This window comes from Paraburkholderia sp. J12 (assembly GCF_905220215.1).
In the GTDB taxonomy this organism is placed as follows: Bacteria; Pseudomonadota; Gammaproteobacteria; order Burkholderiales; family Burkholderiaceae; genus Paraburkholderia.
This window is the reverse complement of the sequence record NZ_CAJMZC010000017.1, coordinates 57,290-105,345: the sequence shown is the minus strand read 5'-3', so window position 1 is coordinate 105,345 and position 48,056 is coordinate 57,290. Positions and strand designations below refer to the sequence as shown.

At 65.8% G+C, this 48,056-nt stretch carries 48 protein-coding genes (1 of these 48 cut by a window edge); 19 read left to right on the top strand and 29 right to left on the bottom strand.

From position 1 onward, the window contains the following. Positions 1 to 1,363 precede the first annotated feature (1,363 nt). Both U5760_RS27515 and U5760_RS27510 read left to right on the top strand, forming a co-directional pair. A complete protein-coding gene (locus tag U5760_RS27515) occupies positions 1,364 to 2,659 on the top strand; it encodes a lipase family protein (protein WP_322015464.1) in 1,296 nt (431 codons plus the stop codon). Positions 2,660 to 2,800: 141 nt separating this feature from the next. Continuing rightward, positions 2,801 to 2,986 carry a DUF3563 family protein gene (locus tag U5760_RS27510; RefSeq protein WP_322015463.1) on the top strand — a complete coding sequence of 62 codons (186 nt, stop codon included), beginning with the start codon at positions 2,801 to 2,803 and terminating at the stop codon, positions 2,984 to 2,986. Positions 2,987 to 3,011: 25 nt separating this feature from the next. On the opposite strand, the gene U5760_RS27505 is transcribed toward U5760_RS27510, so the two are convergent. Then, positions 3,012 to 4,358 (bottom strand): sensor histidine kinase, encoded by a 1,347-nt coding sequence (locus U5760_RS27505; protein WP_415914187.1) that lies wholly within the window; start codon positions 4,356 to 4,358, stop codon positions 3,012 to 3,014. 202 nt (positions 4,359 to 4,560) lie between these two features. Between U5760_RS27505 and U5760_RS27500 the strand changes: the two genes are divergently transcribed. Continuing rightward, positions 4,561 to 5,256, top strand: a complete 696-nt coding sequence (locus U5760_RS27500; protein WP_322015461.1) for a response regulator — start codon at positions 4,561 to 4,563, stop codon at positions 5,254 to 5,256. Between the two features lie 542 nt (positions 5,257 to 5,798). On the opposite strand, the gene U5760_RS27495 is transcribed toward U5760_RS27500, so the two are convergent. Further along, positions 5,799 to 6,707: an amidohydrolase family protein gene (locus tag U5760_RS27495; protein WP_322015460.1), complete on the bottom strand. Its 909-nt coding sequence runs from the start codon at positions 6,705 to 6,707 to the stop codon at positions 5,799 to 5,801. 189 nt (positions 6,708 to 6,896) lie between these two features. Between U5760_RS27495 and U5760_RS27490 the strand changes: the two genes are divergently transcribed. Then, positions 6,897 to 7,190: a YciI family protein gene (locus U5760_RS27490; RefSeq protein WP_322015459.1), complete on the top strand. Its 294-nt coding sequence runs from the start codon at positions 6,897 to 6,899 to the stop codon at positions 7,188 to 7,190. 48 nt (positions 7,191 to 7,238) lie between these two features. Here U5760_RS27490 and U5760_RS27485 read toward each other — a convergent pair whose 3' ends face one another. The 10 genes from U5760_RS27485 to U5760_RS27440 all read right to left on the bottom strand — a co-directional run bounded on the left by U5760_RS27485 (position 7,239) and on the right by U5760_RS27440 (position 16,761). After that, on the bottom strand, positions 7,239 to 7,745 hold the full coding sequence (locus tag U5760_RS27485; RefSeq protein WP_322015458.1) for a flavodoxin family protein: 507 nt from the start codon (positions 7,743 to 7,745) through the stop codon (positions 7,239 to 7,241). Between the two features lie 33 nt (positions 7,746 to 7,778). Further along, positions 7,779 to 9,005 carry a cyclopropane-fatty-acyl-phospholipid synthase family protein gene (locus tag U5760_RS27480; RefSeq protein ID WP_322015457.1) on the bottom strand — a complete coding sequence of 409 codons (1,227 nt, stop codon included), beginning with the start codon at positions 9,003 to 9,005 and terminating at the stop codon, positions 7,779 to 7,781. Then, the gene (locus U5760_RS27475) at positions 9,002 to 9,835 is read right to left on the bottom strand and encodes a DUF1365 domain-containing protein (protein ID WP_322015456.1); all 834 of its coding nucleotides are present in this window, start codon (positions 9,833 to 9,835) and stop codon (positions 9,002 to 9,004) included. The genes U5760_RS27480 and U5760_RS27475 overlap by 4 nt, the downstream gene beginning before the upstream one ends. After that, positions 9,832 to 11,157, bottom strand: coding sequence for an NAD(P)/FAD-dependent oxidoreductase (locus tag U5760_RS27470; protein ID WP_322015455.1), 1,326 nt, complete (start codon positions 11,155 to 11,157; stop codon positions 9,832 to 9,834). The genes U5760_RS27475 and U5760_RS27470 overlap by 4 nt, the downstream gene beginning before the upstream one ends. Before the next feature lie 67 nt (positions 11,158 to 11,224). Continuing rightward, entirely contained in the window at positions 11,225 to 12,340 is a 1,116-nt protein-coding gene (locus U5760_RS27465) for an SAM-dependent methyltransferase (protein WP_415914188.1), read from the bottom strand. 13 nt (positions 12,341 to 12,353) lie between these two features. Further along, positions 12,354 to 13,226, bottom strand: a complete 873-nt coding sequence (locus U5760_RS27460) for a DUF1295 domain-containing protein (protein ID WP_322015453.1) — start codon at positions 13,224 to 13,226, stop codon at positions 12,354 to 12,356. Between the two features lie 161 nt (positions 13,227 to 13,387). Next, on the bottom strand, positions 13,388 to 14,131 hold the full coding sequence (locus U5760_RS27455; RefSeq protein ID WP_322015452.1) for an anti-sigma factor domain-containing protein: 744 nt from the start codon (positions 14,129 to 14,131) through the stop codon (positions 13,388 to 13,390). Beyond that, complete coding sequence (locus U5760_RS27450) at positions 14,128 to 14,751, bottom strand: sigma-70 family RNA polymerase sigma factor (RefSeq protein WP_322015451.1); 624 nt, start codon at positions 14,749 to 14,751, stop codon at positions 14,128 to 14,130. Before U5760_RS27450 ends, U5760_RS27455 begins: the two co-directional genes overlap by 4 nt. 186 nt (positions 14,752 to 14,937) lie before the next feature. After that, complete coding sequence (locus tag U5760_RS27445) at positions 14,938 to 15,720, bottom strand: YkgJ family cysteine cluster protein (RefSeq protein ID WP_322015450.1); 783 nt, start codon at positions 15,718 to 15,720, stop codon at positions 14,938 to 14,940. 189 nt (positions 15,721 to 15,909) lie between these two features. Beyond that, a complete protein-coding gene (locus tag U5760_RS27440; protein WP_322015449.1) occupies positions 15,910 to 16,761 on the bottom strand; it encodes a LysR family transcriptional regulator in 852 nt (283 codons plus the stop codon). A gap of 121 nt (positions 16,762 to 16,882) precedes the next feature. On the opposite strand from U5760_RS27440, the gene U5760_RS27435 reads away from it, so the two are divergent. Beyond that, positions 16,883 to 17,515 (top strand): LysE family translocator, encoded by a 633-nt coding sequence (locus U5760_RS27435; RefSeq protein WP_322015448.1) that lies wholly within the window; start codon positions 16,883 to 16,885, stop codon positions 17,513 to 17,515. A 37-nt stretch (positions 17,516 to 17,552) separates the two neighbouring features. Here the strand turns inward: U5760_RS27435 and mdeB are convergent, their stop codons facing one another. After that, positions 17,553 to 20,276, bottom strand: coding sequence for an alpha-ketoglutarate dehydrogenase (gene mdeB / locus U5760_RS27430; RefSeq protein ID WP_322015447.1), 2,724 nt, complete (start codon positions 20,274 to 20,276; stop codon positions 17,553 to 17,555). 150 nt (positions 20,277 to 20,426) lie between these two features. Between mdeB and U5760_RS27425 the strand changes: the two genes are divergently transcribed. Further along, a complete protein-coding gene (locus tag U5760_RS27425) occupies positions 20,427 to 20,963 on the top strand; it encodes an Lrp/AsnC family transcriptional regulator (RefSeq protein WP_322015446.1) in 537 nt (178 codons plus the stop codon). A gap of 96 nt (positions 20,964 to 21,059) precedes the next feature. On the opposite strand, the gene U5760_RS27420 is transcribed toward U5760_RS27425, so the two are convergent. Continuing rightward, positions 21,060 to 22,178, bottom strand: a complete 1,119-nt coding sequence (locus tag U5760_RS27420) for an MBL fold metallo-hydrolase (protein WP_322015445.1) — start codon at positions 22,176 to 22,178, stop codon at positions 21,060 to 21,062. Positions 22,179 to 22,260: 82 nt separating this feature from the next. Here U5760_RS27420 and U5760_RS27415 point away from each other — a divergent pair, with 82 nt between their 5' ends. Next, on the top strand, positions 22,261 to 22,875 hold the full coding sequence (locus U5760_RS27415) for a TetR/AcrR family transcriptional regulator (RefSeq protein WP_322015444.1): 615 nt from the start codon (positions 22,261 to 22,263) through the stop codon (positions 22,873 to 22,875). A 194-nt stretch (positions 22,876 to 23,069) separates the two neighbouring features. On the opposite strand, the gene U5760_RS27410 is transcribed toward U5760_RS27415, so the two are convergent. From U5760_RS27410 to U5760_RS27395, 4 genes are all read right to left on the bottom strand, one after another. Continuing rightward, positions 23,070 to 24,452 (bottom strand): amino acid racemase, encoded by a 1,383-nt coding sequence (locus U5760_RS27410; RefSeq protein ID WP_322015443.1) that lies wholly within the window; start codon positions 24,450 to 24,452, stop codon positions 23,070 to 23,072. Further along, on the bottom strand, positions 24,449 to 25,738 hold the full coding sequence (locus U5760_RS27405; protein WP_322015442.1) for a dicarboxylate/amino acid:cation symporter: 1,290 nt from the start codon (positions 25,736 to 25,738) through the stop codon (positions 24,449 to 24,451). Before U5760_RS27405 ends, U5760_RS27410 begins: the two co-directional genes overlap by 4 nt. 195 nt (positions 25,739 to 25,933) lie before the next feature. Then, complete coding sequence (locus tag U5760_RS27400) at positions 25,934 to 26,842, bottom strand: LysR substrate-binding domain-containing protein (RefSeq protein WP_322015441.1); 909 nt, start codon at positions 26,840 to 26,842, stop codon at positions 25,934 to 25,936. A 55-nt stretch (positions 26,843 to 26,897) separates the two neighbouring features. After that, complete coding sequence (locus tag U5760_RS27395) at positions 26,898 to 27,182, bottom strand: hypothetical protein (RefSeq protein ID WP_322015440.1); 285 nt, start codon at positions 27,180 to 27,182, stop codon at positions 26,898 to 26,900. Between the two features lie 479 nt (positions 27,183 to 27,661). On the opposite strand from U5760_RS27395, the gene U5760_RS27390 reads away from it, so the two are divergent. Further along, the gene (locus U5760_RS27390) at positions 27,662 to 28,723 is read left to right on the top strand and encodes a HoxN/HupN/NixA family nickel/cobalt transporter (protein WP_322015439.1); all 1,062 of its coding nucleotides are present in this window, start codon (positions 27,662 to 27,664) and stop codon (positions 28,721 to 28,723) included. 26 nt (positions 28,724 to 28,749) lie between these two features. Here the strand turns inward: U5760_RS27390 and U5760_RS27385 are convergent, their stop codons facing one another. After that, positions 28,750 to 28,980: a hypothetical protein gene (locus tag U5760_RS27385; protein ID WP_322015438.1), complete on the bottom strand. Its 231-nt coding sequence runs from the start codon at positions 28,978 to 28,980 to the stop codon at positions 28,750 to 28,752. 215 nt (positions 28,981 to 29,195) lie between these two features. Here U5760_RS27385 and U5760_RS27380 point away from each other — a divergent pair, with 215 nt between their 5' ends. After that, a complete protein-coding gene (locus U5760_RS27380; RefSeq protein ID WP_322015437.1) occupies positions 29,196 to 29,519 on the top strand; it encodes a hypothetical protein in 324 nt (107 codons plus the stop codon). Between the two features lie 91 nt (positions 29,520 to 29,610). Here the strand turns inward: U5760_RS27380 and U5760_RS27375 are convergent, their stop codons facing one another. The 3 genes from U5760_RS27375 to U5760_RS27365 are packed head-to-tail and all read right to left on the bottom strand — an operon-like array spanning position 29,611 to position 31,862. Continuing rightward, complete coding sequence (locus tag U5760_RS27375; RefSeq protein WP_322015436.1) at positions 29,611 to 30,387, bottom strand: amino acid ABC transporter ATP-binding protein; 777 nt, start codon at positions 30,385 to 30,387, stop codon at positions 29,611 to 29,613. After that, positions 30,384 to 31,064 (bottom strand): amino acid ABC transporter permease, encoded by a 681-nt coding sequence (locus tag U5760_RS27370; RefSeq protein WP_322015435.1) that lies wholly within the window; start codon positions 31,062 to 31,064, stop codon positions 30,384 to 30,386. The genes U5760_RS27375 and U5760_RS27370 overlap by 4 nt, the downstream gene beginning before the upstream one ends. An 18-nt stretch (positions 31,065 to 31,082) precedes the next feature. Continuing rightward, a complete protein-coding gene (locus U5760_RS27365; protein WP_322015434.1) occupies positions 31,083 to 31,862 on the bottom strand; it encodes an amino acid ABC transporter substrate-binding protein in 780 nt (259 codons plus the stop codon). Positions 31,863 to 32,256: 394 nt separating this feature from the next. On the opposite strand from U5760_RS27365, the gene U5760_RS27360 reads away from it, so the two are divergent. Genes U5760_RS27360 through U5760_RS27345 form a run of 4 tightly spaced genes read left to right on the top strand, consistent with a single transcriptional unit; the run spans position 32,257 to position 36,407 of the window. Then, a complete protein-coding gene (locus U5760_RS27360; RefSeq protein ID WP_322015433.1) occupies positions 32,257 to 33,333 on the top strand; it encodes an LLM class flavin-dependent oxidoreductase in 1,077 nt (358 codons plus the stop codon). Positions 33,334 to 33,391: 58 nt separating this feature from the next. Beyond that, positions 33,392 to 34,207, top strand: a complete 816-nt coding sequence (locus tag U5760_RS27355; protein WP_322015432.1) for a class II aldolase/adducin family protein — start codon at positions 33,392 to 33,394, stop codon at positions 34,205 to 34,207. Then, positions 34,207 to 34,803: a cysteine dioxygenase gene (locus U5760_RS27350; RefSeq protein WP_322015431.1), complete on the top strand. Its 597-nt coding sequence runs from the start codon at positions 34,207 to 34,209 to the stop codon at positions 34,801 to 34,803. The genes U5760_RS27355 and U5760_RS27350 overlap by 1 nt, the downstream gene beginning before the upstream one ends. Beyond that, entirely contained in the window at positions 34,800 to 36,407 is a 1,608-nt protein-coding gene (locus tag U5760_RS27345) for a rhodanese homology domain-containing protein (RefSeq protein WP_322015430.1), read from the top strand. The genes U5760_RS27350 and U5760_RS27345 overlap by 4 nt, the downstream gene beginning before the upstream one ends. A gap of 60 nt (positions 36,408 to 36,467) precedes the next feature. On the opposite strand, the gene U5760_RS27340 is transcribed toward U5760_RS27345, so the two are convergent. After that, positions 36,468 to 37,379, bottom strand: a complete 912-nt coding sequence (locus U5760_RS27340) for a LysR family transcriptional regulator (RefSeq protein ID WP_322015429.1) — start codon at positions 37,377 to 37,379, stop codon at positions 36,468 to 36,470. A 267-nt stretch (positions 37,380 to 37,646) separates the two neighbouring features. Between U5760_RS27340 and U5760_RS27335 the strand changes: the two genes are divergently transcribed. From U5760_RS27335 to U5760_RS27325, 3 genes are all read left to right on the top strand, one after another. Then, the gene (locus U5760_RS27335) at positions 37,647 to 38,576 is read left to right on the top strand and encodes an ABC transporter substrate-binding protein (protein WP_322015428.1); all 930 of its coding nucleotides are present in this window, start codon (positions 37,647 to 37,649) and stop codon (positions 38,574 to 38,576) included. Positions 38,577 to 38,616: 40 nt separating this feature from the next. After that, positions 38,617 to 39,834 (top strand): acyl-CoA dehydrogenase family protein, encoded by a 1,218-nt coding sequence (locus U5760_RS27330; protein WP_322015427.1) that lies wholly within the window; start codon positions 38,617 to 38,619, stop codon positions 39,832 to 39,834. A gap of 118 nt (positions 39,835 to 39,952) precedes the next feature. Next, positions 39,953 to 40,078, top strand: a complete 126-nt coding sequence (locus U5760_RS27325; RefSeq protein WP_322015426.1) for a hypothetical protein — start codon at positions 39,953 to 39,955, stop codon at positions 40,076 to 40,078. Positions 40,079 to 40,092: 14 nt separating this feature from the next. Here the strand turns inward: U5760_RS27325 and U5760_RS27320 are convergent, their stop codons facing one another. Both U5760_RS27320 and U5760_RS27315 read right to left on the bottom strand, forming a co-directional pair. Beyond that, the gene (locus U5760_RS27320; protein ID WP_322015425.1) at positions 40,093 to 40,815 is read right to left on the bottom strand and encodes a sulfite exporter TauE/SafE family protein; all 723 of its coding nucleotides are present in this window, start codon (positions 40,813 to 40,815) and stop codon (positions 40,093 to 40,095) included. Positions 40,816 to 40,854: 39 nt separating this feature from the next. Further along, positions 40,855 to 41,319: a helix-turn-helix domain-containing protein gene (locus tag U5760_RS27315; protein WP_322015424.1), complete on the bottom strand. Its 465-nt coding sequence runs from the start codon at positions 41,317 to 41,319 to the stop codon at positions 40,855 to 40,857. A 71-nt stretch (positions 41,320 to 41,390) separates the two neighbouring features. Between U5760_RS27315 and U5760_RS27310 the strand changes: the two genes are divergently transcribed. Further along, complete coding sequence (locus tag U5760_RS27310) at positions 41,391 to 42,242, top strand: class I SAM-dependent methyltransferase (RefSeq protein ID WP_322015423.1); 852 nt, start codon at positions 41,391 to 41,393, stop codon at positions 42,240 to 42,242. A 23-nt stretch (positions 42,243 to 42,265) separates the two neighbouring features. Here the strand turns inward: U5760_RS27310 and U5760_RS27305 are convergent, their stop codons facing one another. Then, on the bottom strand, positions 42,266 to 42,790 hold the full coding sequence (locus U5760_RS27305) for a cupin domain-containing protein (protein WP_322015422.1): 525 nt from the start codon (positions 42,788 to 42,790) through the stop codon (positions 42,266 to 42,268). Next, positions 42,787 to 43,530 (bottom strand): NAD(P)-dependent oxidoreductase, encoded by a 744-nt coding sequence (locus tag U5760_RS27300; protein ID WP_322015421.1) that lies wholly within the window; start codon positions 43,528 to 43,530, stop codon positions 42,787 to 42,789. Before U5760_RS27300 ends, U5760_RS27305 begins: the two co-directional genes overlap by 4 nt. 217 nt (positions 43,531 to 43,747) lie before the next feature. Here U5760_RS27300 and U5760_RS27295 point away from each other — a divergent pair, with 217 nt between their 5' ends. Then, positions 43,748 to 44,155 (top strand): PaaI family thioesterase, encoded by a 408-nt coding sequence (locus U5760_RS27295; RefSeq protein ID WP_322015420.1) that lies wholly within the window; start codon positions 43,748 to 43,750, stop codon positions 44,153 to 44,155. A gap of 33 nt (positions 44,156 to 44,188) precedes the next feature. On the opposite strand, the gene U5760_RS27290 is transcribed toward U5760_RS27295, so the two are convergent. Beyond that, positions 44,189 to 45,691 (bottom strand): PLP-dependent aminotransferase family protein, encoded by a 1,503-nt coding sequence (locus U5760_RS27290; protein WP_322015419.1) that lies wholly within the window; start codon positions 45,689 to 45,691, stop codon positions 44,189 to 44,191. 111 nt (positions 45,692 to 45,802) lie between these two features. Beyond that, positions 45,803 to 46,471 (bottom strand): TetR/AcrR family transcriptional regulator, encoded by a 669-nt coding sequence (locus U5760_RS27285; protein WP_322015418.1) that lies wholly within the window; start codon positions 46,469 to 46,471, stop codon positions 45,803 to 45,805. Between the two features lie 204 nt (positions 46,472 to 46,675). Between U5760_RS27285 and U5760_RS27280 the strand changes: the two genes are divergently transcribed. Continuing rightward, positions 46,676 to 48,056, top strand: the 5' portion of a protein-coding gene (locus tag U5760_RS27280; protein ID WP_322015417.1) for a coniferyl aldehyde dehydrogenase. The gene runs 71 nt beyond the window's last position; only the first 1,381 of its 1,452 coding nucleotides appear in the window; it begins with the start codon at positions 46,676 to 46,678; the stop codon falls past the right edge of the window.

Here is a 48,056-nt window from a genome sequence, read left to right as displayed (position 1 = left end):
CAGTTTCGCGAGGCTATGGACTTCACCCTCCTGAACCACCTGAGCCACCGGAACCACCCGAACCACCCGAGCCTCCCCAACCACCATCGCCCGAACCACCCCAGCCACCGTGTCCACCTGTACCCGAACCGCCCGATCCACCGGAACCGCCCGATCCACTCCCCCCGCCACCCTGCCCGCCATTTCCCCAACCACCCGATCCGCTCGTGCCTCCGTCCCCCGTGCCGCCGCCGTAGCCGCCTCCCGAAACGCCGCCACCGCTATATCCGCCACCGCCGCCGTAGCCCGAAACGCCGCCCGTGGCCGAACCATCGCCCCAGCCCGAGCTTGCGGTCGCGCCCGCACCAGTGCTGTTTCCCGATCCGGCGCCGACCGATCCGGCCGCCGTACCGCCGCCACCCGTATATCCGTATCCCGATCCCGGCTGCCCCGGGACCGACCATCCGCCGCCTTGCGTAACCGTGGCGGCGGGTGGTGTCGATGTGACATCCTCGGCCTGAGACGCCGTGGCCAGCGAGAACCACAGGAGTGCGCTCGCCGATGCAACAAGAGTGTGTTTGAAGGGAGCCATGACTATTCCTCTCGCGATGAAATCGCGTCCTGATTGGTCAAAGGTGTAATCAGTGCCCCCGGGAAACCCGCTGATCGGTCCTGCAGAAAAACGGATGCCTGGTGCCCGCCGGCGCATGACGATGCGCGTCGCCTTCGTTGTTCGTGTCGCGACTGCGCGGCAGCGCGCAGCCTGGATTGGCTCGTTCGGGCCGCTCTACCCTGCAAGTTGCGAGCCAGTGCCGTGAGAAAGGCGCGAGGCGAGAGCCTGTGGTACAACCGGGCGGAAAGCCTTGCTGGAAAGGGAGGTGCCGGACCGGGGACAAAAGCCGGCAGGAATGGCATGCTGCGCGTGTTACGCACAAGGCGTTACGTTTTCCGGCCGCGTAGCACGTAACGTCGGCTTCCTATCGCCGCCAGAGGGCTCGAAGTCGGCGCGCAGTTGGTTCACATTCTATTCGCAGTCCGCAATAGCTCAGACGAAACCGCGGTCCGCTGACCCACTACAGAAGTTTGCAATCGGTCGATGCATGGCTCGCGAAGAACGACTGCGGGACAAGCGGAAAATCACGTTTTGATCCGCGGTGCATAACGGTGCACTTGCCGGCGTGGGTTCGCCCACATACGGTCCGCGCGCCGGAGTATTAGCTATTTCAAACGACGGGTCGCGCGCTCCGTCTTTTCCAGCACCGATCTCTCCGGCGACATCATGGAACGGCACATTTCATTTGCATACCTGATTACTTTACTGGCAGCGGTACTGGGACTTTCGTCCTGCGCCACCTCGCACAAGCACACTGTCGAGACGGTCCCGGTGGCACGACAACCCGCCTCGGCACCGCCGATGTCCGGGGGATATCAGTCTGCGGAAGCCGAAAATTTCATCGAATTCTGTCTCGACCTCGACAGCCAGGACGACCACGAAGCGCACCCGGACGACCCGCGCTATATCGCGAACTACGACACGAACACCTGGGAAAGCGTCTACGACAGCCGCCAATACGTGACGGAGGATCTGGTCAAGAACTACAACAATACGACGGACCCCTGGTACAAGCTCTATCACGAGATTCGCCTGAACTGGGAACACGATCGCCTGCACAACCCGAACCCCGAGTTGCCGGTGCCGGACTGGGATGCAGAGAAACTCGAAAAAGATCCGCGCTACAACGGCTTCGGCCCTTTCCAGAGCGCGTGGGTGCTGTATCGCAACAAGACCATCGCGTATCCGCCCACGTACGCCATCGCCATACGCGGCACGGTCTTCTCCTCCAGGCCCAGTGCCGTGGAAGATTTTCTGTTCCACCCCGTGCTGGCCCACGACTTCCTGACCAACGATGTTTCGTTCGCCAGCTACAACGGCGCATCCGTACACAGCGGATTCGCACACGCCACCTTCGTGCTCCTGCTCGATGCGCGCTATGGCGTCCTGCCGGTGCTGCAAGAACGACTGAAAGACGTCGACACCGCGAACCTCTACATCGTCGGGCATAGCCAGGGAGCCGCCATGGCGACGCTCGTTCACGCGTTCCTGCACTATGCGCAGGCCGCAGCGACGCCGGCAAACGATCCGTTCAAGCTCTACGGCAAGCGCTACGCCCTGAAATCCTACGACTTCGCCCAGCCCAAGCCGGGCAACTTCTACTTCGCCGCGGATTTCGCCCGCTATACGCAGGCCAGCGACAGCGCGATCGTCGTCAACAACGCGATCGACGTCGTGCCGCAAGTGCCCCTGACGCTGCAGGACCTGGGCGACATCGACGGTTATGTGCGCAACTTGCCGTTCTGGTCCAATGCCCTGCGTTATGTCGCGGGCATCGGCAGCGGCTTGCGCGGCACGGTCGGCCGCATCGCGGAACCGTTCGTCAAGCGCGCGGACTCGGGCTATGGCGACTTTTATGGGTATCCGCCGGGCACGGCTTGCGACACGGACAAAACCGGCAAATCGTGGGACTTCGTGTCTGCGGGCCACCTGATTCTGGTCTTCGGCCGGCCGCCCGCGCCGGACAGCCCCGACGCAAGCGACACGTTCGTGCAGCATCACGCGTGGACGTATCGCAATCTGATTCACGAGCAACTGGAACAAGGTGGCGCAGCACCGGGGCCGTGACGGGTAATGAATCGTTCTTCCCCAAACCAGAAAGCTCCATGCCACGCCCATGCCCCGCTAACTTCGCCCTCACTCAGCACACCTACGATTCTCCTTGTCGAAGCGGCGGCAATCGTGCCGCCCTCACTCAAGGAGTCGATCATGTTCGCGTTCCTCGCCAGCAAGCTGGAAACCCTCTTCACCACCGCAGAAAACGAGCAGCGCGATGCTTATCTTTCGGCCGCCTCGGACCTCGCCGATCTGGAGCGCCGCACGCGCTACTACGATGCGAACCACAACCCTTTTGCATGGCACACCTCGAGCGGCCCCTCCAACGACCGGGTCTGAGCGCCCGCGCGAACGCCCCGCGCGGCTACATCACCACGTGGGACATGGCCGCTTTCTGAAGCAGCGGAAACGTCACCACCGCGCGCAGCCCGCTTACGCCGTCCTCGCGATTGGACAGCGTCACGCTCCCGCCATAGCGCGCAACGATCGCGCGCACGATGGCCAGTCCCAACCCGCTGCCCTCCACGCTCTGGCTCACGCGAAAGAAGCGATCGAACACCCGTGGCAGCAGTTCCTCCGGAATGCCCGGCCCGGTGTCCGTCACCTCGATGCGCGCGAGGCCCTCGTCCGCCAGCACGCGCAGATCGACCGCGCCGCCTTCGGGCGTATAGCGCAGCGCATTGCCCACCAGATTCTTCACGACTGCGCGCAAATCGGATTCCGTCGCGCACACTTTCACGGACATCAACTCTTCCGCGCCGATGTCGATGCGCTTTTGCGTGGCGATCGGCAACAGTTCCGAAACCACCGACGACACGAGCTCAGTCACGTCCAGCGCCTCGGGTGCCGCCGTCGAAATCTGCGCGTCGGCGCGCGCCAGTTGCAACAGTTGCGCAACCAGCGTGCTGGTGCGATCGATCCCGTGCCTGAGCGCCTGAAACCGCTCGCGGTTGGCCGGGACGATGTCGCCCTGCAGATTGTCGGCCTGGAGTTTGAGCGCAGTGAGCGGCGTGCGCAGTTCATGCGCCGCATCCGAAATGAAGTCGCGTTCCAGCTTCATCGATTCGTCGAGCCGCTCGATCATGCGGTTGATCGAGCTGACGAACGGCTCCAGCTCTACCGGGAGCCCTTTCTCCGGCAATGCTTCGAGGTGCGAAGAATCGATCGCCTGAACGCGCCGCCCGAGCCGGTCGAGCACGCCGAACGCGCGGCGCACGCAGAAGTACACGGCAATCCACACCGCCGGGATCAGCACGAAGATCGGCATGAGCGCGTGCGCCGCGCTCGCCTCCGCCATGCGCTCGCGCACGGCAATGCGCTGCGCCACCTGGATCACCTCGTTATAGGTCACGAGCGTATAGACGCGCCACGCTTCGTGATTGACGATCTGATCCGAGAAGCCGCCCTGCGAGTTGCGATCGAACTCGACCGAGCTGTCCGTCGTGCGCGCCGGCGACTTGTGCTCGGCAGTCCAGACCATCACCACGATGTCGTCGGCGTTGCCCGAGCCCGCCGAGCGGTGCGGGATCGCCGCCTCGAACACGTCGCGGATGCGCACTGCAACGTTTGATAACCGGCTGTCGAGCAGCGCGTTCACGCCGACAAGCGCAAGGTGATACGAGCTGATGCCCTGGAGCGTCCCGAAGACCGACAGCAGAACGCCGAGCGAAACGATGAGCTGAGTGCTGAGAGACCTGGCTTTCACGAACATGGCGATCCGCTCCGCGGTGGTCCGCTTCGAAGGAAGCGCATCGCCAACAATAACAGATCGCCCCTGCCGGATGGGTCATCCCGAATGGGCCCTCCTCCGTGGAGGAGCTTACGGTATCCTATACTTCGTTGTTGCGCCCGTCGTGCGCCGCACCCCGCGCGGCCGCCTCCGGCGGCGGTCCACGCTTTCCGGACGGGTGACCATGCGAATCCTCATCGTCGAAGACGACATCGACATCGGCCAGAGCCTCCTGCGCGCCCTGAAAGACGCCGGTTACAGCGTCGACTGGATACGCGACGGCGCCAGCGCGAAAGAGGCGATGCTGGGCAACGCCTACTCGATCGTGCTGCTCGACCTCGGCCTGCCGGGCTCGGACGGCATCGACGTCCTCGCGGCCTGCCGCGGCCGCGGCTGCACCACGCCGGTGCTGATCGTGACCGCGCGCGACGACATCGACACGCGCATACGCGGCCTCGACATCGGCGCCGACGACTACCTGCTCAAGCCGTTCAACACCTCGGAGCTGCTCGCGCGCATCCGCGCCGTGCTGCGCCGCCACGCAGGCGCGGCCGTCTCGGTGCTCGGCGACGAAACGCTGAGCCTCAACCTCGACAAGCGCGAGCTGAGCTTTCGCGGGCACCGCGACGTGCTCTCCGCGCGCGAATTCGCGCTGATGGCGGCGCTGCTCGAACGCCCGGGCATGATCCTCTCGCGCTCCCAGCTCGAAGACCGCCTGTACGGCTGGGGCGAAGAGGTCGAAAGCAACGCCGTCGCGGTGCTGATCCACAGCGTGCGCAAGAAGTTCGGCCATGAGGTGATCCGCAACATTCGCGGCTTCGGGTGGACCATCGATGCGCCCACGCGCGAAGGCAGCGCACCGCCGGCCGCCGGGGAGTAAGCCCCGCGCATGCGCCACATCCGCCACATGCGCCCCATGCGCAATACGCGGATGCGGATCACGGTCCGTGCGCCCGGCCCGCAATAGCGCTGGGCAACGCGCCGCGCGCCGAAAAACGCCATCGCAGCCAGCGTGGTGGTCAGCGAATCCGCGGCCGGATAGTGACCGCTCGCCACCATGGCGATAAAACATTGGCACAGCACGTAGTTGAACCAGTCCAGCCTGCGTGCGATCCCCGCTACCCCCGCAACGCGCTGCAGCGTCATGGACGTCGTGCGCAGCGGCGTAATTTCAAACGACACCTTGATCTCCCCACTTCGATTACCGGCCCTTGCAATGGCGGGCGGCCGCATTTCCAGCGCGACCTTGAGGCGCGAGCCGAACGTATCGGCTTGCGCACCTCCGGCACGGGCGGCGGCATGAAAACGGCGACGACACCCCGTCGTCGCTTCGGCCGCCGCGACCGGTGAAGTCGCGAAAGCATGGTGACGCACAACAGTTAAGCCACGGTTAGCCCATCGGGCGCCGGAGCGCCCGGACCCTCACGCCGGTCTGAACCAGCGATTCGCGACGCCGTAGAACATCTCGTCGATTTCCGAATCGGAGTAGCCGGCCACGAGCTGTGCGTAGCGCCCGTAGAGTTCCGTGAAGCTGGTGGCGAGACCGGCGACCGGCATGTGGCTGCCGAACATGCAGCGCGAGACGCCGATCGTCTCGATGGCCGTCGACACCCACAGCGCGGCCTGATCCACCGACCAGGCGCAGCCGAAGATGCATTCCAGCGCCGAGATATCCACGCAGATGTTGTCGCACGCAGCCAGGTCGTCAAGACTCGTCTTCCAGCGCCGGAAGCCTTCGGGGCTCAGGTCGGTGGGCCAGCCCATCAGCGCCACCGTGAAGCCGATTTCCGGGTAGGCGCGGATCACGCGCACGAGATCCGGCAGTTGATGCGCGAACACTTCGAGCCCGCAGCGATAGCCATATCGCTTCACGAGCCGCAGGCGGCTGCGCCAGACGGGGTCGCGTATCAGATCCGGTCGCGAGGCGAAGCGGCGCAGGGGATTGTCGCAATCCCACACCATGTGCTCGCGCACCGCCGTCACGCGCGGCAATTCCGCGTAGCGCTCCAGCCTGGCTTCGAGATCCGGTTCGAGAAAATCGACCTTGGCGACGAGCGCATGGCGCAGGCCGCTGGCCGTCGCGAGGCGCTGCGCCCACTCGGCCTCCCGGCACGGATCGGCCGAAAGAAACTCGTGCCACACGACGCCCTCGACGTTGTAGTCGCGAATGTCGTCGAGATAATCCGTCGGCAGATAGCGCCGCGGCAGGCGGTCGTAGTTGCCGACGAAGGCCTCATACCCCGGATCGGGACGATCGAGGAATGCGTGGCGATTTTGTGTGTAGTCGTAGAAGTGCAGATGGGCGTCTACGATGCGCGATGGCGTTTTCATCACTGTCCTGTCCTGGGATCGAAAGGCTTCACTAAAAGTTTGGGCTCGATCGCATTCTCGGTGGGGAAAGTTAGGCAAGCGTTAGGTACGGGCCTCGCGCGGCAGGGGAATTTGTATGTAAGCAGTCCCTGACTCGCCTACAATCTTCCGTCGCCCTTGCCCGCTCAACCCATACCGGAGTCTGAACCCATGTACGTGGTCTCGCTAACCTACCAGGCGTCGCTCGAAGCCATCGACGACGCACTCGAAGCGCACCGCCAGTTCCTCGACACGCACTTCGCAGCCGGCGTCTTCATCGCAGCGGGGCCGAAGGTGCCGCGCGAAGGCGGCGTGATCCTGGCAGCCGGCATCGAGCGCGCAAAGCTCGACGCGATCCTCGCCACCGACCCGTTCGCCGTACAGGGCCTTGCCGCCTACGCGGTGACCGAGTTCAAGGCGACGCGCATCGCCCCCGGCGTGCAGTTGCACCCGCGCGAGGCCTGAGCCCCGCCACTCGCGCCGCGCCCCAGCGGGCCAGTCTCGGACGCGCGCCTAGAACACGCCGAGCGCCAGGCCGGCCGCGAGGCCCGCGCCCAGTTCCGCGCAGCGCGCGAGGTCGTCGGCGCCGAGGGTCTTGTGCGCGAGGATGCGCTCCGGCGTCTGGGCGTGCGTGCAGACGATCACACCCGGCGCCACGCTCTTGAGGCGCCAGCCGGTGGCAATGCGTTCGATCTGGCGCAGGGCGTTCTGCCCATCGCTGCCCGCGCAGATCATGGCCGCATAGGGGCGGCCGTTCACACGATCGAGCGCGCCGTAATAGCTGCGGTCGAAGAAGTCCTTCATGATCCCCGACATCGCCGCCAGGTTCTCGGGCGTCGCGAACAGATAGCCATCGGCGGCCAGCACGTCTTCGGGGCCGCTCGCGTCCGCCCGCTGCAGCCGCACGGCAACGCCTGCCTGCTCGCGCGCGGCCCGGGCGGCCGCTTCGGCCATCTGCTGCGTGCCCCCGGTCATCGTGTGATAGACGATCAGCAGCGTTTTCGTGCGCGGTTTGGTCATTGAACGCCAATCGTGTGAAAAGGTGAGCCGCGTCTATTGCGGCTGTTCTAAAGGCTTTTTTAGCACGAAATGCATGACGTCCGTGCGCCCCTCGTCGAACGCCGCCTCGCAATAGGCAAAATACAGCCGCCAGATACGAATGAACGCGTCGTCGAAGCCGAGCGTGCGCACCGGGTCCAGATGGTTTTCAAACGCATCTCGCCAGAGACGAAGCGTGTGGGCATAGTCGCGTCCAAAGGCGAACACGGGCGCCGCGTCGAGGTGTGCCTCTATCGCGGCACTCACGAAGCGTTGCGGACTGGGCAGCATGCCGCCGGGAAAAATCGTTTCGCGGATGAAGTCGCTCGACGCGCGGTAGCGCTCGAACTGCGCATCGGCGAGGGTGATCGACTGCACGAGCGCCCGCGCGCCGGGTTTGAGCAAACGCCGCAGCGTGTCGAAGTAGCGCGGCCAATACGCTTCGCCCACCGCCTCGAACATTTCGATAGAGACAATCGCATCGTATTGCCCCGAGAGTTCGCGATAGTCGAGCAGCGCGAAGCTCACGCGGTCGGCCAGCCCGGCAGCCCGCGCGCTTTCGGTGGCCCATGCGTACTGCTCCTGCGAGATCGTCACACCGTAGACCTCGATACCGAGCCGTGCCGCATGCAAGGCAAACCCGCCCCAGCCACAGCCGATCTCCAGCACGCGCATGCCGGGAACGAGCGCGAGCGTATCGACGATGCGCTGGTACTTCGCAGTCTGCGCATCGGCGAGCGGCCGCTGCCAGTCGCCCTCGAACGAGGCGCTCGAATACGTCATCGTTTCGTCGAGCCATGCGCGGTAGAACGCATTGCCCAGATCGTAGTGCGCGTGGATGTTGCGGCGGCTGCCCGCGCGCGTGTTGCGCCGCAGGCGATGGCGCAGTCCGTACCACAGGCGCGCGAGCGGGCCACCGTGCACGGTCGCGGCAACGGCGGTCTCGTTGCGGATTGCGAGCCGCAGCAGCGCGGTGAGGTCGGGCGAGTCGAGCCATTGCGCACGCAGCGCATCGGCAAAACCGATGTCGCCGGCGCGCAGGATCGCGCGGCAAGCGCGCCAGTCGTGCAGATGCAGTGTCGCGGCCGGCGCGTCGCGCGGATCGCCGAACACGTGCTGGGTGCCGTCGGGCGTCGAAAGCGTCAGATGGCCGTGGCGGATCTTGCGCAGCAACGCGAGAAACAGGCGCGCGGAAAGCGGCATCGGCAGATGCACGGCCGTAGGCAGGCGAAGCAGTGTCATGAGCGGGTCTCGTGGTCGGGCTGACGAACGGCAGGCGCTGGCGTACCGGGTTTCTTGCCGTAGAAAGGGATGCGCTTGCACCACAGACGCAGCGCCTGCCAGTGAATCCGCAGCAGGACACCGGGCACAACGAGCGGCTGGCGCACGAGCGCCCACACAGCGCGGCGGCCGTCGAGCGGTTGCGCGCGCATCGATATCGCCGTGCGCAGCAACATGCCCAGGTCGTCGGCGTAGTCGATGGCCGTCGTGATGCGCGTGCCGTGCTGGCGCACGCGAAACAGATAGTGGCCTTCGACGCGGCAAAACGGCGAGACATGAAACGTCTTGCGGCAGTGCAGCTCGGTCGCCTCGCCGATGGGCGCGTGTTCCGGTGCGCTCAGCAGATAGCCGTGATGATCGCCGAAGGTGTTGCGCACGTCGGCGTAGAGCGCGCGCAGGCGGCCCGCGCGATCGTAGCAATACCAGAAGCTCACGGGGTTGAACGCGTACCCGAGAATGCGCGGGAACGTTTGCAGCCAGATCGGGCCGTCGGCGGGAATACCGGCTAAGGCCAGTCGTTCGCGCATCCACGGCGCGAGCGCGCGGCCGTCGCGCGGTCCGTAGTCGCGCGTGTCGAGCGAGAAAAGCCGCCGCCGGTTCACGCCGAACCACGCGCTGGCGAGCGTGTCGAGCCGGTCGAGATCGCAGCACACCTGGAAGAGCGGATAGACGAACGCGTGACGGCGCGGCCGCAAGCGCTCGTGCACCACGCGGCCTGTGAGCAGATAGCCTGCATGGCCGTCGCCGACGAACGGCGCCGCTGCGCCCGATGCGGTGTCATGCGGCTTCATGGCTTTGCCCACGCAGGCAGCACGCCGAAATCGCGCGCGACCCGCAGTGCGGACTTCAGTCCGTCTTCGTGAAAGCCGTAGCCGGTCCACGCACCGGCGAACCACGTCGCGCGGCGCCCTTGCAAGGCAGGCAGACGCTGCTGGGCATCGACGGCCGCGAGGTCGAGGAGCGGATGCTCGTACACATAGCGGCCGAGCACCGTATGCGGCGCCGGCTCGGCAATGGGATTGAGCGTCACCACGACCGGCGTGCGAAACGGCAGTGGCTGCAACTGGTTGATGAGGTAGCTCACGCAGACGGGTTGTGCGCCATCGGCACGCCCCGCCGGCGCCCGGCTCAGATAGTTCCACGCCGACCAGACGCGCCGGCGGCGCGGCAGCAATGCCGCATCCGTGTGCAGCAGCGCCACGTTGCGTTGATAGCGCACGGCCCCGAGCACGTCGCGTTCGGCGTCGTCGGCATCGGCGAGCAACGCGAGGGATGTGGGCGCATGGCTCGCGAGTACGACGGCATCGAAGCGCTCCCTCCCCGCCGCATCGGTTACCACGTGAACGCCATCGTCGTGGCGCAGCACGGCGCGCACGGGCGTGCCAAGACGAACGTCCGCGAGCGTCCCGACGATGCGCGCCACGTAGTCGCGCGAGCCGCCGGCCACGGTCTTCCAGGGCGGCCGGTTGTTCACCCGCAAGAGCGCGTGGTTCAGGCAAAAACGCAGGAAGGTCGCGGCGGGAAAGCGCAGCACGTCCCGCGCGGCGCTCGACCAGATCGCGGCGGCCATCGGCAGGAGATAGTGATGCTGGAACGGTGCGCCGTAACCGCCCGCCGACAGCAATTCGCCGACCGACAGGCGTTCGCGCCGTGCCGCTTCGAGGTTGCGTTCCGCGCTGGCGTTAAAGCGCAGGATATCGCGCAGCATGCCGATAAAAGTCGGCGAAAAAACATTGCGGCGTTGCGCGAACACGGTGTTCAGATTCGTGCCCGCCCATTCGAGCGCGCCGCCCTCCACGGAAACCGAGAACGACATGTCGCTGCGATGCGCGCGCACGCCTAGTTCGTCGAAGAGCGCGATCAGGTTTGGGTACGTGTGGTCGTTGAAGACGAGGAAACCGGTATCGACGGGATGACACAGACCTTCGAGTTCGACATCGACCGTATGCGCGTGGCCGCCGGGCGAAGCGGCTGCCTCGAAGAGCGTGACGCGATGCCGGCGCGCGAGCAGATACGCGCTCGCCAGTCCGGCAATGCCCGCGCCGACGACGGCCACGCGACGGCCAGGTGGCAAGGCAGCAGCTTCGTTCCCTCCCGTTTCTTCGGTCTCCATAAGATTGGTTCTCCCTGATTTTTGCGTTGTCGTTGTAAAGGCGAGTGGCGATGTTTCAGGCGCGGATTCAGGCATCCGTGCTGTCCGCAGTACGTTTGTTCAGCAGGTAATGCGCGACGCCCCACTCCTGGCCGTGGCCATAGCCGAACAGCTCCGCCACCGCCATGTAGAACATGCGCCAACGCTGGAACGCGAGGCGCGCGTCGCCGCTTGCCGCAAGCAGCGGCTGTGCCTCGCCGCGTGCGGCATCCAAGGCCGTGAGCCACTGGTTCGCGGTGCGCGCGTAATGCGTGCCGTCGATCCACCATTGCTGCGTCACGTACAGATCGTCCTGAAAGCGCAGCAGCAGATTCGCCGATGGCATCGTGCCGCCCGTGAAAAAGTGGCGGGACATCCAGTCGCTGCCGTCGCGCACGTTGAAGTGGTACGCAAGCAGACGGTGCGCGAAGAGATGGACGAAAAGGCGCCCGTCGTCGGCAAGCCAGCGTGCGATTTTCTCGAGCAGCAGCCCGTAGTGCTTCATGTGCTCGAACATCTCGATGGAGAGCACGCGGTCGAAAGCGGCTTCGTGGGGCGCGAATTCGAATGTCGCCACGTCGCCGGTCACGATGCGCACGTTCGCGAGGCCCAGTTCGTTGGCCCGGCGCTCGATCTCCGCGCGCTGTCCGTGCGAGTTCGAGAGGCCGACGATCTGCGCGCGCGGATAGCGCTGCGCGAGCCAGAGCGTGAGCGCACCCCAGCCGCAGCCGAGGTCGAGAATGCGCTGGCCGTCGACGATCTCCGCGCGCCTGGCGTAGAGTGCCAGCATGGCCTCCTCGGCCTGCGCGAGGGTTTCGTCGCCGTTCGGGTAGTAGCCGCACGAGTACTTCAGGCGCGGCCCCAGATGTGCCGCGAAAAACGCGCCCGGGATCTCGTAGTGCTGGGCGTTGGCGGCCTGCGTTTCGATCGCGATGGGGCTCGCGCGCAATTCGGCGATCAGCGTTTCGAGCGCCTCGGCGCGGCGCGTGCCGTCGTGCGCGTGCTCGTCCGCGAGACGGCGGCGCATGAGCTGGCGCATCCCCATACGGATCAGCCAGTCCGGCAGCCAGCCGCGCTCGCACCAGCGGATCGCGGGGTTCGTGTCGTACACGGCGGCGGGCGTGACGTACTGCGGCGCATCATGCGGCGAGGCGGTGGCGGTCATGGTCGCGGGTTCCTCATGGGTGGTCATGCGGGCGGTCATGGGGTTCGTCGTGCTCACCGTCGATGCCGCCGTGGCGGCGCGGGGGGACGGCGGTCGTCGTCGAGTCGGCGGCGCGCCGCGGAGGCCACGGTATGAAAGCGCTGGTCGTCGCCATGTAGTCGCGGTAGCCGGCGCGCGTGTGGACGAGCCGCGCTTCGAGCAACGGCACGCCGGAGAGTTTGAGCAGGAGCCAGGCCATCGCGCACGGCGGCACGATGGTGAGCCACCCCCACGTCTGGCCGGCCGACCAGACGGTGTACGCGCACCAGTGCAACGATTCGAAGAAGTAGTTCGGATGGCGCGAGTAGCGCCACCAGCCGCGCGTGCAGACGCGGCCGCGCCCGGCGGGATCGGCGAGATGGCTGCGCAGTTCGCGGTCGGCAGCGGCTTCGCCCGCCAGCGCCGCGAAGCCGATCGCAAGTGCACCGACGATGGCCGGGACGGACGGCGTTTGCGGCTGCCAGGCGGGCACGAAAAAGGCGATCGACAGCACGATCGAGATCACCGCCTGCAGCATGAAAAAGCCGAGCATCCGGCGCGGCGCGGTTTCGCCCCAGCGCTCGCGCAGCGCGGCGTAGCGCGGATCTTCGGGGCCGCCACGGTTGCGGCGCCACAAATGGACGCCGAGACGCAGTCCCCACGCACCGCCGCCCAATGCCACCGCCAACCGGTTCAGCGGTGCGCCAGGGCCTGCCACGGCGGCGAACACGGCGACGCCGCCCAGCGTGAAGGCCCATACCGGGTCGATCATGCCGGCGTTACGCGTGCGCAACTGGACGAGCCAGACGGCGCCAAACGCGACGACTAGCGCGGCAAAGGCAAGCGCGACCGCAAGGATGACCGGCATGGGGGCTCCGTGAGGAGACTGATGCCGATAGTTACGAGCGGGAAGTCGAATCGGATGCAGCTAGATATGGAATCGCCGAGCCAATCTGCCCGAACCGGTCTGGCCGAACCGGTCTGGCCGAACCGATTTTGCTGCGCAGCGCGGACGGCGCTCGCCGCGCCTCAGGCCGTCGCGTGCATCGGTCCCGTGGCGACAACCGGGCCAGTGGGCTGGCCAGTGGGCGAGCCGCCGGGCGGTTCGATCGAGACCGCCAGCACCGTGCGCGCGCTCAGTTGCGCGACGATGCCGGCAGGCAAGCTCATGCGGGCAGGCGCATCAGCCGGGAAAACCCCGAGCGCGATGGGCTTTTCGCCGGGAGGGATCACCCAGAGCTCGGTCGCGCGGTCTGCGCCGATCTCAGGCTTCACGGCGGGCACGATGACCATCTCGTTGCGCCGGAGATCGACGGTGGCAGTCCAGTGCGCAACGCCGTCCGGGCGCGCGAGCGTCGCCACCATATAGGTGCCGCCCGGCGCGACGGCAACCGGCGCGGGAGCGCGCGCCTCCCGCAGCGCGACGACGTTGACGATCGCGAGCGCGAGGGCTGCCATGCTCGCGCCCACGCCGACCATGCGCCACAAGGGCAAGCTGTTCCACCACGCAAGCGCCGCAGGCGGCGGAGTTTCGCGTGCGGGCAGGAAACCGAGATCGCGCTCGATGCGCGTCCACACGCGCGCCGGCGCCGCCAGCGGACGAAGATCCCCGGCAAGCGGCGCGAGACGCTGCTGCCAGCGTTCGATCGCGGCGAGCAGCACGGGATCGGCTTCGGCCGCCCGTTCGAGCGCGCGGCGCTCGTGCGCGTCCAGCACGCCGAGCGTATATTCGGCGCCGCGCAGTTCGGGATCGTGATCGGCGGGCGTGCTCATTGTTCCAGACACGTTTTGAGTTGGATGAGACTGCGCCGTATCCAGCTTTTCAGCGTGCCGAGCGGCACGCTCATGCGCTCGGCCAGCTCGCTATAGGTGGCGCCGCTGAAAAACGCTTCGCGAATCGCGCCGCGCTGCGTGCGCTCCAGCTGCTTCAGGCAGCGTTCGAGCCGCTGCCGTTCCTCGCTGGCCTCGACCAGCGCGGCGGGGGTCGGGCTCTCGTCCGGCAGGGCTTCGGCGACCGGATCGTCGAGTTGGGCCTCGTGATGCTGACGCAGGCGGTCGATTGCCCGGTTGCGCGCGAGCGTGACAAGCCAGGTCATGGCGCCGCCGCGTGCGGCGTCGAAGCTGTCGGCGCGCCGCCATGCGGTCGTGAAGACGTCCTGAAGCAGGTCCTCCGCTTCGCCGCGGTCGTGAACCATGCGGACGATCAGCGCGAACAGATGGCTGGAGGTCAGGCGATAGAGTTCGGCGAAAGCCGCCTGATCGCCGCGCGCCGTCGCCTCGAGCAACTGGTTCAGGCGTGCGCGCCGGGCCGCGTCGAGCGCCTCGTCGCGCGAGGCGCCGCGTGCGGGCGAAGCCGCGTCGTCTTCGTGCGTTCCGCCGGACGAATCGCTCATGCGGGCAAGGGGGCGTGGGGAGCCCATAGTCAGGAATTCCGACGAATATAGCATCGACAGCTTCGGGCGTGCCGGCGAGTGTCGGGGGCGGACAGCGGCAGATGGCATCGGCGCGGCGCTTAGGGTTGAGCGGCAATGTCTTCATATACGGAGCACGAGGTCAAACGGACGCGCTCCGCTGCCGGCTCAATCGGCTGCGTGAAACGGCAAATATTCCATGGCGCCCGGAATGGCGGCGGACTCCGGTACGACACGCGCGCCGATCTCGCCGAGTACGGTGCGTGTCGCCGTGCGATTGCTGACGAGGCCCCACTCCATCGGGCGCGCCTCGCCCGCCGCCGGGGACGCCTCGCGCGAAGCGTTCAATGCCTCCAGCAAGGCTTTCCCGGACGGCGAATGAATCACATATCCCTCGTTGGCGAGGGCAGCGGTCGAGATGGCAAGCGCGGCACAGACTCGCGCCCTCGCGTCGACGTCCTTCACGTCCCACGCTCTCGATTGCGCGATGGTGTGCGCCAACCCGGCGTCGGCGACGGTCGCGCCAACGAGAAAAACCGGCTTGTCCGCGCCCCACGCCTCGGGAGGACACAGCTTGCCTTCGGGATTCAGGGCGATGAACGGATTGGCCTCGGCCGGATAGATGCGGCAGGTCCGCGGCCGCCGCTCATAGGCGTCGCAGCGCATATCGGCTTGCAGGTGGGGACACGGTCCGTCGAATGCCGCGACCAGCGTCGCCACGATGCGCACCGGCAGTTCGCCGCTGTGCGCAGGAAATGAGCGCCCTTTCTTGTGCATGGCCTGAAGATTGTTCTGCGGCGGCTCGTCCGGCCACGGTATCGCTTCGCAGAAGAGCTTCACCTCGCCGCCGTCGCGAAGCCAGACGATCGCTTCGTCGACGCTCAGCGGAAGCCGCAGGTCGTGACAACATTTTCCACACTGCGTACAGGCAAAGCGAAGGGTATGACTCATCGGGGTACGGTTCGATTACGATCCTGCCGGCGCCGGCTGCGCCCTCGGCGCAGCTTCGCCTTCCTGCCAAATCCGGCTTCTCGTGCGGTCGATGCCGTGCCCGGCCGGACCTGGCCACGAACAGTACTCGCTCGCCGGCGGGCCGTCAATGACGAAGGGCTGACCACGTCGATCCGGAAAATCCCGACGCTAGATCCGCAGGTCGGCCAGAATCTGTTGCGCGAGGAAGTCACAAGGTGCCCGGCTGGAATGGGCGCTGCGCGCGAGGACGACTTCGAGGTGGCGCAACGGCGGCAAGCCCGCGACATCGCCAATATCGATCAGATGCGAGGGCATGCTGCATTTCGCGAGCGGCGCGATTGCGAGTCCCGCCTCGACCATGCTGATGAGCCCCAGAAAGCTCGGGCTATCGTACGACATGCGATATTTGATGTTGGCCTTGTTGAGCGCGCGAATCGCATAAGTGCGAGCCGTGCTGCCCAGCGCGAACAGAGCCAGCGGCAGAGGACGTTCGTTCCAGATGGGTCGGCCGCCGCCCATGGCCGCCCAGATCATCGGTTCGTAGCGGATGAATTCGCTGGACACGCCGCGCACCTTCGTGATGCAGGCCAGATCGAGCGTGTTGTCCTTGAGCAGCGGCACGAGCGCGCTGGAAGGCATGCCCACCACGCGAAGCTCCACCCGCGGGTGTGCCATGGCGAACTTGCTGAGCACGGGCGGTAGCAGCGCGGAGGCATAGTCGTCGGGCACGCCGATGGTGACGCGGCCGCGCACTTCGGGCCGGACGATGGAAGCCCACGCCTCTTCGCGCATGGCCAACATGCGCCGCCCGTACTCGAGAAGCGTCCTGCCCTCCGGCGTGAGTTCGACGCGGCGCGTGGTTCTCGTGAAGAGCGGCTTGCCCATCGCGTCTTCGAGCGCCTTGACCTGCATGCTGACAGCAGAAGCCGAGCGGTGCACGGCCTGTCCCGCACGCGCGAACGACCCCGTGTCGGCAACGGCGACCACCATCTCCACCACGTCGAGATCGAGTTTCTTCACGTTGTTTGTTCAGAAAATCCTGGCAATGGCGTCAGTTTAATTCGTTTTACTGGATGGCAGGATTCTTCGATACTCAAACCGTTCAAGGGGTTTTATCGTTCTCACGCCATCCGCCGACACTATGAGCAGATTGTATGAATTCGTGGTCGTGGGAGGCATGCTGGCCGTCACGCCCGGTCCTAACATGGTGTATGTGATGTCGCGCTCGATTGCGCAGGGACCGCGCGCGGGACTGCTCTCGCTCGCCGGTGTCATGACCGGGTATTTCACGTACATGTTCAGCGCGGCGTTCGGCATTACCGCGCTGTTCTTCGCCGTGCCGTGGGCCGGCCGCCTGCTCGCGGGGGGCGGCGCGCTCTATCTGCTCAGCCTCGCATGGAAGGCCGCCAGACCCGGCGGCAAATCGCCGTTCGAAATCACGCGCCAGCCCGACGCGCCGCCGCGCAAGCTCTTCGCCATGGGCGCCGCCACCAGCCTGCTGAATCCCAAACTGGCGTTGACCTTCGTTTCCCTGTTGCCCCAGTTCATCGATCACCAGGCAGGCAGTGTCTTTCGGCAATCCATCGCGCTGGGCGCGTCGCTCGTGGTTGCCTTCGCCGCCGTGAATGGATGCGTCGCGATCGGCTCCGGGTCGCTTGCGACCTTCCTCGCCTCGCGGCCGCGCTGGCTGACCGCGCAACGCTGGCTGATGGGCGCGATGCTGTTCACGCTCGGCATCAAGATGGCGCTCGAAACATTGAGCTGGCCGCATTGAGGGTTGCGCGTGTCCGCAACCCTCGCGCCGTGGGTCATCAGCGTTCCCAAGGCCCCTGCGGATGGGGAGCCTGCCTCTCGTAGCGAGCCATCGCATCACGCACGATGTCGCGGCCGATCACCCCATCGTCGGCCAGTGCCTTGAGCGCCGCCAATGCAATCGACACCCGGTCCACTTCGAAGAAGGCTCGCAGAGCCGCCCGGGTATCGCTGCGACCGAACCCGTCGGTGCCGAGCGTCACGTAGCGCTGCGGCACGAACGCGCGTATCAGTTCCGGCACCGCGCGCACATAGTCGCTCGCCGCAATCACCGGCCCGCGTGCGGCGGAAAGCGCCTCGCCGACGTATGCCGGCACCTCACCCTCCTCCGCACTCAGGCGCGCGGCGCGTTCCGCCGCAATGCCGTCACGGTGCAGTTCGGTAAAGCTCGTCACGCTCCACACAGCCGCGTCGATATCCCAGTCGTCCTTGAGGAAGCGCGCCGCCGCCAGCACCTCGCCCAGAATCGCCCCCGCGCCCAGCAACTGGACCTGTGCCGCAGCAGGCGATATGCCGTCGAGCGCATACATGCCCTTCAGCACGCCCTCGCGGATCGCCGCGAGATCGACCTCGGGCGCCGAGGGCAGCGAAGGCTGCGCGTAGTTCTCGTTCGTGACGGTGAGGTAATAAAACACATCGCGTTGCCGCTCGACCATCTCGCGCATGCCTTCGTCGACGATGATCGCCGCCTCGTAGGCAAACGCAGGATCGTACGCGCGGCAGTTAGGCACCGTCGATGCGCTCAGGGGACTCGTGCCGTCCTGGTGCTGGAGCCCTTCGCCGCCGAGCGTGGTGCGGCCCGCCGTCGCCCCGATCAGGAAACCCCGGGCGCGCTGGTCCGCCGCAGCCCAGATCAGATCGCCGATGCGCTGAAAGCCGAACATCGAATAGTAGAGATAGAACGGCAGCATCGTCAGATCGTGGACGCTGTACGAAGTCGCGGCCGCGATCCACGAGGAAATGGCGCCCGCCTCCGAAATGCCCTCTTCGAGAATCTGCCCCGTCGTATCCTCGCGGTAGTACAGCATCGAGGCGCGATCCTCCGGTTCGTACAACTGACCAATCGGCGAATAGATGCCGACCTGCCGAAACAGGTTGGCCATGCCGAAGGTGCGCGCCTCGTCCGCCACGATCGGCACGATGCGCGAACCGAGCGACGCGTCCTTAAGCAGATTGCCGAGCATGCGCACGACCGCCATGGTCGTGGACATCTCCTTGCCCCCGGCCTGCAGCGCGAATTGCCCCCAGGAAGGCAGCGCGGGCACGGTCGGTGCCTGCGATGCCGCTTTCCGCCTTCTGGGCAGATAGCCTCCCAGGGCAGCCCGGCGGGCATGCAGGTATTGCATCTCCGGGCTGTTCTGCGCTGGCTGGTAGAACTTGAGCTGCTCGACGTCCTCGTCGGAGAGCGGCAGCCGGAAGCGGTCGCGGAAGGCCTTGAGCTGCTCCACGTCCAGCTTCTTCTGTTGGTGCGTCGTCATGCGCCCTTGTCCGATCGAGCCCATGCCGAAGCCCTTCATCGTTTTCGCGAGGACGACCGTCGGCTGGCCCGTATGGCGCGTCGCCGCGTCGTAGGCCGCGTGCAGTTTGCGGACATCGTGGCCGCCGCGGCGCAGACGGTCGATGTCGTCGTTCGAGAGCGACGCGGCGAGGGCCGCCAGCTCTGGATTCTGGCCGAAGAAACGCTCGCGGTTGTATGCGCCGTCGTTGGCGGAGAAGGTCTGGAACTGTCCGTCCACGGTGTTCGCGAAGGCACGCAGCAGCGCGCCCGTGCGGTCGCGGGCGAACAGCGCATCCCAGTCCGAACCCCACAGCACCTTGATGACGTTCCAGCCCGCCCCCGCGAACTGGGCTTCGAGTTCGTCGATGATGCGGCCGTTGCTGCGCACCGGCCCGTCGAGCCGCTGCAGGTTGCAGTTGATCACGAACACCAGGTTGTCGAGACCTTCGCGCGCCGCAAGCGACAGCGCGCCGATCGACTCGGGTTCGTCCATCTCGCCGTCGCCGAAGAAGCCCCATACCTTGCGCCCCTGCGTGTCGAGCAGGCCGCGATTGCCGAGGTAACGCATGAAACGCGCCTGATAGATCGCGTTGATGGGGCCGATGCCCATGGAGCCGGTCGGAAACTGCCAGAAGTCCGGCATGAGCCACGGATGCGGATACGAGCACAAGCCCGGGCCGCCGATCTCGCGCCGGTAGTGTTCGAGATGCGTCTCGTCGAGAAAGCCTTCGAGGAAGGCGCGCGCATAGACACCGGGCGAGGAGTGCGGCTGGAAATAAACGAGGTCGCCGCCGTGCTCGTGCTGCGCGCCGCGAAAGAAGTGATTGAAGCCCACTTCGAACAGATCGGCGGCCGAGGCATAGCTGGCAATGTGGCCGCCCAGTTCGCCATAGGCGCGATTCGCGCGCACCACCATGGCGAGTGCGTTCCAGCGCAGCGCGGCGGAGAGTCGCTCTTCGATGTCGAGATCGCCCGGATACGGCGGCTGCCGTTCCACGCCCAGCGTGTTCGCATAGGGCGTCACTCTCGCGCGTGCCGATGCGATCCCGCGCGTGCCCGCATGCGCCGCGAGCCGGTCGAAGAGGTATTGCGCCCGCCCGGTGCCGGCGTGATGCACCACACCGTCGAGGGCGTCGAGCCACTCGGCCGTCTCCTGCGGATCGCTATCTTCGCCGGCCCGCATAGGGCAGAGCATCCATTGAGTACCGCTCGACAAATCCGTCATGACGCGACTCCGGCTGCAGGTGAACTGCGTGTGAACGACAGGATCAGCTTACCTGTGAGCGTTCAGAATTTGCGTCTGTTTTGCGGGTGCTCTAGTTTTCGTATAGTGTATTTATTCCTGAATTTTTCCGATTCGACGAATATTTACACTATGAGCAACGAGAAGGTCGCCGGGCGGCGTCTGGACCGCATCGACATTGCGATCCTGCAGCAACTCCAGCAGAACGCGCGCATCACCAACGCCGAGCTCGCGCGGGCCGTGAATCTCTCGCCCACGCCCTGCTTCAACCGCGTGCGCGCACTGGAAAAGCTCGGGCTGTTTCGCCAGCAGGTAACGCTGCTCGACGCAGACGCGCTGGGACTGCATCTCAACGTGTTCATTCAGGTGAGCCTGGAAAAACAGGTGGAAGACGCGCTGCGCCGATTCGAGCAGGCCGTGGGCGAGCGCCCGGAAGTGATGGAGTGCTATCTGATGACGGGTGATGCGGACTATCTGCTGCGCGTGGTCGTGCCGGACATGCAGAGTCTCGAACGCTTCATCGTGCAGTGGCTGACGAAGATCCCGGGCGTATCGAACATCCGCTCCAGCTTCGCGCTCAAGCAGGTGCGCTACAAGACGGCGCTGCCGCTGCCGGCAGCCGGCCTGACGCTCGCGGAGCGCGATGCGCAGCCCGACGACTGGGTTTAGCCGGCGCGAGGGCGGACAACCGCAATCGGTCCCAGCCTCACGCCGTGTGCAAAAAGCTCGTCGCCGGCCAGGCGCTACTGCTCTACGAAACGAAGCTCAGGATGCCGAACGCTCCGCTCGGCGGCAGGTCCACGCGCGTGCCGGCGTCCCGGCCGCCGTGGCCACGTTGCGCCACCAGCTCTCGCCCCGACGCGGCGACCCCAGGTCCAGCCGCTCGCCCATGCGCGGCGTCGCGAGAGCAATCGCGCGCGCCGTGGCCAGTTCCGTCACGCGCTCGAACGGCTCCTGCCAGCGGTGCATCGCCAGATCGAACGTGCCGTTGTGCACCGGCATGAGCCAGCGTCCGCGCAGATCGACATGCGCCTGCACGGTCTCTTCGGGCTGCATATGCACATAGGGCCAATGCTCGTTGTAGGCGCCCGTTTCGAGCATCGTCACGTCGAACGGGCCGAAGCGCTCGCCAATCTCGCGAAAGCCGTCGAAGTACCCCGTATCGCCGCTGAAGAACAGCCGCAGATCGTCTTCGACGATCACCCATGACGCCCACAGCGTGCTGTTGCCGTCGTAGAGGCTGCGCCCCGAAAAATGCTGCGCAGGCGTGGCCGTAAACGACACGCCGTCGATCTGCGTGCCCTCCCACCAGTCGAACTGGCGCACTTTGGCCGCGTCGATACCCCACTCGATCAGGCGGTCGCCCACGCCGAGCGGCGTCAGGAACACGCCGGTCGTCGCGGCAAGCGCAAGCACCGTGTCGCGGTCCAGATGATCGTAATGGTCGTGCGACAGAATCACGCCGCGCAACGGCGGCAACTCGTGCAGCGCAATGGGCGGCGCATGAAAACGCTTCGGGCCGACGTGGCGAAACGGCGAGGCGCGCTCCGCGAACACGGGATCGGTCAGCCAGTACTGGCCGCGCAATTTGAGAAGCAGGGTCGAATGGCCGAGCCGGTAGAGACTGCGGTCCGGCGCGGCATCGAGCGCTTCGCGCGTGAGGCGCTCCACCGGCAACGCAGCCGAGGGCGTCGTGCCGCGCGGCTTGTTGAAGAGCATGTTCCAGGCGAGGCGCAGATTCTTGCCGGCCGGCTCGACCGGGCGCGGCTTGACGTTACGAAAGCGCATGCCGTCGTGCTGCGGCGAAACGCCGAACCGGGCGCGCGAGCGTTCGGCGGTGACGAGACCCAGAGTGCGGCGCAGATAATCGGTCAGCGATGCCATGGAAGGTATCCGGCAGAATAAGTACACTGCACAGTGTAGTGTATTTTTGAGAAAAGTAAACTCCCCGGTGTAAAATCTCCGTATGGAATCGAGTACCTCTCCCCAACGCCTGACCGACCGCAAGCGCGCCGCCATCGTGGAAGCGGCCATCGAGGAATTTCTCGCGGCCGGCTTCGAGGCGACCAGCATGGACCGCATCGCGGCGCGCGCGTGCGTCTCCAAGCGCACGGTCTACAACCACTTCCCGAGCAAGGAAGCGCTGTTCGAAGCGATCATGCTGCAACTGTGGGACGCGAGCCACGCCACGGACACGTCCCCCTGGCGCGCCGGCGAGCCGCTGCGCCCGCAACTGGTCGAACTCCTGATGCGCAAGCTGCGCCTGCTGAACGACGCGTCGTTTCTCTCGCTGGCGCGTATGGCGATCGCAGCGGCCATGCATGCGCCCGAGCGCGCGAACGACATGGTGACGCGCATGGGAGAGCGCGAAGAGGATTTGACGGTCTGGATCCGCGCCGCGACGGCGGCCGGGCGCCTCAGGATCGACGACCCGCTGTTCGCCTCGCAGCAGTTGCAGGGGCTCGTGAAGGCGTTTGCGTTCTGGCCGCAGGTGGCGATGGGCAAGCCGCCGCTTGGCGAGGACGAGCAGAAGAAGGTGGCGGAAGCCGCCGCCGATATGTTTCTGGCGCGCTATGCGTGAGGTGTCAATCCCGCTGCGAAAGCTGAAACCCATTCCCTTCGGGATCCTCTCCATCGCAGAGCAGATAGGGAAATCCCTCTTGGCGTTTGGACTCGCGCATCGGTAATTCGGATCGTCTTCGGGCAGGCCACACGGCGGCGGCCGTCCCGGCACTCCAGCAAAGACAAATAATCCCGACGCGCCGTCGGGCCACCCTATCCCCGCGCCCGCATCGCACGGGCGACGCATTGCCGCGCGAGCACATCGGTCGGGTCGATCAACGTCACGCGCGCACCACGCCTGCCCACGAACGTCTCCTGCGGCAACAGCAACGGAAGTTCGGTGCAGCCCAGGATCACGGCTTCGACGCCCGCCTCGATCAATCCCTCCAGCGCAGCGGCGATATCGTCCTGGCACGGCCCCGTCGTATGGCCCGCCTTGACGCCCTGCGTCCCGTAGATCGCCGCCATCACGCGCGCCTGCAACGCCGGCTCCGGCACGATCTGGCGCAACCCCTCTCTTTCGAGCGCCCTGGCATACACGCCGCTCCCGAGCGTGCCCGAAGTCGCCAGCACGCCCACCTCGCGCAACGCCGGAAACGTCTCGCGCAGATAACGCGCCGTCACGGTGAGCATGTTGACGATCGGAATCGCGAGGTAGGGCTGGATGCGCTCCACGAACGCATGGGCCGTATTGCACGGAATGGCGATGACGTCCGCGCCGCCCTCCTCCAGCCGCTTGCAGGTGGCGTAGAGCGACACGGTGGGGTCGGCGCCGTCACCGATCAGATTTTCGGTCCGGTCGGGAATCTGCGGATTCTGCTCCACCAGCAGCTTGATGTGATCCTGGTCGCACCGTGCCTCGGTGTTGCGCACGATCTTCTGCAGGAAGTCGACGGTGGCCGCGGGACCCACGCCACCCAGCACGCCCACCCTGAACGCCGGCATCGCGGGCTCGCAGCGGCCCGACAACGCATAGCGCGCATACACCCGTGGCACGTCGATTACCGGCAGGGGCAGCGCATCGGTCCCGTGCATGCCGTCCATGCCCGGAACGATCACCTGCGCCCCTTGTTCGACGAGGCGCGCACAGGCCAGCGCCAGCATCGCGCGACCGGCACCCTCGTCGCAACGCGCATGGATCACCTCGAATTCGGGCGTCACGAAGTACTTCTCGAACAACCGGCTCTCGCGCACCGTATCGGAAACAACGACACCGATACGGCGAACGCCCGGAAAATGCTCTTGTATATGGGCTCGCACGGCCTCCACGACATCCACGATCGGCAAACGCGTATTCGCTCTCAGTTCGTCGATGAACGTGTGGCTCGCGAAACACGGCAACAGCACCGCCGTCACGCCGCGCCGCTCGAAATCGCGGATCGCATCGAAGATCCGGAGTTTGTTCGCAGTCTGCGCGGCCGCTTCGTCTGCGGAAACAGGCAAAGGAAGCGACGCGAAGCGCGCATCGACCTGAGCACACTCCACCCCACCCGACTCCTCCATTAGCAATCCGAACAGTTCCACGGCGCTTGCGAGCGGCTCGATGCCAGCCACCACGCCGAAGCGCTGCCGAACCCCGCCGTACCGGTCGTTCATTGCGCTTCACCCGGAACCTGCGCGAACACCGGCGCGCCCGCCTCTGCCGCCTCCTGCGCCGGTTCGCGCGCTTCCTCCCACCTGGCGATCACGGCTGTCGCCACACTGTTGCCGATCACGTTGGTCATGGTGCGGCCCATGTCGAGAATCTGGTCGATGGCGAGCACCATGGCCACCCCGGCCGCCGGCAGATGAAACATGGGCGCGACGGCGGCCACCACCACCACGGAGCCGCGCGGCACGCTCGCCATGCCCTTGCTGCTCAGCATCAGCACGAGCAGCATGAAGATCTGCTGCGAAACGGGCATGTCCACGCCAAAGGCCTGCGCGATGAAGATGGCGGCGAACGCCTGATACATCATCGAGCCGTCCAGATTGAACGCGTAGCCCAGCGGCAACGTGAAACCCACCACCTTCTTGGGCACGCCGAACTTCTCCAGTTGCTCGGTCAGGCGCGGATACGCCGCTTCGCTGCTCGCCGTGGAAAACGCGATCATCGCGGGCTCGCGCACCGCTTTGAGCAGCGTGAACGTGCGCCGGCCGAGGAACGCATAACCCACGGCGATCAGGATCGCCCACAGCAGCACCAGCCCAAGATAAAACGCACCGATCAGCTTGCCGTACGTGTACAGCACGTCGAGCCCGCGCAACGTGACGGCCGAAGCGATCGCCCCGAACACGCCCAGCGGCGCGGCACGCATGACGTAGTGCGTCACGCGCAGCATCACGGGCACCATGCCGTCGATGGCGGCGATGACCACGGCCACGCGCGGGTCGCGCTTGAGTGCGCCGAGCGCGAGGCCGAAGAACACCGAGAACACCAGGATCTGCAGGATGTCGTTGCGCGCCATCGCATCGAGCAGGCTGGTGGGAAACGCGTGGGTCAGCACGTCCCGGGCGTTGAGCGCGGCCGTGTTCAGGCCCGTCACCGTTTCGCCCGCGCCGGCCACCATGTGCAGCCCCGCGCCGGGTTGCAGAACATTGGCCAGCACCAGCCCGAGCGCGAGCGAAACGAGCGAGGCCCCGACGAACCAGCCCACGGAGCGCAGGCCGATGCGGCCCACGTCCTGGCCGCTGTCCATGCCCGCCAGCCCCGAAACGAGCGTGACGAACACGAGCGGCGCGATGATCATCTTGATGAGCCGCAGGAAGATATCCGTGACGATCGAGAAGTCGCCCGCGATGGCTTTCAGGGTGGCAGGATCGGCGGCGGTGTGGCACGCGTAGCCCGTGGCCACGCCCAGCAGCATGCCGATGCCGATATTCAATGTGAGGCGATTTTTCATGTCCGTCCTTCTGTGGCCCGTTCGGCGGCCTGGAATGAAGCATGGCGGCGCCATGCCCGGGAAGAAGCCGGACGCAACGCCGTGAAGGGCATCGCGCCGAAGTCAGAACGGATGGTAGGGAGGGACAAAAAAACGTTGATGCCGGTGCGGTATGCGCGTATGCGAAACCCGCATAAGCCGGGAAAACCCTGACGCTTAGCCCGCGGCGGCGGTACGGAAGTGTTGCCAGAGGGTATCGAGGAATTCGCTGCGGTTGGAGGCGTCGCGATACACGCGCAGCTCGACGTCGAGATTCCAGCCGCTGGGGCCGGCCGGCACGAGTTCGCCGGCGGCGAGTTCCGCGGCAATTGCGCTCTTCGGCAGCCACGCAATGCCCTCGCCTTCCATCACCAGCTTCTTGAGCACTTCCGCCATGTCCGATTCGTAGTGCAACCGCAGCGCGGGCGTGGCGGGCGCGCGGCCGAGCAGCAGCGAAACGCAGCGGCCGAAGTAGCTCGTCTCCGTGTACGAGATGTGCGGCAGGGGCTGCACCGCGGTGCCCGGCAGCCGGAACAGCGGCGCCGAGCGCGGACTGGGCCGGCTGGCCGGCATGAGCGTATCGATCCCCACGCGCACGTGTTCGTACTTCGCGGGGTCGAGATGCAGCGGCAGTTCCGGGTGGTGATACGCGAACATCAGCTCGCAGTTGCCGTTCACGAGCATCAGGATCGAGTCGTGCACGTTGGTGGGCACGACCCGCGCGCGCACTTCGCCAAAGTCGGCGGCGAGCGCCTTGAGCCAGGCCGGCAGAAAGTTCAGCGCGATCGTATGGCCCGCGGCGATCTGCAGGCTCTTGCCCGCAATGCGCTGCTCGGTGCGGATGATCGCGCGCGTATCGAAGAGCTTGCTCAGGATGTCTTCCGCCACTTCGCGAAAGAGCTGGCCGGCGGGCGTGAGCACGGGCGGGAAGCTGCTGCGGTCGATCAGTTCCGCGCCCACCCATTGCTCGAGCGACTGGATCCGCCGGCTAAAGCCCGACTGCGTGACGTTGCGAAACTCCGCCGCGCGGGAAAAACTCTGGTACTGGGCGAGAGCGACGAAGTCCTCGATCCACTTGATTTCCATACGCCTTCGGTGCTCGTGCTTGCGGGAGCGCACATTGTACGCTCGCGCCCCGCGCTCACGGCGGCGGGGGAACGCCGCCCAGTTGCACCTCCTTCACGGCAGCCGCCTCGATCACGCGATGCGCATCGTGATACGCGTTGCCGGTCAGCGTCTGATAGTCCTTCAGGCATTGCAGGCCTTCGGCGAAGGCGCCGCCGCCAATGCATGCGCGCAGCGCGGCGGCTTGCGAGAGCGCCGGATAGCGCGCCTCGGCTTCGTCGAGAAAACCGCGCATGGCGTCGTGCAGATCGTCGTACGTTTGCGCCTGGTTGATGCCGTTGATTCGGTCGTCGGGTGTCATGATTCCACTCCGCGTCGTATCGAAGGAATCAGCATAGCGCAACGTCGGCAAGCGCGTGCCGGCGCCGGGTTGTTGCGGCGCAGTGAATCGCCGCTGCATTTATTTCGTAATCCCTGGCAATTCGTGCACAGGCAGGCCAGCACACGGCGATGCCCTGCCCGTTATTCGGAGGATCTCCGGACGCGTGCCGGGTCGGCGTGCAGTCCCGCGCATATTCGGCGCCGAACCGGTCGCGAGCGGCACCGATGTCGGACGAGTCGTTGTCGATGGCCGGTCGATACCCCACCGACTCCAGCTCCGCCCTCGCGCGCGCGACATCGGTCTGGGCAAGCGGGCCATCGTGAAGAGAGGCGGCGAGGCACGCCGCCTTCGCAGAAAGGCATCGACAGCATTTCTTTGGCGGGTTATAAGGCCATCAGGTCATTTGACCCTGTGCACACAACCCGCCACGGGATGCGTCATTCCCGGGAGCCCTCTCGATGCTTGCCCATCTCGCCCAGATCTTCAACGACTCGAATTCGCACGTACGCAGCAAACTGTTCGGCATTTACGGGGTGCTCGGCGCACTCAACATCCTTGCCTGGGTCTGGGCACTCGTCGCTTTCCACGACTATCCGGTGCTGCTCGGCACGGCCCTCCTCGCCTATGGCTTCGGCCTGCGCCACGCGGTGGATGCCGACCATATCGCCGCCATCGACAACGTCACGCGCAAGCTCATGCAGGAGAAGAAGCGGCCCGTTGCAGTCGGCTTCTTCTTTTCGCTCGGCCATTCGACGGTGGTCGTGCTGGCCTCGGTGGGCGTCGCGCTCGCCACCACGGCCATTCAAGGCCGCTTCGACAGCTTCAAGGAAGTGGGCGGCGTGATCGGCACGGCGGTGTCCGCGTTTTTCCTGTTCGCGCTCGCGCTCATGAACCTGCTGATCCTGCGCGGCATCTACGCGGCGTGGCGCCGGGTGCGCAGCGGCGGCGGCTATGTGGACGACGACTTCGACCTGCTGCTCGCCAACCGCGGCTTCCTTGCGCGCCTGTTCCGCCCGCTCTTTCGCCTCGTGACGCGCAGCTGGCACCTGTACCCCATCGGCTTCCTGTTCGGCCTCGGCTTCGATACGGCGACGGAAATCGGCCTGCTCGGCATTGCCGCCACGCAGGCCGCGAAGGGCCTTTCGCCGTGGGCGATCATGGTGTTCCCGGTGCTCTTCAGCGCGGGCATGTCGCTCGTCGATACGCTCGACGGCCACCTGATGCTCGGCGCCTACGGCTGGGCCTACGAAAAGCCGCTGCGCAAGATCTACTACAACATGACCATCACGCTGGTTTCGATCGTGGTGGCCGTCGTGATCGGCGGGATCGAAGCACTCGGGCTCCTCGCCGACCAGTTCAGCCTCAAGGGTCCCGTATGGGACACCATCGGGGCGCTCAACGACAACTTCGGCGTGCTCGGCTACATCATCATCGGCATCTTCGCGCTGAGCTGGATTGCCTCTGCCGTGATCTACCGGGTGAAGGGTTTCGACGAAACCGGCGCTTCGCCGCAACCCTGATGGAACAAGGGTTAAAGCAACCCTGTTTATTGATGTGTTAGTGCGTTCGAACCGGCGCGGGCCAACCCCAGCAGCACCTGGCTGCCGTTGTTGCGCGCCGCGTCCTCTTTCGAAAACGTCTGCTCGCTATACGCAATCAGCTTGAATCCGCCCCCCGCGGCGCGAGGAACGGTAATACCCCAATGCCAGCCGCCGTCCTGCTCGAATACGTGCAGGATCGGATCGACACTGACCGCCAAAGCCCGTAACGTCGTCATGGCGCATCCTCCCGTCATGGCACGACCGCGCCCGCACTGACGCGAACGCACCAATCCAGTCTAGTCGGATTTCGCTGCATTGCAATATGGCTGCCGTTGTAAAAATGTCGAATGGGCATTCGCCGTAATTTTGAAAAACCCTGGTATCCGAACAAGATGTGCGACGATAAAAGCACGGCAATAGTGAAATGAATGCCGGGATTGACGGGGGTTCTATGAGCAATCATTCGCTCATCTGGGCGGCAGTGCCGCACAACAGTGACGGTGTCGTGTTTCAGGCACGTATTCTCCACGGATTTCAACGCTTCCATGTGTCACGCCGCGTATTGGAGGAAGTGTTCGGAATCGAGCGCAAAGCGTCGGACGCGCGGCAACTGGAAGTGTTCTACGCGGTCTTCGCAGAGATTCTGAGCCAGGCGCGTGACAAACGTTCGATAGCCGGGTCGGACACCGTTGCGCTCGTCCCCGCCGACTTTCTCACGCGTGACAGGACGGCCCGCGCCGCGCACGCCGACGCGGGAGTACGCCGGCTGCAGTAGGCTTCGTCCGTTCATTCTCAAAGACGCCCGGCGGCGAGCGGCAAGGCGCCGCCTGCGGGCCTTACCGCCCATCCCACCCGGTTCGCCCGTTTCAGGACGCCTTGCGCCACTCCGGCGTCCACGCGCTCTCGGTGAGCGTGGAAACGAACCGTGCGGTTTCCGGATCGCGCGGCCGCATGAACACGTCCTCCGCGCTGCCCGCCTCCACCACCTGACCGCCGCGCAGAAACACCACGTGATGCGCGACCGAAGCGGCAAGGCGCAGATCGTGCGTCGCCATCAGCATCGTCATGCCTTCTTCCGCGAGCTTGCGCAGCGTCTCCACGACTTCACCGGCCAGGCCCGGATCGAGCGCCGATGTGGGCTCGTCGCACAGCAGCACCTCCGGCGAAGGCGCCAGTGCACGCGCAATGGCCACACGCTGCTGCTGGCCGCCCGACAAGGTGGCGGGCCACGCATCGGCCTTGTGTGCGATGCCCACCTTCTCCAGCAGCGAGAGTGCACGCGTGCGGGCACGTGCCACGTCCCACTTCTGCACCGTCACGAGCCCTTCCATCACATTCTGGACCGCTGTGAGATGCGGAAAGAGCTGGAAATTCTGGAACACCATGCCGCTATGGCGGCGGATCGAAAACACGTCCTGGGTCGAGAGCTTTTGTCTCGGCGAGAACGCAAGCCGCGCATCGCCCACGCTCAGCGCGCCGGCGTCCGGTATTTCGAGCAGGTTCACGCAGCGCAGCAGCGTGCTCTTGCCGCTGCCCGATGGGCCGATCACGGCCGTTACGCTGCCGCGCGCGAGCGACAGATTCACGTCCGCCAGCACGCGATGGCCTTGAAAGTGCTTCTCGATGTGTTCGAGCTGGATCATGCGCGGGCCGCCTCGAAACGTGCGTGCCGGCCGAAGCGCTCCTCGAGACGCACCTGCGCGGCCGATAGCACCGAACTGAACAAGAGGTAAATCAATGCGGCTTCAGTATAGAGAATCAGCGGCTCGTAGGTCACGGCGGCAATGCGCTGCGCCGCCTGGAAAATCTCGGGCACGGTGAGCACAGCGGCCAGCGACGTGTCCTTCACGAGCGAAATGAACGAATTCGACAGGGCCGGCAGCGCTACGCGCACGGCCTGCGGCAGGATCACGCGGCGCAGCGCCTGCGCGCGCGTCATGTTGATCGAGTATGCGGCCTCCCATTGCCCCTTGGGAATCGATTCGATCACGCCGCGCACGACTTCGGCGTTATACGCGCCCACGTTGAGCGAAAAGCCGATGATGGCCGCCGTCAACGGATCGAGCACGATACCGACGTTCGGTAGTCCGTAGAAAATCACGAAGAGCTGCACGAGCAGCGGCGAGCCGCGAAAGAGCCAGATATAGAAGCGGATCGCGCGGACCGCCGCCGGCGGCCCGAACAGGCGCAGCAACGCGGCGAAGAACGCGATCGTCACGCCTATCGCAAACGAAGCCAGCGTGAGCGGCACCGTGAACACGAGCCCCGCGTACAGCAGGGGCCAAAGCGATTGCGCCATCAGATGCAGCCACGCCGGCATGTTCAGATCTCGCCCGGGTTATTGCGAAATGTCTTTACCGAAGTACTTCTGCGAGATCTTCGCGTAAGTACCGTCGGCCTTGATATCGGCAAGCGCCTTGTTGATCGCGGCCTGCAGGTCGGGGTTGCCCTTGCGGATCAGCACGCCCGACTGGTCGTCGTCGCTCGACGTATCGGTCGCGGCGATCTTGAGCTTCGCGTCCGGCTTGTGCTTCCTGAAGTCGAGGTACGAGAGTTCGTCGTTGACGGTGGCGTCCACGCGGCCCGAGGTCAACAGGTCGATCGACTCGTTGAACCCCTGCACCGGCACGACGTCGGCACCGTGCGCGGCGGCGAGCTTGCCGAAGTTGCTCGTGAGCGTATTGGCCGACTTCTTGCCCTTGAGGTCGTCGAACGACTTGATGGTGGTGTTGTCCGAGCGGACGATCAGCACCGCGTGCGTCGAGATGTACGGCGTGGAAAAGTCGTATTTCACTTTGCGCGCGTCGGTGATCGACACTTCGTTGATCACCGCGTCGTAACGGTTCACGTCGAGGCCCGCGATCAGGCCGTCCCACTTGCCCTCGACGAATTCCGGCTTTACGCCGAGATGCTGGGCGATGGCCGTTGCGATGTCCACGTCGAAGCCCGTGAGCTTGCCCGATTCGTCGTGGTACGTGAACGGCGCGTAGGTGCCTTCGGTGCCCACGCGGAACACGCCGGCAGACTTGATCTGCGCGAGTTCGTCGGCGGCGAAGGCACTCGTGGTGGCCGCGACCTGGAGCAGCGCGATGAGCAACATGGAACGAATGGATTTCATGGTCGGGTCCCCTATTCGGTTGAGTAGTCCAGCCGGCGGTCCGCAGGGAGCCTGCCCGGAGTTCACGCATTCTACTGACGCGCGTTTTACGGCCAACCATCGAGTTCCGGTATCGATATGAGCGGCGGGAATTTGCATGCGGTGGTGCGGCTGGGCAGCCAGAAATTCCGTTTAAATGACGAAAAAGACATTTCAGCAGATGCCCCTTCATGGTGTCCGTTTCACTTTCAAAGCGCCTTCATCCCACATCACCATGCTCACGTGGAATATTTATCTGCATTTAATATTTAAATTGCGCATGGCTCGGTGCTAGTCTTTTTCGAGTCCATGGCGCCGCTGGGCGGCGCCCTCTTCGTTTTTGTCGGCGGCCTTCGCCGCCCTCCAGGGAGCCAGCATGAGCGTAGAATTCATCGGCATGATCCAGCAGCGCAAGGTTTCGGAAATCCATTCGCCGCAAGGCCCCGCAATCGACGTCGATTACGTGCGCAGCTTCGCGCAGGCCCATGAACGCGCGGGCTTCGACCGCATTCTCGTGCCGCACAGCTCGGTCAGCCCGGACGCCACGCTCACGATCGCCTACGCGGCCAGCGTGACCTCGCGCGTGCATTTCATGCTGGCCCATCGCCCCGGTTTCGTCGCGCCCACGCTGGCCGCCCGCCAGATCGCCACGCTCGATCACTTCTCGGGCGGGCGCCTCGCCGTGCACTTCATCTCGGGCGGCAGCGATACCGACCAGCGCCGCGACGGCGACTTCCTGAGCCACGACGAGCGCTACGCGCGCACCGACGAATATCTGACGATCCTCAAGCGCATCTGGACCGAGAGCCAGCCATTCGATCACGATGGCCGCTTCTACCGATTCGAGCAGGGCCATTCCGAGGTCAAACCGCGTCAACAGCCGCACGTGCCGATCTACTTCGGCGGGGCCTCCGAGGCCGCGCTCGCGGTGGCGGGCAAGCATGCGGACGTGTACGCGCTGTGGGGCGAATCGAAGCAGCAGGTGGCGGACCTGATTGGCCGGGTGCGAGCCGAGGCCGCCAAACATGGCCGCAACGTCCGCTTTTCGGTGTCGTTCCGCCCGATCCTCGCCGATACCGAAAAGGCCGCCTGGGAGCGTGCCGGGCACATCCTCGAAGAAACGCGCCGGTTGCGCGCCGAACAGGGGATCGACAAGGGCGGCCCACTGCAAAGCGAAGGCGCGCGGCGCCTGCTTGCCGCCGCCGGTGACGGCGTGCGCGCCGACGAGCGCCTCTGGACCGCCGTGGCGAAAGAGATCGGCGGACGCTCGAACTCGACGGCACTGGTCGGCACGCCCGAGCAGGTCGCGCATACCCTTTCGGAGTACTACGCGCTTGGCGTCACGACCTTCCTCGTCCGCGGCTTCGATCCGTTCGAAGACGCCGTGGATTATGGGCGCGTGCTGATTCCCGCCACGCGCGAACTGACCTCCCGCGTGCCTGCCGCCGCTTGAGGCCTGCGCTTGAGGCCTGCTTAACGCCCTCTTCTCCTACGCCACGGCTACCCACAGCATGAGTTCCGCCCTCCTCTCCAGCGCGCCTGCCGACTTCAGGCACGCGCCCATCCGCAAGTTCTGGTTCGACGACGAAGCAGCGCCCGCACGCACCGTTGCCGAAGAACGCCTGCACCGCCAGGCGCGCCTCGCCGGCGCGTTCCGGCTATTTGCGCGCTACGGCTTCGACCAGGGCCTGGCCGGTCACATCACCGCGCGCGACCCCGAATGGCACGACCACTTCTGGGTCAACCCGCTCGGCCTGCACTTCGGCCAGATCCGCGTGTCGGACCTGCTGCTCGTGAACCGCCACGGTGAAATTGTCGTGGGCGAAGGCCCCGTCAACCAGGCGGCCTTTGCGATCCACGCCGCGATCCACGAAGCGCGGCCCGACGTCGTGGCCGCTGCCCACACGCATTCGCTCTACGGCAAGGCCTGGTCCACGCTGGGCCGCACGCTCGATCCGCTTACACAGGATTCCTGTGCGTTCTACGAGGATCACGCGCTCTTCGACGACTTTCGCGGCGTGGTGCTCGATACCGACGAGGGGGCACGCATTGCCGGCGCGCTCGGCACGCGCCGTGCCGTGATCCTGAAGAACCACGGCATACTCACGGCGGGCCCGACCGTGGAGGCCGCGGCGTGGTGGTACATCGCGCTCGACAATGCCTGCCATGCCCAACTGCTGGCCGAAGCGGCGGGCGAGCCGCAGCGCATTCCTCACGACATCGCCGCACTCACGCACCAGCAGGTCGGGCGCCCTGCCGGCGCACGCCACGCGTTCGAAAGCCTCTATGCAGGCCTCGTCGCGCGCGAACCGGAGTTGCTCGACTGATGGGCCTGCACAAACTCCGCCGCTTCGTCGGCACGATTGCGGAACTCGTGGATGAGGCATCGCCCGAAGGCGAGCTGATCGAACACGGCCTCGCCGCCCTGCGCGAACTGGTGCGCGAAGACGACTGGCTGCCCGACGCGTTCGCCGCGCCTTCCTCCGAGCGCTATCAGCAATACCTGCTGCACGCGGATGCGCGCCAGCGCTTCTCGGTGGTGAGCTTCGTGTGGGGGCCGGGGCAGCAAACGCCGGTTCACGACCATACCGTCTGGGGCCTCATCGGCGTGCTGCGCGGCGCCGAATACGCACAACCCTATGCCCGCGACGCAAGCGGCGCGCTCCAGGCGCACGGCCCCGAGCTCCTGCTGGAGCGCGGCGCGGTGGAGGCTGTCTCGCCCAGCATCGGCGACATCCATCGCGTACGCAATGCATACGACGACCGCGCTTCGATCAGCATCCACGTGTATGGCGCCAACATCGGAGCGGTGCGCCGCTCGACCTGGCAGGCCGACGGGCGTACGAAGCCGTTCATCTCCGGCTACTCGAACGAAGTCCTCCCCAACCTCTGGGATCTCAGCAAGGAATCCGCCGTCTCATGAAGTCATTTCCCACGCGCACGGTTGCGGAAGTCCGCGAGGCCCTGCTCGCCGGCCGCGAAATCGCGCTGCTCGACGTGCGCGAAGAAGATCCGCACGCACAGAGCCATCCGCTCTTCGCCGCGAATCTGCCGCTCGCGAAACTCGAACTCGAAGCCGGGACCAGGCTGCCGCGACGCAGCGTGCCGATCGTGCTGCTCGACAACGGCGAAGGCTTCGCGCTGCGCGCCGCGGAAAAGCTCGACGCGCTCGGCTATACCCACGTCGCGTTGCTCGAAGACGGTCTCGCGGGCTGGATCCGCGCGGGCGGCGAAATCTTTCGCGATGTGAACGTGCCGAGCAAGGCCTTCGGCGAGTTGGTGGAATCGCAGCGTCACACGCCTTCGCTTTCCGCCGAGGCCGTGAACGCCTTGCTCGCGAGCGGCGAGCCGGTAGTCGTGCTCGATGCGCGCCGCTTCGACGAATACCAGACCATGAACATTCCGGGCAGCATCAGCGTGCCGGGCGCGGAGCTCGTGCTGCGCGCGCGTACGTTGGCGCCCGATCCCGCGACACGCGTGATCGTGAACTGCGCGGGCCGCACGCGCAGCATCATCGGCACGCAGTCGCTCGTCAACGCCGGCCTGCCGAATCCCGTGGCTGCGCTGCGCAACGGCACGATAGGGTGGACGCTCGCGGGCCAGACGCTCGAGCACGGCAGCGCGCGCCAGTTCGACCCGCAGGCGGGCCGAGACGCCACCACGCTCGCGCCATCGCGCGAGGCAGCCCGCACGCTTGCCGACCGGGCGGGCGTGGGCCGCACTACGCTGCACGAGGCCGCACGCTGGGCCAGCGATTCGACGCGCACCACTTATCGCTTCGATGTGCGCACGCCGGCCGAATACGAAGAGGCTCATGCACCGGGTTTTCAGGGTGCGCCCGGCGGCCAACTTGTTCAGGAAACCGAAATGTTAGCACCGGTGCGCGGTGCGCGCGTGGTGCTCTTCGACGACGACGGCGTGCGCGCGAACATGACCGCGTCATGGCTCGCGCAAATGAACGTGGACGTGTATGTGGTGGACGAGGCACGCGCCGAAGACCTGAGCGAACACGGTCCGTGGCAGGCGCCGAAACCGCCCGCTCCATCCGTCGCTTCAATCACACCCGAAGCGCTCGCTGCACGTCTCGGGCAAACGGACCACGGCACCGTAATCCTCGACTTCACGTCGAGCGCCAATCACGTGAAAGCGCACATCCCGGGCGCGTGGTGGACCCTGCGCTCGCATCTCGCGTCCGGCTTTAACGACCTGCGCGCCTTGCCCGACGCGAAACGCTACGTGGCCGTCTGCATGACCAACGCGCTCGCGCCGTTTGCCGCACCCGAGATTGCCGCACTCACCGGCAAGCCGGTCGAAGTCCTGGAAGGCGGCACGGCGGCATGGATCCGCGCCGGACTGCCCGTCGAAAGCGGCGACGCCCGACTCGCCTCGCCGCGCATCGACCGCTACCGGCGCCCCTACGAAGGCACCGACAACGCGCGCGAAGCCATGAACGCGTACCTGGAATGGGAATATGGGCTCGTCGAGCAGTTGGGGCGCGACGGCACACACGGCTTCTTCGTGATCTGAACGCGAGATGGGCGTTGAGTCAGGCACGGGGCGCTCGCGAGCGCCCCGCTCCATGCCGGGTCAGGCGGCCCGCGCGATCCTTGCCGCCTTGAAGCTGCGCGCAATGCTTTGCGCCAGCACCGCCAGCGCCGACTCCATCTTGCCGATCGCGCGGGAGCGCACGATCCACACGGCAATCTCCGGCTTGAAGTCGCTCACCTGCACGATATCGAGCGAGTCTGCATACGCGCTCGCCACTACGAGCGGCAACGGCACGAGACCGAGGCCCACGCCATCGGCCACGAGACCCAGCTGCAATTCGGTGCCGAGCGTTTCGAGGTTCAGCTTGAGCACGTGCCCTTGGGCCGCGAGCGCGTGCTGCAAGCCCGCACGAAAACCGCAACCGTCCGGATTGAGCACCCAGCCGTGCGACTGGCATTCGGCGAGCGTATGCGCGCGCCGCTTGAGCAAGCCTTTCTGCGCCACCACGGCCAGCCTCAGCGAGCCGAGCAACTCGCCCGCGAGCGTTTCGGGCAACGCGCGGTTGGCCGGCAGCATCACCATGGCGGCATCGAGCTCACCGTCCTCCACCCTCTGCAGAAGCGGCGCCCCCCAACCTGTCGAAACGCGCGCCTGCAGTTCGGGATGCGCATGACGCAGCGCCTGCAGGGCATCGAGCATGGCGATGTCCGCCACGGTTTGCGCTACGCCGAGGCGCAAGACACCCGCCAGCGGCGCGCCGTCGTTCACCAGTTGCCGCAGCACCTCGATCTCTCGCACGATCGCACGGCACTGGTCGTACACCACGCGGCCCATCGGCGTCGTGCGCAGCGGCTTGGTATTGCGGTCGAGCAGCTCCACGCCCAGCGCCTCTTCGAAGTTCTGGATACGGCGCGTCACGGCCGGCTGGGTCAGGTCGAGCCGGTCCGCCGCCTGGCTGAGCGACTCGCTGCGCACGACGGCGACAAAGGCTTCGATCTCGTCGAGTTTCATAAGGGAATGGGTTCGGGCTTGCAAACTGCCCGCAACGGCAGCCTGATTTCGGTTTGCATTAATGCCGCAGCACAGGGCGGCGGCGCGAATTCTCCCTAGATTAGCGCCTGAGCGGCCCAGGACTCAAGTCCCCGTGCATTTGCGCTACGCATATTTGTATAGAAGAACAATGCGTTTGCCTTATGGAGAACCGCTCCGTATCGTGTCCTCTTAAGACTGCCTGTTTGCCGAATTTCCCATTTGACCATCGCTACCGAGGAACCGTTCATGCGCCGTCCATCCGTCCGCCTGCTGCTCGCGCTCGCCGCTGCCCTGCCGTTCGCGGTCTCTGCGGCCACGCTCAAGGTCGGCGACCAGCAACTCCAGACGCGCGGCATCCTGGAAGCCTCCGGTCAGTTGAAGGACGTGCCGTACACCATCGAATGGTTCAACTTCCCGGCCGCGCAGCCACTGGGCGAAGCGCTCAATGCAGGGGCCATCGACGTAGGCGGGCTGGGCGACGCGCCTCTCATCTTCGCCTACGCCGCGGGCGCGAAGATCCGTGCCGTGTCGGCCACGCGTTCGATACCGCTCGACCTTGCAGTCGTCGTGCCCGACCATTCTCCGATCGGAAACGCCGCGGACCTCAAGGGCAAACGCATTGCCACCACGCGCGGCTCGATCGGCCACTACCTCGCCATTGCCACGCTCGAACGCGCCAACCTCAAGCAGACCGACGTCACCTGGGCGTTCATGCAGCCTGCCGACGCGCGGGCTGCGCTTGCCTCCGGCAGCGTCGATGCGTGGTCCACATGGGACCCGTACGTGGCGCTTTCCGAAGCACGCGACCACTCGCGCAGCGTGGCGAACGGCATCGGCCTTTCCTCGGGCCTGAGCTTCGAAGCCGCTACCGACGAGGCCATTCGCGACAAGCGCGCAGAGCTCGCCGATTTCCTGCGCCGCGTGGCCGCCGGCCAGCGCTGGGCGCTCGATCACCCCGACGAAGTGGCCGCAATCCAGTCGCGCGTGACGGGCCTGCCCGCCGACGTGCTGAAAACGGTCTATCAGCGCGCCCAGCTGCATCCCGTGCCGATCGACAACGCGTTGATCGCCGAGCAGCAACACACCGCCGACCTTTACTTGCGCGCCGACGTGATCAAGACGCACCTCGACGTCACGCCGAGTTTCGACAAGCAGTTTTCGTCGAGCGCCCCCTGATGCCGCGCAAGCGCCAACGCACATATTAGTTGGACTCCCGATGACCCGCCGACCTCCCGACACCGCCCTCGCCGAAGTCGAACGCGATCCCGCCGCGCTGGCCGCACTCGCCGACCTCGATGCCGATGCCGCCCAGACCTGGCTCGACGCTCTCAGCGCGCAATTCGCCGCAGGCGCCGCCGAACTCGACGCGGGCCCGCACTTTCCGCACGAGAACCTGGCGCATCTGCGCCGCGCGGGCCTGCTCTCGCTCACGGTGCCGCGCGTGCTGGGCGGCCATGAGGCCACGCTTGCGCAAACCCTGCGCGTGGTGCGCGCCATCGCGCGCGGCGAGCCTTCGACGGCGCTGATCTTCGTGATGCAATGCCTCTACCACGTACGCCTCCAGGCCAATCAAAACTGGCCGGCCGCGCTCAAGGAGCGCGTGGCGCGCGACGCCGTCGAACGCGGCGCGCTCATCAATTCGCTGCGCGTGGAGCCGGAGCTCGGGTCGCCCTCGCGTGGCGGCCTGCCGGCCACCGTTGGGCGGCGCGACGGCCAACGGTGGATCCTCAACGGCCGCAAGCTCTACTCGACCGGCAGCCCCGGTCTCACCTGGCTCGCGGTGTGGGGGCGCACGGACGAGGCGACGCCGCGCGTGGGCACCTGGCTCGTGCACCGCGACTCCCCGGGTATGCGCTTCGGCGCGCCGTGGAATCATCTGGGCATGCGTGCAACGGGCAGCCACGAGGTGATCTTCGAAAACGTCGAAGTGCCCCTCGAATACGCGGTCGATCTGCAGGTGCCCGGACCGGCCAACGGCATGGACCCGGTGACGGCGGTATGGATGAACGTGCTGCTGCCCGCGATCTACGACGGGGTAGCACGCGCGGCACGCGACTGGTTCGTGCAGTGGGCGGCGACACGCGTGCCGTCGGGGCTTGACGCACCGCTTTCCAGCCTCGACAGCTTCCAGCAGACCGTGGGCCGCATCGATGCGCTGCTGATCGCCAATCGCGTTCTGCTCGATGCGGGTGCAAGCGGTGCCATGCCGGTATCCGAAGCCCAGGCGATCAAGTACCTCGTGAGCCGCAACGCGATCGACGCGGTGCAGCACGCGCTGGAAGCCAGCAGCAATCCGGGCCTGAGCCGCGACAATCCACTGGAGCGGCACTATCGCGACGTGCTGTGCGCGCGCATCCACACGCCGCAGAACGATAGCGTGCTGGGCGCGCTGGGTCGTGCGGCGTTCGCGGGCCATGGAGCGGCCGCGTCATGACGATTGATGTAAAACGCTTTGGCGTAGCCGATACCGATAGTTGACGATCGGAATCAAGATGGACAGGGGCGTCGGGGTATTCTTAAAGTCGGTTCCGACGATATCGAGGAGTTCCCGAATGGAACCGAAAGCGGCAGGTCTCGTTGCCGGCGATGCCGTCGCCTACCCTGCCGATGACCTCGTTGCCGCCCGGCAAGCAGACCGTTCATGGGGCTTCGCGCACAAAGACGGCCGTCCGTACTGAACGCCGCCCCGCCTTCATCGCCCCGCGGCGAACAGCAGCGAGAGCCCCGAAGAAAGCATCAGCCCGTCCACCACGAGCCGGAACGCATGCGGCGACATCCGCGCAACGATGCGGCGCGCGCCGAACGTGCCGAGCATGAGCGACGTTCCCGTAATCAGGCCGTCCACGATCAAGTGCATGGGCAACGCGCCGAAGTGCTCGAACACCGAGACCTTGGCGCCATACACGGCGAGCGACCCCGCTGCTTCGGTCGCAAGAAATGCGCCCTTCACCAGCCCGTAGCCCATGAAAACCGGCACGGTGATGGGCCCGGTAGAAACGACGATGCCCGTTAAAAAGCCCACCACGGCGCCAATGAGCGAAAGGTGCAGCAGCGAGAAACGGATCGCGCGCCGCGCGAACCAGCGGCGCGTCGGCACCATGGCGAGAAAGAACAAACCAAGCGCCAGCTCGACGGCGCGCGGCGGCAACGCGAGCAGCGTGCGCACGCCCAGCATCGCGCCAGGCACAGCCGTCACGCAATAGGCCGAGCAGGCACGCCAGTCGATCTCGCGCCACCACGACAGCACCTTGCCGAGATTTCCCATGATGGCGGCGATGGCCATGATCGGCACGGCTTCCTGCGGTCCGTGCAAGATCACCAGCACAGGCATGAGCATCATCGACGAACCAGTCCCGATCACGCCGCTCAGCACGCCGGCCATCAGCCCTACCGCAAGAACGACCAGATACCCCATTGCTCCCCCTTCGTTTCAACGCATTTTAACCGGCGGCTTTTATGCGGGAGCCTTGCGGCTTTTCATCCGGCTTGCATGCGACTTCGGCGCGCTTCGCTCCGGCGCAGCCAGACTACCCGATGCAGCGGCCCTCAGATAGCGGCGAAAAGTCGAACACTCCATGTGGCTGCGCTCGGGGCAGGCCGCGGCATGCCGCAGACCATCGCGCATGGCGCTCAGGCGGCGAATGGTCTTGTCCAGCTCTTCCGCTTTGGCCGTCAGCATGCCACGGTCGATCTCCGTGCGCTTCGTGCCGGAGAGCATCCGCACGATCTCGTCGAGCGAGAAACCCGCGGCCCTGCCGAGCGCCACGAGCGCGAGACGTTCCAGCACGGCAGCATCGAACACGCGACGCAAGCCGCGCCTGCCCGTCGAAACGATCAGGCCCTTCTCCTCGTAAAACCGCAATGTCGAAGCCGGGACGCCCGTGCGCCGCGCCACTTCCGAGATGTCGAGATGCTCCACGCTTGACCTCAAGTCGACTTGAATTCGTATAGTCCAATGACGCTGTTGCGAAGATTATCAAGGAGAACGCCATGCATGGCACGTCGTCGCCCAACGATGAGCAGTCGAAGCTGTGGAACGGTCCGTCCGGCCGCGCGTGGATCGACACGCAAAGGCTGCTGGATACGCTGTTCACTCCGTTTCAGGATCTGCTCGTCGAAGCGCTTGCGAAACGCCCCGAAAGCCGCGTGCTCGACGTGGGCTGCGGCACGGGCAGCACGACGCGCGCGCTTGCGAAGCAAGGCAGCGTGCGAGGCCGTTGCATCGGCATCGATATCTCCGGTCCCATGATCGAAGTGGCTCGTCTGCTCGCCGAACGGGAAGGCTCGACTGCGCGCTTCATCTGTGACGACGTGCAGCGTCATTCGTTCGAGCGCGCGAGCTTCGATACGATCGTCTCGCGCTTCGGCGTGATGTTCTTCGCCGACGCCGTCGAGGCGTTCGCCAATCTGCGGCATGCCGCGAGCGAGCAAGCCGGCCTGCATTTCATCGCCTGGCGCAGCGCGGCGGAAAATCCGTTCATGACGACGCCCGAGCGCGCGGCAGCACCGCTGCTGCCCGCATTGCCCCCGCGCCGCCCCGGTGCCCCGGGGCAGTTCGCGTTCGAAGATCCTCATCGCATCGCGGCCATTCTGGAGGCGAGCGGGTGGAATCGCATCGAAATCAGGCCGATCGACGTTCCATGCAGCATGCCCAAGACGGGACTCGTCGACTATCTGACGAAGCTCGGTCCGGTAGGCCGCGCACTCGAAACCGCCGACGAAGCCACGCGCGGGCGTGTGGTCGATGCCGTCCGCGTGGCCTGCGAGCCGTACGTGCACGGCGACACGGTGAGTTTCACTGCCGCCTGCTGGTTCGTGGAGGCCAAGGCCTCGCCGGACTGAGTGAAAGTCCCGCGCGGCCGCTTTCAGGGCGGCAGCACCAGCGAGCCGCAACCCGTGTCGGTGACGAACACGGCAAGCAGTTTCGCCGGCCGTACCGGGTCGGGATTCTCCGCGAAAGCATGCAGCGCGTAAGGCGCCTCGAACCAGGTCTGGCCGCGATGATAGTCGGCCGCCGGCGAGCCCGCCATCTGCGAGCGCACCACGCCTTCGAGCACATAGGCCGTCACCGACCCGGGATGCCGGTGCGCCCCCGTGAATGCCCGCGGCGGAAAATCGACAATAGCCGTCGTCACCGACTTGCCCGGCGCGTTCGGAAGCGGCTCGCACGAAAGCGGACGAACCGTGGTGGCGGGACGGCCGGCGCTCAGGGCGGCTTGCTCCGGTGTGGCGCCCGGTGATGTCGCACAGATCGCCGCCAGCCACGACGGCATGGAGTCCGAAGGAACGCCGGCCAGCGTTGCCAGCGCGAGCGCCGAAACCGCCATGACGGCACGCGCCTCACGAAACGGCCACTCGTAAGCGCCACGCGTTACCGTGAGCGCTTTCATCGCGCGGCGTCCGGCAGCGACCCGCGCATTGCCGGCGACCAGCCCAGTTCGCGGGCGGCCTTTTGCGCGCTCACCACGCCCGTCTCCTCGGTGATATTGAAGATGCCGCCAGGCGAGCGTTCAAGAGCGAGCCGCGCGGCCCAGGCTGCTGCCTCCACGTGCACGGGGCTGGCGCCGCGCGGCTCGTCGGTGCCCGTGCCGGGGCCATACAACTGCCCGTAGCGCAGCACCGTGCCGGTCAGCGGCGCTTCGAGCACCTGGCGCTCGAGCGAAACGACACCGTCGACCGTCACGCGCCGCGCACCTGTGGCTTCGGTGTCGAGCGGTTGCGTCTCGCGATAAGGCATGGCCCCCTCACGCCAGGCCCACGCAATGCTTTGCGCGACCAACTTCGTCGCCCCAGCCGCGACAGCAGCCGCGATCAGATTGCGGGTGCCTTCGTCGCGTATTCTCGCGTTCGGCGCCACGGCCTGTGCCATTTTCTCGGGCGGCAGCCCCGCGGGCAGATCGGTCAACTGGTGGATCACGCTCGCCGGCCCGATCCGCTCTACCGCATGGTGCAGCGCGGGTGCGTCGAACACGTCAACGAGAACCGGCACGACGCCGAGTTTTTCCAGTTCTGCGGCACGTTCGGCACGGCGTGTTGTCCCGAAGACGGTATAGCCCCCTTCGACCAGCAGCGGCGCGAGCGCGCGACCGATTGCACCGGTTGCGCCGGCCAGAAACACTTTTCGATTCATCTAATAGCCCTCAGTCGTCGAGTGGGTGAAAGCGGCACCTGGGCGTGCAGCCTCAGCGATACATCAGGCAGAAGAATAAAAGGCGTATTGGACTTACAGAAGATCCAATATAGAGCTTTTCATTGATCCAATTTGAACCGGGGCGTTCGGGGTAGACGGTGCAGGTATGCTCGTGCGAGGCGGCCACGCGCGATTTCAAACAATAGAGGAGACTTCAATGCAAGACATCCAGGCGCTGGCGCGCCAGATCTTCAGTAATCAGCCGTTCACGCGCCACATGGGTGCGCAACTCACGGCAATGGGAAGCGATCATGCGGAAATCACGCTTCCGATTGCCGATCACGTGAAGCAGCAGCACGGCTTCGTGCACGGCGGCGCCATCAGCTATCTGGCCGACAATGCCATGACCTTCGCCGGCGGTCTGGCGCTCAACGGCGACGCCCTCACTGCCGAGTTCAAGATCAACTATCTGCGCCCCGCCGTCGGCACGCACCTGGTCGCGCGAGCCAAAGCTCGAAGCGCGAGCAAGCGTCAGGCCGTCTGCCAGTGCGAGATTTATGCCGTGGACGGCAGTGAGGAGAAACTCTGTGCCTTGGCGCAGGGCATGGTCGTGCCATCCAATTAATTTGCATTACGATGCATCGATAAGGCATTCCACTCAGCCCAACGCCCGCTCCAGCACGCGCGCAAGCTTGCGCGCCGCGGCGTGGATCTCGTCGGCTCCCACGCTCGCGAATCCGAGCACCAGCCCGGACGGCGCAGCCTGCCGCACCGCGTACGACGAGAGCGCACGCGTTTCGATGCCCGCCTCGCCGGCCAGCGCAGCCACACGCGCATCGTCGGTCCCGAGCGGCAGGAAAGCCGGCACATCGATGCCCGCGGCAATTTCGGGCAACGCCAGCAGACCCGTCCAGTAACGGCGCGCCGCGGCCTGAAGCGCCTGCGCGCGCTCGCCGTACAGCTCCCGCATATGCCGCACGTGCCGACCGGCATGTCCTTCCGCGATGAAAGCGTGCAGCGTCGCCTGGGTATCGAGCGGTACATGGCGACTCGTGAGCGAAAACGCGGCAACGAACGGCTCCACCAGGTGTTCCGGCAACACCGCATACGCAATGCGCAGGCCGGGGAAAAGCAGCTTGCTGAATGTTCCGCAATACACCACATGGCCCGTATCGTCGAGACTCTTGAGCGCCGCGAGCGGCCGGCCGTTGAAGCGGTATTCGCTGTCGTAGTCGTCCTCGACGATGAGGGCGCCCTGCGAACGCGCCCATTCGAGCAGCGCGAGACGGCGTTCGAGCGCAAGCGGTGGCCCGAGCGGGGCCTGCCTGCCCGCCGTCACATACGCGAGTCGTGCGTGCGGCCCCAGCGACACCCCCGCGGCCACGTCGATACCGTCGCGATCCACAGGTACGCAGACGAGCTTCGCACCGGCCGCTTCGAAAACGAGCCGTGCGCCCTGGTAACCGGGATCTTCGATCCACGCTTCGTCGCCCGGATCGAGCAGCAGCCGCGCGCATACGTCCAGCACCTGCTGCACGCTGCCGAGTATGACCACGTGTTCCGCCGAGCACGCAATCCCGCGCGCCACGCGCACGTGTTCCGCAATCGCTTCTCGCAATGGCCGGTAGCCTTGTGCCTCGCCGTCTGCGAGCAGCCCACGGTTCTGGAGTTTGACGCGGCGTGCCGCGATCCGCGCCCAGAGCGCATACGGAAAGGCCTGCAGATCAGGCTGCGCCGGGCGGAACGCGCGGGCCGGCACCGAGCGCCCTTCGACTGCAAACGCGCTGCGGGCAAGCAGCTTGCCGCGCGTGGAGAGGCCGATGTTGCGCGCCGTGGCCAGCACCGTATGCGCTGCGGCGCCGCGCCTCGATATCCGCACGGGCTCGAAATGCCGGTCCGGCAGGTCCGCGGCAACGAAACTCCCCCGGCCCACCGTACCGCAGAGATAGCCCTCTGCCGCAAGCTGGGCAAATACGCCGACCACGGTACCGCGCGAAATCGCATAGCGTGCTGCGAGATCGCGCGTCGCCGGCAGGCGCGCACCCGGAGAGAGACGGCCTTCGAGAATCGCCGCGCGCAGTTCCCCATAAAGCCAGCGATGCAGAGGCACGCCATCCGGTTTCGGGTTCAACGCGACTTCGACTTCTGGTGCGCGGCGCATGGGAGTGCCTTTTTTCGTATCCGGATGAAATTGGTTCAGCGATTGCAGGGCTTTCGAGGCAATCTTCTGTCCAATCCGGCATTATGCACGGCGACTGCCAGACGGCATCCGTTACGCTTTGCGCGAAGGTCGAGTCTTGCTCCGTTCGAGCCACGCCACGAACAGCTCGCGCGCGGGCGCAAGATAACGTGCGAACGGCTCGCTCCGCCCGTTCGCATACCAGTGGCAATAGCAGCCATGCATGACGGCGAGCAACACACGCGCCATCTCGGGCGAAACGCTCACGCCCGACCCCTCCATGCCCGCCACGACGGCACGCACATGCGCGTCCCACCCGGCGCGAATGTGTTCGCGCACTTCCGGCGGCAAGCCATCCGAAAACAGCAACGCCAGCACCACGCCTTTCGATTCGGGATTGCGCGTGAAGTACTCGGCCACCTTGTCGAACAGCCGGTCCAGACGTTCGACGGGCGGAAGACCCCCGAGGCTGCCGGGATGCAGGTCCTGCTCGATCTCCTGGAACAAGCTGATCGCGGCCTCGGCCAGCAACATCTCCTTGCTGTCGAAATGCCAGAGCAGGCTGCTCTTCGCGACGCCCGCGTCCGCCGAGATGCGGTCGAGCGTCACGCCCGTGTAGCCCACCTCGCCGATCAGGCCTTTGGTGACGTCGATCACGCGCTGGCGCGTTTGTGCCCCGCGGCGGTTGCCGCCTGTGGATTCGGCGCGCGCGCCGGCAGCGGTGGTGGAGCGTGTGGGTTTGGCGGATCGGGCTGACTTCATGAATCGTCGGGCATCGGGTAAGCGGTCATTCGGGCGGCCATGGCATAACCAGGCACAAGCGGACACAAGCAGCAAACGCCGCCAGCGAGATCGTACTTGACAGCACAGGCAAGAGGGTAGCAAACTGCGCCTGAATATAATTGTACTGACCGTTCAGTACATAAACAATCTTCGCGCCGAATTCGTGCCGAACAGGAGCCCACCATGTCCGCGCAAGCCCCCATCAGTGGCGATCTCGCCGTGCTGTTCGCCCGGCAGCGCAGCGCGTATACGTCCCAGCCCTATGCGCCGATCGAGCATCGGCGGGCGGCGCTCAAGCGCCTGCGCGCGGCGCTGCGCGGCCACGCGCAGGACATCGCGCAGGCTGTCTGCCGCGATTTCAGCGCCCGCGCAACGGCGGAGACCATGACGGTCGATATCCTGCCCTCCGTACTCCATATCAATCATCTGCTGGGCGGGCTCAAACGCTGGATGAAGCCCTCCAGACGGCACACCGAGCGCGTGTTCATCGGCAACCGCGCATACGTGATGTACCAGCCCAAGGGGGTGGTCGGCATCGTGGTGCCCTGGAACTTCCCCGTCTATCTCGCACTCGGGCCGCTTGCCACGGCGCTTGCGGCCGGCAACCGCTGCCTCATCAAGACCTCCGAGTATGCACCCCACACCTCGGCGGCATTGCGCGCGATGCTCGCGCAATGCTTCGACGAAAGCGAGGTCGCCATCGTGGAAGGCGACGCCGAGGTCGCACAACGGTTCACGGCATTGCCCTTCGATCACCTCGTATTCACAGGATCTCCCGAAGTGGGCCGCCACGTCATGCGCGCCGCGGCCGCTAACCTGACGCCGGTGACGCTGGAACTGGGCGGCAAGTCGCCCGCCATCGTATCGCGCAGCGCGAATCTCGAAGAAGCGGCCATGCGCATCGCGCACGGCAAGACGGTCAATGCAGGCCAGATCTGCGTCGCGCCCGATTACGCGCTGGTGCCCGAAGAGCAGGCCGAAGCCTTCGCCCAGGCGGTGGCCGCAGCCTGCGAGCGGTTCTTCCCCGCCACTAGTGAGGACTACACGGCAATCATCAACGATCGTGCGTGGCAGCGTCTCAATGCGCTGATCGCAGACGCCCGCGCCCACGGTGCGCGCGTGATTACCTGCGCGATGCCCAAGGACGGACGGCACCTGCCGGTGCATATCGTGCTGGGCATGACGAACGCAATGCGCCTCGCGAACGAGGAAATCTTCGGGCCAATTCTTCCCGTGTGGACCTATGCGTCCTTCGACGCCGCCATCGACCACGTGAACGCGGGCACGCGGCCGCTCGCGCTGTACTACTTCGGCCACGAGAAACCCGAGTCGGACAGTCTGCTTCAGCGCACCCACGCGGGCGGCGTCACGCTCAACGACTGGGGCTGGCATGTCGTGAATCACGATCTGCCGTTCGGCGGCATCGGGACCTCGGGCATGGGCAACTATCACGGCGAAGAGGGCTTTCGCGAACTGTCACACGGCAAGGCCGTGTTCGCGGAGCGAAGCTGGTTCCCGATCAAGCTGTTCCACCCACCTTATGGCGGCTTCGTGCAACGCCTGA

What these genes read in the sequence shown, in the direction of transcription:
- U5760_RS27345 (WP_322015430.1), top strand. Translation starts at nt 34,800, where the DNA reads ATGAAGTCATTTCCCACGCGCACGGTTGCGGAAGTCCGCGAGGCCCTG.
- U5760_RS27470 (WP_322015455.1), bottom strand. Translation starts at nt 11,157, where the DNA reads ATGGAGACCGAAGAAACGGGAGGGAACGAAGCTGCTGCCTTGCCACCT.
- U5760_RS27355 (WP_322015432.1), top strand. Translation starts at nt 33,392, where the DNA reads ATGAGTTCCGCCCTCCTCTCCAGCGCGCCTGCCGACTTCAGGCACGCG.
- U5760_RS27480 (WP_322015457.1), bottom strand. Translation starts at nt 9,005, where the DNA reads ATGACACTGCTTCGCCTGCCTACGGCCGTGCATCTGCCGATGCCGCTT.
- U5760_RS27380 (WP_322015437.1), top strand. Translation starts at nt 29,196, where the DNA reads ATGAGCAATCATTCGCTCATCTGGGCGGCAGTGCCGCACAACAGTGAC.
- U5760_RS27305 (WP_322015422.1), bottom strand. Translation starts at nt 42,790, where the DNA reads ATGAAAGCGCTCACGGTAACGCGTGGCGCTTACGAGTGGCCGTTTCGT.
- U5760_RS27395 (WP_322015440.1), bottom strand. Translation starts at nt 27,182, where the DNA reads ATGACACCCGACGACCGAATCAACGGCATCAACCAGGCGCAAACGTAC.
- U5760_RS27370 (WP_322015435.1), bottom strand. Translation starts at nt 31,064, where the DNA reads ATGCCGGCGTGGCTGCATCTGATGGCGCAATCGCTTTGGCCCCTGCTG.
- U5760_RS27500 (WP_322015461.1), top strand. Translation starts at nt 4,561, where the DNA reads ATGCGAATCCTCATCGTCGAAGACGACATCGACATCGGCCAGAGCCTC.
- U5760_RS27310 (WP_322015423.1), top strand. Translation starts at nt 41,391, where the DNA reads ATGCATGGCACGTCGTCGCCCAACGATGAGCAGTCGAAGCTGTGGAAC.
- U5760_RS27350 (WP_322015431.1), top strand. Translation starts at nt 34,207, where the DNA reads ATGGGCCTGCACAAACTCCGCCGCTTCGTCGGCACGATTGCGGAACTC.
- U5760_RS27365 (WP_322015434.1), bottom strand. Translation starts at nt 31,862, where the DNA reads ATGAAATCCATTCGTTCCATGTTGCTCATCGCGCTGCTCCAGGTCGCG.
- U5760_RS27490 (WP_322015459.1), top strand. Translation starts at nt 6,897, where the DNA reads ATGTACGTGGTCTCGCTAACCTACCAGGCGTCGCTCGAAGCCATCGAC.
- U5760_RS27475 (WP_322015456.1), bottom strand. Translation starts at nt 9,835, where the DNA reads ATGAAGCCGCATGACACCGCATCGGGCGCAGCGGCGCCGTTCGTCGGC.
- U5760_RS27340 (WP_322015429.1), bottom strand. Translation starts at nt 37,379, where the DNA reads ATGAAACTCGACGAGATCGAAGCCTTTGTCGCCGTCGTGCGCAGCGAG.
- U5760_RS27295 (WP_322015420.1), top strand. Translation starts at nt 43,748, where the DNA reads ATGCAAGACATCCAGGCGCTGGCGCGCCAGATCTTCAGTAATCAGCCG.
- U5760_RS27445 (WP_322015450.1), bottom strand. Translation starts at nt 15,720, where the DNA reads ATGAGTCATACCCTTCGCTTTGCCTGTACGCAGTGTGGAAAATGTTGT.
- U5760_RS27360 (WP_322015433.1), top strand. Translation starts at nt 32,257, where the DNA reads ATGAGCGTAGAATTCATCGGCATGATCCAGCAGCGCAAGGTTTCGGAA.
- U5760_RS27335 (WP_322015428.1), top strand. Translation starts at nt 37,647, where the DNA reads ATGCGCCGTCCATCCGTCCGCCTGCTGCTCGCGCTCGCCGCTGCCCTG.
- U5760_RS27495 (WP_322015460.1), bottom strand. Translation starts at nt 6,707, where the DNA reads ATGAAAACGCCATCGCGCATCGTAGACGCCCATCTGCACTTCTACGAC.
- U5760_RS27415 (WP_322015444.1), top strand. Translation starts at nt 22,261, where the DNA reads ATGGAATCGAGTACCTCTCCCCAACGCCTGACCGACCGCAAGCGCGCC.
- U5760_RS27410 (WP_322015443.1), bottom strand. Translation starts at nt 24,452, where the DNA reads ATGAACGACCGGTACGGCGGGGTTCGGCAGCGCTTCGGCGTGGTGGCT.
- U5760_RS27435 (WP_322015448.1), top strand. Translation starts at nt 16,883, where the DNA reads ATGAGCAGATTGTATGAATTCGTGGTCGTGGGAGGCATGCTGGCCGTC.
- U5760_RS27420 (WP_322015445.1), bottom strand. Translation starts at nt 22,178, where the DNA reads ATGGCATCGCTGACCGATTATCTGCGCCGCACTCTGGGTCTCGTCACC.
- U5760_RS27405 (WP_322015442.1), bottom strand. Translation starts at nt 25,738, where the DNA reads ATGAAAAATCGCCTCACATTGAATATCGGCATCGGCATGCTGCTGGGC.
- U5760_RS27325 (WP_322015426.1), top strand. Translation starts at nt 39,953, where the DNA reads ATGGAACCGAAAGCGGCAGGTCTCGTTGCCGGCGATGCCGTCGCCTAC.
- U5760_RS27300 (WP_322015421.1), bottom strand. Translation starts at nt 43,530, where the DNA reads ATGAATCGAAAAGTGTTTCTGGCCGGCGCAACCGGTGCAATCGGTCGC.
- U5760_RS27375 (WP_322015436.1), bottom strand. Translation starts at nt 30,387, where the DNA reads ATGATCCAGCTCGAACACATCGAGAAGCACTTTCAAGGCCATCGCGTG.
- U5760_RS27455 (WP_322015452.1), bottom strand. Translation starts at nt 14,131, where the DNA reads ATGAGCACGCCCGCCGATCACGATCCCGAACTGCGCGGCGCCGAATAT.
- U5760_RS27390 (WP_322015439.1), top strand. Translation starts at nt 27,662, where the DNA reads ATGCTTGCCCATCTCGCCCAGATCTTCAACGACTCGAATTCGCACGTA.
- U5760_RS27400 (WP_322015441.1), bottom strand. Translation starts at nt 26,842, where the DNA reads ATGGAAATCAAGTGGATCGAGGACTTCGTCGCTCTCGCCCAGTACCAG.
- U5760_RS27460 (WP_322015453.1), bottom strand. Translation starts at nt 13,226, where the DNA reads ATGCCGGTCATCCTTGCGGTCGCGCTTGCCTTTGCCGCGCTAGTCGTC.
- U5760_RS27320 (WP_322015425.1), bottom strand. Translation starts at nt 40,815, where the DNA reads ATGGGGTATCTGGTCGTTCTTGCGGTAGGGCTGATGGCCGGCGTGCTG.
- U5760_RS27510 (WP_322015463.1), top strand. Translation starts at nt 2,801, where the DNA reads ATGTTCGCGTTCCTCGCCAGCAAGCTGGAAACCCTCTTCACCACCGCA.
- U5760_RS27505 (WP_415914187.1), bottom strand. Translation starts at nt 4,358, where the DNA reads ATGTTCGTGAAAGCCAGGTCTCTCAGCACTCAGCTCATCGTTTCGCTC.
- U5760_RS27465 (WP_415914188.1), bottom strand. Translation starts at nt 12,340, where the DNA reads ATGACCGCCACCGCCTCGCCGCATGATGCGCCGCAGTACGTCACGCCC.
- U5760_RS27385 (WP_322015438.1), bottom strand. Translation starts at nt 28,980, where the DNA reads ATGACGACGTTACGGGCTTTGGCGGTCAGTGTCGATCCGATCCTGCAC.
- U5760_RS27450 (WP_322015451.1), bottom strand. Translation starts at nt 14,751, where the DNA reads ATGAGCGATTCGTCCGGCGGAACGCACGAAGACGACGCGGCTTCGCCC.
- U5760_RS27330 (WP_322015427.1), top strand. Translation starts at nt 38,617, where the DNA reads ATGACCCGCCGACCTCCCGACACCGCCCTCGCCGAAGTCGAACGCGAT.
- mdeB (WP_322015447.1), bottom strand. Translation starts at nt 20,276, where the DNA reads ATGACGGATTTGTCGAGCGGTACTCAATGGATGCTCTGCCCTATGCGG.
- U5760_RS27485 (WP_322015458.1), bottom strand. Translation starts at nt 7,745, where the DNA reads ATGACCAAACCGCGCACGAAAACGCTGCTGATCGTCTATCACACGATG.
- U5760_RS27285 (WP_322015418.1), bottom strand. Translation starts at nt 46,471, where the DNA reads ATGAAGTCAGCCCGATCCGCCAAACCCACACGCTCCACCACCGCTGCC.
- U5760_RS27290 (WP_322015419.1), bottom strand. Translation starts at nt 45,691, where the DNA reads ATGCGCCGCGCACCAGAAGTCGAAGTCGCGTTGAACCCGAAACCGGAT.
- U5760_RS27425 (WP_322015446.1), top strand. Translation starts at nt 20,427, where the DNA reads ATGAGCAACGAGAAGGTCGCCGGGCGGCGTCTGGACCGCATCGACATT.